51 protein-coding genes and 1 tRNA gene (1 of these 52 only partly in view) are annotated in these 56,259 nt (G+C 63.2%); 26 read left to right on the top strand and 26 right to left on the bottom strand.

The window, feature by feature from the left end; translation table 11 throughout:
- From edd to zwf, 3 genes are all read right to left on the bottom strand, one after another.
- Positions 1–918 carry the 5' portion of a phosphogluconate dehydratase gene (edd, locus tag NKJ12_RS08455; RefSeq protein ID WP_352702157.1) on the bottom strand. It extends 906 nt beyond the left edge of the window, so 918 of the gene's 1,824 nt are visible here — the first part of the coding sequence; the start codon lies at positions 916–918; its stop codon lies off the left edge, out of view.
- Positions 919–991: 73 nt separating this feature from the next.
- Positions 992–1,705, bottom strand: coding sequence for a 6-phosphogluconolactonase (pgl, locus tag NKJ12_RS08450; protein WP_352702155.1), 714 nt, complete (start codon positions 1,703–1,705; stop codon positions 992–994).
- Complete coding sequence (gene zwf, locus NKJ12_RS08445; RefSeq protein WP_352472717.1) at positions 1,687–3,156, bottom strand: glucose-6-phosphate dehydrogenase; 1,470 nt, start codon at positions 3,154–3,156, stop codon at positions 1,687–1,689. Before zwf ends, pgl begins: the two co-directional genes overlap by 19 nt.
- A gap of 272 nt (positions 3,157–3,428) precedes the next feature.
- On the opposite strand from zwf, the gene NKJ12_RS08440 reads away from it, so the two are divergent.
- A complete protein-coding gene (locus NKJ12_RS08440) occupies positions 3,429–4,175 on the top strand; it encodes an SDR family oxidoreductase (RefSeq protein WP_352508657.1) in 747 nt (248 codons plus the stop codon).
- 63 nt (positions 4,176–4,238) lie between these two features.
- On the opposite strand, the gene NKJ12_RS08435 is transcribed toward NKJ12_RS08440, so the two are convergent.
- From NKJ12_RS08435 to NKJ12_RS08425, 3 genes are all read right to left on the bottom strand, one after another.
- Positions 4,239–5,090 carry an SH3 domain-containing protein gene (locus tag NKJ12_RS08435; protein ID WP_352508658.1) on the bottom strand — a complete coding sequence of 284 codons (852 nt, stop codon included), beginning with the start codon at positions 5,088–5,090 and terminating at the stop codon, positions 4,239–4,241.
- A gap of 211 nt (positions 5,091–5,301) precedes the next feature.
- Complete coding sequence (locus tag NKJ12_RS08430; protein ID WP_352508659.1) at positions 5,302–6,588, bottom strand: NAD(P)/FAD-dependent oxidoreductase; 1,287 nt, start codon at positions 6,586–6,588, stop codon at positions 5,302–5,304.
- Positions 6,589–6,728: 140 nt separating this feature from the next.
- Positions 6,729–8,162, bottom strand: coding sequence for a glutamine synthetase family protein (locus NKJ12_RS08425; protein ID WP_352475854.1), 1,434 nt, complete (start codon positions 8,160–8,162; stop codon positions 6,729–6,731).
- A 167-nt stretch (positions 8,163–8,329) separates the two neighbouring features.
- Between NKJ12_RS08425 and NKJ12_RS08420 the strand changes: the two genes are divergently transcribed.
- On the top strand, positions 8,330–9,046 hold the full coding sequence (locus tag NKJ12_RS08420) for an HAD family hydrolase (protein WP_352702532.1): 717 nt from the start codon (positions 8,330–8,332) through the stop codon (positions 9,044–9,046).
- Positions 9,047–9,078: 32 nt separating this feature from the next.
- Here the strand turns inward: NKJ12_RS08420 and NKJ12_RS08415 are convergent, their stop codons facing one another.
- The gene (locus tag NKJ12_RS08415; protein ID WP_352702151.1) at positions 9,079–9,468 is read right to left on the bottom strand and encodes an ANTAR domain-containing protein; all 390 of its coding nucleotides are present in this window, start codon (positions 9,466–9,468) and stop codon (positions 9,079–9,081) included.
- Between the two features lie 429 nt (positions 9,469–9,897).
- On the opposite strand from NKJ12_RS08415, the gene NKJ12_RS08410 reads away from it, so the two are divergent.
- A complete protein-coding gene (locus tag NKJ12_RS08410; protein WP_254819286.1) occupies positions 9,898–10,359 on the top strand; it encodes a RidA family protein in 462 nt (153 codons plus the stop codon).
- A 65-nt stretch (positions 10,360–10,424) separates the two neighbouring features.
- On the opposite strand, the gene NKJ12_RS08405 is transcribed toward NKJ12_RS08410, so the two are convergent.
- Both NKJ12_RS08405 and aceA read right to left on the bottom strand, forming a co-directional pair.
- Positions 10,425–10,667, bottom strand: a complete 243-nt coding sequence (locus tag NKJ12_RS08405) for an SMc00767 family acetate metabolism repressor (protein ID WP_023719402.1) — start codon at positions 10,665–10,667, stop codon at positions 10,425–10,427.
- A 78-nt stretch (positions 10,668–10,745) separates the two neighbouring features.
- Entirely contained in the window at positions 10,746–12,035 is a 1,290-nt protein-coding gene (gene aceA, locus NKJ12_RS08400; protein WP_352702148.1) for an isocitrate lyase, read from the bottom strand.
- A gap of 238 nt (positions 12,036–12,273) precedes the next feature.
- Between aceA and NKJ12_RS08395 the strand changes: the two genes are divergently transcribed.
- The 7 genes from NKJ12_RS08395 (at position 12,274) to NKJ12_RS08365 (ending at position 20,413) form a co-directional block, all read left to right on the top strand.
- Positions 12,274–13,725 carry a helix-turn-helix domain-containing protein gene (locus NKJ12_RS08395; protein ID WP_352702146.1) on the top strand — a complete coding sequence of 484 codons (1,452 nt, stop codon included), beginning with the start codon at positions 12,274–12,276 and terminating at the stop codon, positions 13,723–13,725.
- Positions 13,726–13,914: 189 nt separating this feature from the next.
- Positions 13,915–14,820, top strand: coding sequence for a DUF2167 domain-containing protein (locus tag NKJ12_RS08390; protein ID WP_352702144.1), 906 nt, complete (start codon positions 13,915–13,917; stop codon positions 14,818–14,820).
- Between the two features lie 181 nt (positions 14,821–15,001).
- Positions 15,002–15,955, top strand: a complete 954-nt coding sequence (locus NKJ12_RS08385) for a DMT family transporter (protein WP_352702141.1) — start codon at positions 15,002–15,004, stop codon at positions 15,953–15,955.
- A gap of 352 nt (positions 15,956–16,307) precedes the next feature.
- Entirely contained in the window at positions 16,308–17,405 is a 1,098-nt protein-coding gene (locus tag NKJ12_RS08380) for a polyamine ABC transporter substrate-binding protein (protein ID WP_352702139.1), read from the top strand.
- 75 nt (positions 17,406–17,480) lie between these two features.
- Positions 17,481–18,620: an ABC transporter ATP-binding protein gene (locus tag NKJ12_RS08375; protein ID WP_352702136.1), complete on the top strand. Its 1,140-nt coding sequence runs from the start codon at positions 17,481–17,483 to the stop codon at positions 18,618–18,620.
- Between the two features lie 9 nt (positions 18,621–18,629).
- Positions 18,630–19,598 (top strand): ABC transporter permease subunit, encoded by a 969-nt coding sequence (locus NKJ12_RS08370; RefSeq protein WP_352688461.1) that lies wholly within the window; start codon positions 18,630–18,632, stop codon positions 19,596–19,598.
- Complete coding sequence (locus NKJ12_RS08365; RefSeq protein WP_254819294.1) at positions 19,595–20,413, top strand: ABC transporter permease; 819 nt, start codon at positions 19,595–19,597, stop codon at positions 20,411–20,413. Before NKJ12_RS08370 ends, NKJ12_RS08365 begins: the two co-directional genes overlap by 4 nt.
- Before the next feature lie 12 nt (positions 20,414–20,425).
- Here the strand turns inward: NKJ12_RS08365 and NKJ12_RS08360 are convergent, their stop codons facing one another.
- Entirely contained in the window at positions 20,426–22,276 is a 1,851-nt protein-coding gene (locus NKJ12_RS08360) for an AsmA family protein (protein WP_352702134.1), read from the bottom strand.
- A 183-nt stretch (positions 22,277–22,459) separates the two neighbouring features.
- Between NKJ12_RS08360 and NKJ12_RS08355 the strand changes: the two genes are divergently transcribed.
- Positions 22,460–24,418 (top strand): acetoacetate--CoA ligase, encoded by a 1,959-nt coding sequence (locus tag NKJ12_RS08355; RefSeq protein WP_352702132.1) that lies wholly within the window; start codon positions 22,460–22,462, stop codon positions 24,416–24,418.
- A gap of 278 nt (positions 24,419–24,696) precedes the next feature.
- On the opposite strand, the gene NKJ12_RS08350 is transcribed toward NKJ12_RS08355, so the two are convergent.
- Complete coding sequence (locus NKJ12_RS08350) at positions 24,697–28,443, bottom strand: PAS domain S-box protein (RefSeq protein WP_352702130.1); 3,747 nt, start codon at positions 28,441–28,443, stop codon at positions 24,697–24,699.
- 252 nt (positions 28,444–28,695) lie between these two features.
- Here NKJ12_RS08350 and NKJ12_RS08345 point away from each other — a divergent pair, with 252 nt between their 5' ends.
- Positions 28,696–29,154, top strand: a complete 459-nt coding sequence (locus NKJ12_RS08345; protein ID WP_254819298.1) for a phasin — start codon at positions 28,696–28,698, stop codon at positions 29,152–29,154.
- Between the two features lie 338 nt (positions 29,155–29,492).
- A tRNA-His gene (locus NKJ12_RS08340) sits at positions 29,493–29,569 on the top strand.
- 63 nt (positions 29,570–29,632) lie between these two features.
- On the opposite strand, the gene NKJ12_RS08335 is transcribed toward NKJ12_RS08340, so the two are convergent.
- Positions 29,633–30,541, bottom strand: a complete 909-nt coding sequence (locus NKJ12_RS08335; protein ID WP_352644190.1) for a LysR family transcriptional regulator — start codon at positions 30,539–30,541, stop codon at positions 29,633–29,635.
- Between the two features lie 136 nt (positions 30,542–30,677).
- On the opposite strand from NKJ12_RS08335, the gene NKJ12_RS08330 reads away from it, so the two are divergent.
- The 4 genes from NKJ12_RS08330 (at position 30,678) to NKJ12_RS08315 (ending at position 33,356) form a co-directional block, all read left to right on the top strand.
- Positions 30,678–31,430 carry an SDR family NAD(P)-dependent oxidoreductase gene (locus NKJ12_RS08330; protein ID WP_352702128.1) on the top strand — a complete coding sequence of 251 codons (753 nt, stop codon included), beginning with the start codon at positions 30,678–30,680 and terminating at the stop codon, positions 31,428–31,430.
- Positions 31,431–31,521: 91 nt separating this feature from the next.
- Entirely contained in the window at positions 31,522–32,250 is a 729-nt protein-coding gene (locus NKJ12_RS08325) for an SDR family oxidoreductase (protein WP_352702126.1), read from the top strand.
- Entirely contained in the window at positions 32,250–32,591 is a 342-nt protein-coding gene (locus tag NKJ12_RS08320; protein ID WP_352702124.1) for an Atu4866 domain-containing protein, read from the top strand. Before NKJ12_RS08325 ends, NKJ12_RS08320 begins: the two co-directional genes overlap by 1 nt.
- 510 nt (positions 32,592–33,101) lie before the next feature.
- The gene (locus tag NKJ12_RS08315; protein WP_352475839.1) at positions 33,102–33,356 is read left to right on the top strand and encodes a hypothetical protein; all 255 of its coding nucleotides are present in this window, start codon (positions 33,102–33,104) and stop codon (positions 33,354–33,356) included.
- 113 nt (positions 33,357–33,469) lie between these two features.
- On the opposite strand, the gene NKJ12_RS08310 is transcribed toward NKJ12_RS08315, so the two are convergent.
- The 4 genes from NKJ12_RS08310 to NKJ12_RS08295 form a co-directional block, all read right to left on the bottom strand.
- On the bottom strand, positions 33,470–33,952 hold the full coding sequence (locus NKJ12_RS08310; protein ID WP_352475838.1) for an ankyrin repeat domain-containing protein: 483 nt from the start codon (positions 33,950–33,952) through the stop codon (positions 33,470–33,472).
- Between the two features lie 137 nt (positions 33,953–34,089).
- Positions 34,090–35,226 carry a DmpA family aminopeptidase gene (locus NKJ12_RS08305; RefSeq protein ID WP_352702122.1) on the bottom strand — a complete coding sequence of 379 codons (1,137 nt, stop codon included), beginning with the start codon at positions 35,224–35,226 and terminating at the stop codon, positions 34,090–34,092.
- 30 nt (positions 35,227–35,256) lie between these two features.
- A complete protein-coding gene (xseA, locus tag NKJ12_RS08300) occupies positions 35,257–36,822 on the bottom strand; it encodes an exodeoxyribonuclease VII large subunit (protein WP_352702120.1) in 1,566 nt (521 codons plus the stop codon).
- A 70-nt stretch (positions 36,823–36,892) separates the two neighbouring features.
- Positions 36,893–37,849, bottom strand: a complete 957-nt coding sequence (locus NKJ12_RS08295; RefSeq protein WP_023680469.1) for a LysR substrate-binding domain-containing protein — start codon at positions 37,847–37,849, stop codon at positions 36,893–36,895.
- 179 nt (positions 37,850–38,028) lie between these two features.
- Here NKJ12_RS08295 and NKJ12_RS08290 point away from each other — a divergent pair, with 179 nt between their 5' ends.
- Positions 38,029–38,319 carry a DUF1127 domain-containing protein gene (locus NKJ12_RS08290; protein WP_352475835.1) on the top strand — a complete coding sequence of 97 codons (291 nt, stop codon included), beginning with the start codon at positions 38,029–38,031 and terminating at the stop codon, positions 38,317–38,319.
- A 175-nt stretch (positions 38,320–38,494) separates the two neighbouring features.
- Here NKJ12_RS08290 and NKJ12_RS08285 read toward each other — a convergent pair whose 3' ends face one another.
- The 4 genes from NKJ12_RS08285 to NKJ12_RS08270 form a co-directional block, all read right to left on the bottom strand.
- Complete coding sequence (locus NKJ12_RS08285) at positions 38,495–39,451, bottom strand: DUF937 domain-containing protein (RefSeq protein WP_352702117.1); 957 nt, start codon at positions 39,449–39,451, stop codon at positions 38,495–38,497.
- Between the two features lie 102 nt (positions 39,452–39,553).
- Positions 39,554–40,927: a glutamate--cysteine ligase gene (locus NKJ12_RS08280; protein ID WP_352702115.1), complete on the bottom strand. Its 1,374-nt coding sequence runs from the start codon at positions 40,925–40,927 to the stop codon at positions 39,554–39,556.
- A gap of 185 nt (positions 40,928–41,112) precedes the next feature.
- Positions 41,113–41,847, bottom strand: coding sequence for a 16S rRNA (uracil(1498)-N(3))-methyltransferase (locus NKJ12_RS08275; RefSeq protein WP_352702530.1), 735 nt, complete (start codon positions 41,845–41,847; stop codon positions 41,113–41,115).
- A gap of 31 nt (positions 41,848–41,878) precedes the next feature.
- Entirely contained in the window at positions 41,879–42,541 is a 663-nt protein-coding gene (locus tag NKJ12_RS08270) for a hypothetical protein (RefSeq protein ID WP_352702113.1), read from the bottom strand.
- A gap of 74 nt (positions 42,542–42,615) precedes the next feature.
- On the opposite strand from NKJ12_RS08270, the gene NKJ12_RS08265 reads away from it, so the two are divergent.
- Entirely contained in the window at positions 42,616–43,314 is a 699-nt protein-coding gene (locus NKJ12_RS08265; protein WP_352702110.1) for a type 1 glutamine amidotransferase, read from the top strand.
- Between the two features lie 296 nt (positions 43,315–43,610).
- Positions 43,611–43,742 carry a hypothetical protein gene (locus NKJ12_RS08260; protein WP_352702558.1) on the top strand — a complete coding sequence of 44 codons (132 nt, stop codon included), beginning with the start codon at positions 43,611–43,613 and terminating at the stop codon, positions 43,740–43,742.
- Between the two features lie 28 nt (positions 43,743–43,770).
- On the opposite strand, the gene NKJ12_RS08255 is transcribed toward NKJ12_RS08260, so the two are convergent.
- The 3 genes from NKJ12_RS08255 to NKJ12_RS08245 are packed head-to-tail and all read right to left on the bottom strand — an operon-like array spanning position 43,771 to position 46,575.
- The gene (locus NKJ12_RS08255; RefSeq protein WP_352702528.1) at positions 43,771–44,541 is read right to left on the bottom strand and encodes a metallophosphoesterase family protein; all 771 of its coding nucleotides are present in this window, start codon (positions 44,539–44,541) and stop codon (positions 43,771–43,773) included.
- A gap of 38 nt (positions 44,542–44,579) precedes the next feature.
- Positions 44,580–45,716, bottom strand: coding sequence for an alpha-hydroxy acid oxidase (locus tag NKJ12_RS08250; RefSeq protein WP_352475830.1), 1,137 nt, complete (start codon positions 45,714–45,716; stop codon positions 44,580–44,582).
- A 55-nt stretch (positions 45,717–45,771) separates the two neighbouring features.
- Entirely contained in the window at positions 45,772–46,575 is an 804-nt protein-coding gene (locus NKJ12_RS08245; protein WP_352702108.1) for a FadR/GntR family transcriptional regulator, read from the bottom strand.
- A gap of 210 nt (positions 46,576–46,785) precedes the next feature.
- On the opposite strand from NKJ12_RS08245, the gene NKJ12_RS08240 reads away from it, so the two are divergent.
- The 5 genes from NKJ12_RS08240 (at position 46,786) to glcF (ending at position 53,012) form a co-directional block, all read left to right on the top strand.
- Positions 46,786–48,120, top strand: coding sequence for a DUF3422 family protein (locus tag NKJ12_RS08240; RefSeq protein WP_352702106.1), 1,335 nt, complete (start codon positions 46,786–46,788; stop codon positions 48,118–48,120).
- A 136-nt stretch (positions 48,121–48,256) separates the two neighbouring features.
- Positions 48,257–49,753, top strand: coding sequence for an FAD-linked oxidase C-terminal domain-containing protein (locus tag NKJ12_RS08235; RefSeq protein WP_352702104.1), 1,497 nt, complete (start codon positions 48,257–48,259; stop codon positions 49,751–49,753).
- A gap of 222 nt (positions 49,754–49,975) precedes the next feature.
- Entirely contained in the window at positions 49,976–51,232 is a 1,257-nt protein-coding gene (locus tag NKJ12_RS08230) for an FAD-binding protein (protein ID WP_352506896.1), read from the top strand.
- Positions 51,229–51,612: a DUF4870 family protein gene (locus NKJ12_RS08225; protein ID WP_352506895.1), complete on the top strand. Its 384-nt coding sequence runs from the start codon at positions 51,229–51,231 to the stop codon at positions 51,610–51,612. The genes NKJ12_RS08230 and NKJ12_RS08225 overlap by 4 nt, the downstream gene beginning before the upstream one ends.
- Before the next feature lie 68 nt (positions 51,613–51,680).
- A complete protein-coding gene (gene glcF / locus NKJ12_RS08220; RefSeq protein ID WP_352702102.1) occupies positions 51,681–53,012 on the top strand; it encodes a glycolate oxidase subunit GlcF in 1,332 nt (443 codons plus the stop codon).
- 12 nt (positions 53,013–53,024) lie between these two features.
- On the opposite strand, the gene NKJ12_RS08215 is transcribed toward glcF, so the two are convergent.
- Together NKJ12_RS08215 and NKJ12_RS08210 are read right to left on the bottom strand one after the other, a co-directional pair.
- Positions 53,025–53,945, bottom strand: coding sequence for a bifunctional 5,10-methylenetetrahydrofolate dehydrogenase/5,10-methenyltetrahydrofolate cyclohydrolase (locus NKJ12_RS08215; protein WP_352506893.1), 921 nt, complete (start codon positions 53,943–53,945; stop codon positions 53,025–53,027).
- 268 nt (positions 53,946–54,213) lie between these two features.
- Entirely contained in the window at positions 54,214–54,948 is a 735-nt protein-coding gene (locus NKJ12_RS08210) for a L,D-transpeptidase (protein WP_254819319.1), read from the bottom strand.
- Positions 54,949–55,170: 222 nt separating this feature from the next.
- On the opposite strand from NKJ12_RS08210, the gene NKJ12_RS08205 reads away from it, so the two are divergent.
- Positions 55,171–55,806: a DNA-3-methyladenine glycosylase I gene (locus NKJ12_RS08205; protein ID WP_352702100.1), complete on the top strand. Its 636-nt coding sequence runs from the start codon at positions 55,171–55,173 to the stop codon at positions 55,804–55,806.
- A gap of 4 nt (positions 55,807–55,810) precedes the next feature.
- Here NKJ12_RS08205 and NKJ12_RS08200 read toward each other — a convergent pair whose 3' ends face one another.
- Positions 55,811–56,065 carry a hypothetical protein gene (locus NKJ12_RS08200; protein ID WP_352702099.1) on the bottom strand — a complete coding sequence of 85 codons (255 nt, stop codon included), beginning with the start codon at positions 56,063–56,065 and terminating at the stop codon, positions 55,811–55,813.
- Positions 56,066–56,259: the final 194 nt, after the last annotated feature.

Genomic DNA, 56,259 nt, shown 5'->3' with positions numbered 1-56,259 from the left:
GGTGTGGTTGGTCGAACCGCCGGTGGCGTGCAGGCCGACGATGCCATTGACGATCGAGCGCTCGTCGATCATCCGCCCGACTGGCGTGTAGGCGTTGCCGAGCGCGGTGATCGCCAGCGCCCGCTTGGTCGCTTCCCTGGTCAGCGCGTCGCGCAACGGCGTGCCGGGATTGACGAAGGAAGCGCCAGGCGTGTGCAGGCCCATGATCTCCATCAGCATCTGGTTGGAATTGGCGGTACCGTAGAAAGTGCAGGTTCCCGGCCCGTGATAGGATTTTGATTCCGCTTCGAGCAGTTCGGCCCGCCCCGCCTTGCCCTCGGCATAGAGCTGGCGGATCTTGGCCTTTTCGTCGTTCGGAATGCCGGTCGTCATCGGCCCGGCCGGGATGAAGACCGCCGGCAGATGACCGAAGGTCAGCGCCGCGATCACCAGCCCGGGCACGATCTTGTCGCAGACGCCGAGATAGACGGCGGCATCGAACATGTTGTGCGACAGGCCGATTGCCGCGGCCATGGCGATCACGTCGCGCGAGAACAGCGACAGCTCCATTCCGGGCTGGCCCTGGGTGACGCCGTCGCACATCGCCGGCACGCCGCCGGCCACCTGGGCGATGCCGCCGGCCTCGCGCGCCGCGTCCTTGATCAGCGCCGGAAACGTCTCGAAAGGCTGATGTGCCGACAGCATGTCGTTATAGGAGGTGATAATGCCGAGATTCGGCACCCGGTCCCCGCCAAGCGCTACCTTTTCGGAAGGGCTGCAGACGGCAAAGCCATGGGCCAGGTTGCCGCAGGACAGCACGGCCCGGTTGGCGGTGCGGTTCGAGGCTTCGGCGATGCGGCCGAGATAGGCCTCGCGACCGGGCTTGGAGCGCTCACGGATGCGCTGGGTGATGACTTCGATATCGCGTCTTGCGGTCATGGCGGTCGGTCCTTTCAGGCGAGGTCCCGCAAACACCTTCCGGCTGTTGCCGGGACCTGCAGCCAAGTTGAGATCAGGGTGCCCAGAAAACCTCTACGGGCTTTTGAGTGGCATCGAGCACGGCGCGAATGGGCTTTCGTGCTCCAGCTCCAAGCGCGGCCTCGAATGCGGTGCGTTTTTCCGCGCCCTCGATGTGCAGCGCGATGAAGGCGGCATTGATGATCCGCGCCAGTGACAGCGTCAGCCGTGGCTCGCCGGCACTTGCCGCGTGAACCGGAAGCACGATCCTTTGCGACGACGGATCGAGCAATCTTGCCAGGTTGTCGGCATCCGGAAAGAACGAGGCGGTGTGGCCATCAGTTCCCATGCCGAGCACAACGACGTCGAGTGGCCAGGGCAGCATTTGCAGCGCCTCACTGTCGGAGACCGCTGCACCCTCGATCGTTGCCGCGGCGTGGTAGAGCGGCACGAAATTCGCGGCGGCGGCCGCGTTCTGTAGCAGGTTGGCGGCAACCAGACCGGCATTAGAGCGCGGCGATGAGGGCGGCACGAAGCGCTCGTCGACCAATGTTATCGTCACCTTTTCCCAGGCGATCGGAACGGTCGAAAGCGCCGTGAAGAATTTCGCCGGCGTCGTGCCGCCCGAGACCGCAAGCAGCGCCGTGCCGCGCTCGGCGATCGCCTTTGACAGACGGCCGGCGACGTGGCCGGCAAGCGCTGTCGCCAACTCCTGGCGTCCGGCAAATTCGTGCCAGTTGTAGGCGCCGCCTAATTGCTCTCGTGCCATGTCCGCCCGTCGCGTTCGATCAGCGCAATCGAGGCCGAGGGGCCCCATGTGCCGGCGGTGTAGCCTTGCGCCTCTTGCCTGCCGCTTTCCCAGGCGTCCTGGATCGGGTCGATCCATTTCCACGCCGCCTCGACCTCGTCGCGGCGCATGAACAGCGTCTGGTTGCCACGGATGACGTCCATGATCAGCCGCTCATAGGCATCGGGGGCGCGGCCGTCGAAGGATTGCGCAAAACTCATGTCGAGCGGAATCTGGCGCAGCCGCATGCCGCCCGGCCCCGGATCCTTGATCATGATGAACTGCTTGACGCCCTCGTCGGGCTGCAGCCTGATGACCAGCTGGTTGGCGGAAATCGGCCCGGCGCTCTCGCCGAAGATCGAATGCGGGATCGGCTTGAATTCGATGACGATCTCCGAAACGCGGGTCGCCAGCCGCTTGCCGGTTCGGAGGTAGAACGGCACGCCCGCCCAGCGCCAGTTGCCGATCTCGGCCTTGAGCGCAACGAAAGTCTCGGTGTTGCTGTTCTTGCCGAGTTCCTCGACATAGCCTTTCACCGGCCCGCCGGCCGAGGCGCCGGCACGATATTGCCCGCGCACCGTGTGCTTCGGCGCTTCGTTGCCGTTGATGCGCTTCAGCGCCCGCAGCACCTTCAGCTTTTCGTCACGGACGGCATCGGCGTCCATCGACGACGGCGCCTCCATCGCGACCAGGCAGAGCAGCTGCAGCATGTGGTTCTGCACCATGTCGCGCAATGCGCCGGCCTTGTCGTAATAGGTGACGCGGTCTTCCAGGCCGACCGTCTCGGCCACGGTGATCTGCACATGATCGACATTGGCGGAATTCCAAAGCGGCTCGTAGAGCGCGTTGGCAAAGCGCAGCGCCATCAAATTCTGAACCGTCTCCTTGCCGAGATAGTGGTCGATGCGGAAAATCTGGCTTTCATGGAAGTCGTCGCCGACCAGGTCGTTGAGCGCGCGCGCCGAAGCGAGATCGCGGCCGATCGGCTTTTCCAGCACGATGCGCGAATTCGGCGTGATCAGCCCGTGCTCCTTCAGCTTGTGCGAGATGTCGCCGAACAGCGCCGGCGCCACCGCCAGATAGAAAGCGCGGATGTGTTCGCTGTCGCCGATCGCCTTCTTCAGCCTGTCGAAGCCCGCACCTGTGGTTGCATCTGCCGGGATATAGGAGAGCCGCGCGAGGAACGTCTTCAGTTCCGTGGCGTCGATATCCTCCGGCTTCACATGATCGGCAATCGCCTGCCTGGCGAACGACTGGAATTCCTCGTCGGTCATCTTCGAACGTGATGTGCCGATGATGCGCGTCGGCTCGGAAAACTGGTGGTCGCGCTGCCGGTGATACAGCGACGGCAGAAGCTTACGTTCCGACAGGTCGCCGGTGCCGCCGAAAATGATGAAGTCGAAGGGGTCGACGGGAATGATCTGGCTGGTCATGGTCTGTCCGCTGTGACGCCGGTCGCGATAACGGGGCTGATATAATCTAATCGATTTAAATTTGCCAGTGCCATTGCGTCACATCCGCGTGTGCTCTTGACACGGGCGCTAGCCGGAGGCTTGTCGGCAAGCGATGCTTCCGGAGCCTTCGCAGGTGCAGCATAGTGCCGGATGGCAGCGAAAGCCAAAGGAGAAATCGTCGATGAACGCACATCTTTCGATGGCCTGGCCAAAGGCGTCGTCGATCGCCTTCAACGATGAGTGAGAAAAGCATGCGCCTGCAAAACAAAGTCGCCATCATCACCGGCGCTGCCTCGGGCTTTGGCGAGGGCATTGCCAGGCGCTTTGCCGAGGAGGGCGCGCGGGTGGTCGTCGCCGATCTGAACGCCAAGGGCGCGGAGCGCGTTGCCGGGGAGATCGGCGAAAAGGCGATCTGGACCCAGACCGACGTCTCGCTGCGGTCCGAATTCGACGACATGGTCCATGCCGCAATGAGCGCCTTCGGCCGCATCGACATCATGGTCAACAATGCCGGTTACACGCATCGCAACGGTGACCTGCTGGAAGTCGACGAAGCGACCTTCGACCTGATCACAGCTGTCAACATGAAGGCGATCTACCACGCAGCGCTTGCCGTGGTGCCGGTCATGGAACGGCAAGGCGGTGGCGTCATCCTGACGACGGCCTCCACGGCCGGTATCAGGCCGCGGCCTGGCCTCACCTGGTACAACGCATCGAAGGGCTGGGCGATCACCGCGACCAAATCGATGGCGGTGGAACTCGCGCCGAAGAACATCCGCGTCAACTGCCTCTGCCCAGTTGCCGGCGAGACCGGCATGCTCGCGAAATTCATGGGCGCCGACACACCCGAGATCCGCGAGAAGTTCCGCGCATCGATCCCGCTCGGCCGGCTTTCGACGCCGCTCGACATTGCCAATGCCGCGCTTTGGCTTGCTTCGGACGAAGCGGCTTTCATCACTGGCGTGGCGCTGGAAGTCGACGGCGGACGTTGTATTTGAACGGCCGGGTCCTCAGGCGCAGGACTGGCTGATGGCGAGCCACCCGCGATCGCTGTGCCGGCCTTACGCCCCGGTTTTGACGTAGCTCTTGTACACCCAGCCGCGCTTGCCGTTGTAGACGATCTGGCACCATTGCTTGCAGCTCACCACCTGCACCGAGGTCTTGGCAGGCACGGTGAGAATGGCGGCAGCATTCTTCTTCGGGCCGATCCGCATGGTGACGGATCTCAGGATGCGTCCGGTACCCGCAGTATTGGTTTTTTCGGATTTTGCCTTGGTACCGTCGGCGTCCTCACTCGCGGACTGCGCCGCCGGCAGTTGCGGCTTGGGTGTGGGGATGGCGGCGGTCTGAGCACCGTCAGGCCCTGTGCTTTTCGTCGAGCTGCCGGGAGCCGCCACTTTGGCAAACAGTGCCGCAGCGTCGGGCTTCGCTGCCGGGTCAGCAAACGCCACCGCGGCGGACGATTTATCGGCCGCCTGCTCGGTCTGGCTTGCCAGTTGGTCGGATGCTGCCGTGGCGGCGGCCGATGCCGTCTTTGGCCCCGTCCAGCGCGGATCGTTGGGAGCCAGCGCCGGTATCTCGGCTTCCGCCGCGGCAACCGCCGGGGAAACCGCATCTGCCTTGCCCGTCGTCCGCGGCGCCGCAGCGACCTTGGCAGGCATGATCTTCGTCGTCTTGACCGGGATGGTCGGAACGATCTGCTCAGGGCTTGCGGCCGCTTGTCGCTCATTTGCCGGCAATGCCAGCCACAGTGCCACCGCGGCAACGCCGAGCAGTGCGGCCGTGCCAAGCGCGGCGATTACCAGATGCGCGTTCGACCGGACCCCATGCCAGAACGTCGGCCGCATATCGTAACCGAATTGCATCGCAAGGCGCCGTCGTTCCGGCGCGCCGAAACTGAAGGGCTCTTTCACTCTTGCCACCTCCATTTGCGGGCCGATGTTCTTACGACCCCTTGCCGGAGAGCCGGCATTTCGGTCGGCATCGGTCCCAAACCAAAAGCGGGCAAGCCCGCAAAATTCCCCGTTCAGCTGCCCACGAGCATCATCTTTCGCCCGCGATTGTGGCATCACTGCGCCCTTGGCGGGAATTCTGCGCCCAGGTTAAGGATTCTGCAACGTCTGGTTAAATCCTGTCCCGCAACGCGTACCAGTTGAGCGCAAGAAAGAGCAGTGGCGCGCGCAAACGCCGGCCGCCGGGGAAGGGAGGAATTTTCAGGTCCTCGATCAGCTTCAGCCGGTCGCGGTTGCCGGCGACCGTCTCGGCATAAAGCTTGCCGAAAAAGTTCGACAGCATGACGCCATGGCCGGAATAACCGCCGATCGAGATCACATTGGGCATCACTTCGCGCACGAACGGCTTTCTCGGCACGGTGATGCCGACATAGCCGCCCCAGCCATGGGTGATCTCGACGTCCTTCAATGAGGGATAGATCTCGGCGATCTGCCGGCGGATGTGGATGTGGATGTCCTTGGGATCGTTGACCGCGTAGATCTCGCGCCCCCCAAACAGCAGCCGCCCATCCTTCGATTTGCGGAAATAGCGCACGACGAAGCGCGAATCGTCGACGGCCTCGCCACCCGGCAACACTTTGGAATCGGCTCCCAGCGGCACCGTTGCACCGATGAAGGAGCCGATCGGCATGATATGCGCGGCACTCACCGGTTCGAGCGTGCCGCCATAGGCGTTGACCCCGATCAGGCATTTAGCGGCGGTGATCGTGCCCTTCGGCGTCACAACCCTGACCTTGCCGCCGCCGGAGGTGATGCCGGTCGACGGCGTCTGCTCGAAAAGCTTTGCGCCGGCCTGTGTCGCGACTTTCGCGGTGCCGATCACCAGCTTCAGCGGATGGATGTGGCCGGTGCCGGTATCGCGGGTGCCGCCGAAATAATGCGTCGAGCCGAGCCGCTCGGCAGTCTCCGCGGCATCCATGAATGAGATGTGCGGATAACCGAACCGGTTTGCCATGATCTCGGCATGAGCCTTGTAGTCGTCGACATAGCGCTTCTTGTGCGCCACCGACATTTGGCCGGGCATATAGTCGATCTCGATCTGGTTCACCGCGGCGAAGTCGAGCAGATGCGCCTTGGCCTCTTCGGCCAGGTCGAACAGCGCCTTGGCGCGGGAAAAGCCGTATTCCGCTTCCAGCTCCTCTGCCCAGGCCCGCTGTCCGGTGCCGAGCTGGCCACCATTGCGGCCGGATGCGCCATCACCGAAACGATGCGTTTCGATAAGCACGACATCTGAGCCTGTCTTGGCGAGGTGAGCCGCCGCCGACAGGCCGGTAAAGCCGCCGCCGACGATCACCACATCGCATGTCCGGTCGCCGTCGAGCGCCGGATATTCGGGCCTTGGCCCGGCGGTGTCTTCGTACCAGGAGCGGCCGGGGGAGATTGGGGATTGGTAGGGCATGATGCAGCCAAGGCTCGGAGATTTTTGCAGAGGCGGAGAGAAATAGTGAGTAGTGAGTAGTAGTTGGTGAATAGGAACGGACAGTAACGGTCTTGGTGCGATCCAGCCCCGTTCACTACTCACTAATGACTACTCACTACTCACACATTCAGCAGCAAATACTCCCTCTCCCACGGGCTGATCACTTCCATGAAGGTCTCGAATTCCGCTCGCTTGATCGCCGCATAGGTCGCTGCGAAGGATTTGCCGAGCAGTGCGCAGAGTTCCTCGTCGGCCTCGAACAGGTCGACGGCTTCGAGCAGGCTGCGCGGCAGGTCGATCTGGTCCTCGTTGGCGGTCGTCAGAACCGGCGGCTCGGCCTGGATCTTGTTGGTCATGCCGATCAGCCCGCAGGCGAGCGATGCCGCCAGCGCCAGATAGGGGTTGGCGTCAGAGGAGGGAATGCGGTTTTCGACGCGCCGCGCCGCCGGGTCGGAGCGGGGCACGCGGAAGGCCGTGGTCCGGTTATCGTAGCCCCATTTGTTGTTGACCGGCGCCGAGGCCGACTGCGTCAGCCGCCGGTAGGAATTGACGTAGGGCGCAAACATCACCAGCGCGTTCGGCACATGTTTCTGCATGCCGCCGATGAAGTGGAAGAAGGCGTCGGTCTCCGAGCCGTCCTCCGCCGAAAAGACGTTCTTGCCGGTCTTCTTGTCGATGATCGACTGATGGATATGCATGGCGGAACCGGGCTGGCCCTGGATCGGCTTGGCCATGAAGGTGGCGTAGATTTCGTGCTTCAGCGCCGCCTCGCGGATTGTGCGCTTGAACATGAACACCTGGTCGGCGAGCTCGATCGGATCGCCGTGACGCAGATTGATTTCGAGCTGGCCGGCGCCCTCCTCGTGGATCAGCGTGTCGATCTCCAGGCCCTGGCTTTCGGAGAAATGATAGATGTCGTCGATCAGTTCGTCGAATTCGTTGACCCCGGCGATCGAATAGCCGGCGCCGCCGCCGATCGGCCGCCCGGAGCGCCCGACAGGCGGGGTGAGCGGGTAGTCCGGATCGGGGTTCTTGCGCACCAGGTAGAACTCGATCTCAGGCGCCACGACCGGTCTCAGCCCGCGTCTGTCATAAGCAGCGAGCACGCGCTTCAGCACGTTGCGCGGCGTGAACTCGACCGAGCGGCCGTCCTGGTGGACGAGGTCGCAGATAACCGCCGCCGTCGGGTCCTCCTCCCACGGCACCACGGTCAGCGTCGAGAGGTCAGGCATCAGCTTGAGGTCGCCATCGTCCTCCGGATAGTGGAAGCCGTTGCCGTCCTCCGGATAGCCGCCGGAAATCGTCGTCATGAACACCGCCGAAGGCAGTGCCAGCGAGGTATTGGAGGTGAATTTCTTCGATGGCATCATCTTGCCGCGCGCAACCCCGGCCTGGTCGGGCGTGATGCATTCGATGTCTTCGATGCCGCGCCATTCCAGCCAGGCGCTGACTTCCTTCCAGTTCTTGACGCCACGTTGGTTTTTCACGAAGGCAGGCGTGCGGGCACGTCCTCCGCGGCTCGACGGACGGACTTCCTTTTTTGCAGGCGGCATCAATCACCAGATTTGTTGCAGATTGTGGAGTATAGCCGTTGCCGACGACGGAAGGGAAGGGGAGCCGGCGGGCGTGCGCCTCGATAATCGGGGAAACACAACGACTTCCGGATAAAAGCTTCCTGGTCTAGGGTCGGCCTCCCGCAACGCTGCAATTAATGGGCCGCATGCAACACAGCCGCAAACTGACGACGATCGGCTTCGACGCAGATGACACGCTGTGGCAGAATGAACAGTTCTTCCGCATCACCGAGAAGCGCTTTGCCGCACTGCTCGCCGATCACGCCGAGGAGGACCGGATTTCAGCAAGGTTGTTGGAGGCCGAGAAGCGCAACCTCGCGCTCTACGGCTTCGGCATCAAGGGATTTACGCTGTCGATGATCGAGACGGCTATCGAGGTCACTGAGGGCCAGGTGCCGGCCTCAACCATAGCCGAAATTCTCGACGCGGGCCGCGAGATGCTCAGCCATCCGATCGAGCCGCTTCCGTATGCGCGCGAGACCGTGGAAAAGCTGGCCGGCGCCTACCGCCTGGTGCTGATCACCAAGGGCGACCTGTTCGACCAGGAACGCAAGCTGGCGCAATCCGGACTGGGAGAGCTGTTCCATGCGGTCGAAATCGTCAGCGACAAGAACGCTGCCACCTATAGCCGCATCTTCAGCCGCCACGGCGATGGCCCGGAAAAGGGCATGATGGTCGGCAACTCGCTCAAATCGGACGTCGTGCCGGCCATCGAAGCCGGCAGTTGGGGCATCCACGTGCCGCATGAACTGACCTGGGTGCTGGAGCATGTCGAGCCGCCGGTCTCAGCACCGCGCTTTCGCCAGATAGCCAATCTCGGTGAACTGCCAGGCCTGATCGAGCGTATCGGCGAGATTGATTGATCAGGTCTGCGGTCGGCGCGTCGCCGTAGAGGTCAGTTGCGGCCGACCCCGACCAGCCGGTCAATCACCGGCTGCAGCCGTTCGGTGGTGATCGGCTTGACGACCACCGCATCGACGACGCTCGACAGGCCCAGGCTCTCCGGAGTGCCGGTCTTGACCGAAAGCAGGATCACCGACGGAAGCGATCTGCCTGACGCCCTTCGCAGTGCATCGATACCCGACAGCAAGGCGTCGCAGTCCCCGTTCTCCGCGCCGCCGTCGAGAACGACAGTCCCGGGTATCCGCGCGTGCAAGGCCTTTGCCGCGGTTTCGGGAGTTTCCGAGATCGGTTTGAGGCCGGACCGCTCCACGATTTTTGAAACCACGACGCGGTTGATCGGTGATTTTCCGACCACCAGCACCCGCGAGAAATCCGGCAGCATCCGCGTCTCCATGTCCCGGCTAACGAAAGGCGGCTGTTTTGCAGGCTCGATATCGCGATTCGCTGGGCACATGGCGGGGCAGGCCGTTGTTCAACATTTCAATGCAGGGTTGAAACTCGAGAGTTAATTGGCGTGAGATCACTGCTCATGTCAAGCTCAAATGGCATATCAGGAGAATATCGCAAGAAACATTAAAATTAAAATTAAGTGCTTTCTTTGTCGCCGCCCGAAGGAGAAGTTGCCACCACAACCGGGCAGGCTCCAGTTAACTTTAGCTTTGCAGCGCGAACGCACCAACTCGCAGCCGTAGCCGGGTTGACGAAAGATTGGATGAAGCGAGGCAGGTCTGTCGCGAGCTTGTCGTATCGTCTCGGCGGACTACCCTTCCTCGTTGGCTAAGCACGTCTCTTTGATCGACGGGAGATGACAATGGAACTCGTGACTCACAAGAAATTCAAAAATGGCCGGTTGATGCCGTGGGGAAAGGGTACGGTCGTTACCGGCGCAAAGGGATTTGTCTACCTTTCCGGAAACACCGCGACCGTCGAGGACTACGATCCGATCGGCAAAAGCGGCGGCGGCGCCGTCGGCGGTGCGGCCGCGCAGTGGCGCGAAATTCTCACCAACATCAAATCAGACCTGGAAGAGCTTGGCACTGCGCTCGACCATCTCATCAGACTGACCTTCTTTGTTAAGGGGCCATTTCCCGATGGCGGCGTTCTGAGCTCTCCCAATTTTCGCCTGGACGTCCTGGACGAATTCTTTGCCGAGCACTGCCCGAAGCACTGCAGCTACAACAACCCGCCGCCCTCGGAAGTTATCGGCGTTGCAGCACTTGCGCAGCCTGATCTTGTCATTGAAATCGTTGCACTAGCGGCTCTGCCGGACTAGGCAGAGCCGCGGCGTGCGGCGTCCGATAACATGCGCTCAAAAAAGGCGCGGTGCGGTAGAATTCATCAGTCGTGGCTCCGTTGCGTGACGATGACCGGGATCAGCAGGTCGCCCCAGTTGCCGTCGCCGCCATGGTGCCGTGCCGAGCGCACCAGTTCGACCGAGACGCCGGCCTCGACCGCCTTCATTACCGACTGATTGAGCCTGTGCAGATCGTTCGCCAGCATTCGGATGGTCGCCTGCTGGTCGACATTCATGCTGGTGGCCTGCTCTTCGGCCCGTTCCTTGACGCGGCTTATCGATGCCATTGGTCTTTTCCCTGTGTTGCCATGCCTGTTGTGTTGCCATGCCCGTTTGGGCGTTCCCTCTGTTTGTCTGCTATTCCGTTATTCCGCCGCCGGCCTGAATTGGGCGTGCTCGGTCGATCCATGCATGGCCGTGGTCGAAGACTGGCCACCGGTGATCGCCATCGAGACGGCGTCGAAATAGCCGGTGCCGACCTCACGCTGGTGCTTGGTGGCGGTGTAGCCATTGGCTTCCGCGGCGAATTCCGCCTCCTGCAGTTCCGAATAGGCTGCCATCTGCCGCTCCTTGTAGCCGCGGGCGAGCTCGAACATGCCGAAATTGAGCTGGTGGAAACCGGCCAGCGTAATGAACTGGAACTTGTAACCCATGGCGCCGAGTTCCTTCTGGAACTTCGCAATCGTCGCGTCATCGAGATTCTTCTTCCAGTTGAAAGACGGCGAGCAATTATAGGCAAGCAGCTTACCTGGATGATGCTTGCGCACGCCCTCGGCAAACGTCCTGGCCTGCGCCAGATCGGGCCTGGAGGTCTCGCACCAGATCAGGTCCGCATAGGGCGCATAGGCGACGGCACGGGCGATGCAGGGCTCGATGCCGTTGCTGACATGGTAGAAGCCCTCCGCCGTACGGCCGGCGCCATAATCGACGAAGGGCCGGTCGCGTTCGTCGATGTCGGAGGTAAGGAGCTTTGCCGCTTCCGCGTCGGTGCGGGCCACGACCAGTGTCGGCGTGCCCATGACGTCGGCGGCAAGGCGCGCCGCGTTGAGATTGCGGATGTGTGCGGCGGTTGGGATCAGCACCTTGCCGCCGAGATGGCCGCATTTCTTCTCCGAAGCCAGCTGGTCCTCGTAATGGACGCCGGCCGCACCCGCCTCGATGAATGCCTTCATGATCTCGAAGGCGTTGAGCGGCCCGCCGAAGCCGGCTTCCGCATCGGCGACGATCGGCGCGAACCAGGTGTCGACCGATAGCCCCTTGCCTTCGCAAGTCTCGATCTGGTCGGCGCGCTGCAGGGTGCGGTTGATGCGCTTGACCAGTTCGGGCGCCGCATTGGCGGGATAGAGCGACTGGTCCGGGTACATGGCGGAAGCGGTGTTGGCATCTGCGGCGACCTGCCATCCCGACAGATAGATCGCCTTCAGCCCGGCCCGCACCTGCTGCATCGCCTGGTTGCCCGACATGGCACCCAGCGCGTTGACGAAATCCTCTTCATGGATGAGCTGCCACAGCCGGTTTGCCCCCATTTCGGCGAGGCTCTGCCGGATCTGCACCGAGCCGCGCAGCCGCTTCACCTCCTCCGGCGAATAGGGCCGCTCGATGCCATCAAAGCGGCCTTGCGGCGCCGACGGGACAAGGTTGTAAAAGTCGGTCATTGGTCACTCCAGGCGGGTTTGATGCCGGTTTTCGGATGGCGTCGCAGAGGGAAAAATGTGTGCGCCATGTGTGACATCATTTACACGCCGGCACGACGCAAGCGAGGTAAACCTCCAGATTAGCCAGAAAATAAGGGAAAACCTGTGTTGTGTTTGACTAATGGGAGCTGTAAATCTGTCATGATTGTAAAGGCCGCCATGCCATCGGCGGATGTAAATTTCTGTCAAGGGCAGTCGATTGGCCGACCATAAAATCTTCGCCGGGCCGCGCATTCGTCGCATCCGCAACGCCAAGGGGCTAACCCAGACGGCGATGGCCGAAGGGCTTGGCATCTCGCCGTCCTATCTCAATCTCATCGAGCGCAATCAGCGGCCGCTGACGGTGCAGCTGATCCTGAGGCTGGCATCCGTCTACAAGGTCGACCCGCACGAACTGCAAGGCGAGGCGCGGGGATCCCTGGCCGATTTGAAGGAAGTGTTTTCAGATCCGTTGCTGGCCGGCGAACTGCCGGGCGACCAGGAACTCATCGAGCTTGCCGAGGCGGCGCCCAACGCTTCCGCCGCTGTGATAAAACTGTTTCGCGCCTATCGCGAGCAGGCCAAGCGATTATCGGATCTCAACGAGCTGCTCGCGCGCGAGGGCAAGGCCACCGCACTCTCCGGTGCCCGGCTGCCGATCGACGAGGTGCATGAGATTTTCGAACGCCGGCCGAATCATTTTGCCGCGCTCGAAGAGGAAGCCGAGGCATTCACGTCGGTGCTCGATCCCGGCGACGATCTGTTCAGTGCGTTGAAGGCTTGGCTGCGGCGTGAATTCGGCATCGTCGTCAAGGTACTGCCGGTCGCCACCATGCCCAACTGGCGCCGTCGCTATGACCGTCACTCGCAACGCCTGTTCCTGTCCGAGCGCCTGTCGCCATTCGATCAGCTGCGCGAGGTGGCTATGGAGGCCTGTCTGATCCGGATGAGCGTCGCTGTCGCCGCCGAGATCCAGGCGCTGAAGCTGACCACGGACGAAGCCCGCCGGCTGGCGCGTTTCGAGCTCGGCCGCTATGCCGCGCACGCGCTGATGATGCCCTATCAGCCTTTTCACGCCGCTGCGGTCCGCACCCGCTACGACATAGACATGTTGCGGTCGCGCTTCGGCGTTTCCTTCGAGCAGGCGGCGAACCGGCTGGCCACGCTGCAGCGGCCGGGTGCGTCAGGTGTGCCGTTCTTCATGCTCGAGGTCGACAGTGCCGGCAATCGCTTCCGCAAGGCGGGCAGCCACGGCTTTCCGCAAAGCCGCTTCGGCGGCGGCTGTCCGAGGCTGCCGGTCCATGCCGCCTTCGCCCAGCCCGGCCAGATCCTGGTCGAGGCGGTGGAAATGCCCGACGGCGCAGCGTTTCTCTGCATTGCCCGCACGCTCGAGGGGCCGCAGGGCTCGTTTGCCGAGCGGCCGCGCCGCACCGCGCTGCTGCTCGGCTGCGACATCGGTTTTAGCGACGAGGTCGTCTATGGAGCGGCGTTGCCGAGGCCCGCCGCCATCGGCAAGACCGGACAGAGCGCCACGGCGACGGCGACGCCGGTTGGCCCTGCCTGCCGGCTGTGCGAGCGCATCGGCTGCCTCGCCCGCGCCGAGCCACCCGTTACACGCCCGCTCGGCCTCGATGAGATGGTGACGGGGCTGTCGGCATTCGATTTTCAGTGATCCGGCTCCAGCAATATTGCGGCTGAATCTTCGACCGAAGAACCTCATCTGTTCCTGCGGCGGCAACCAGTAAGCTGGTTGTTGTCGGCCAAAATATTGGTTCAGCCAAAATATTGATTCAGCCGAATATTGATTCAACATTGACAGTACGGTATCAAAAAAAAGAACTGCGCAACGGTCGGGGGATCAATGATGGGCAGGACAGTTTTTTGGCTTGGCTTGGCGCTCGCGTTTTCGGTGGCCGATCCCGCATTGGCTGAAAAGTCCTCGGATTTCTTCAAGTCCTATCAACAGTATAGTGATGCCGGCAAGGCGTTCCTGGACAAGATCGATCCGAAGACCGGCGCGATAAATCTTGCCGAAGGCATCCATCTCGATCTCAAGGACAAGTTCTATTTTCTGGACAAGAAGGACACGCTCACCGTCCTCACCGAAGCCTGGGGTAATCCGCCCGACTCTGGTTCTGATGCCCTCGGCATGATCTTTCCAGTCTCCCATGATCCCATTGCCGATAACAATTGGGGGATAGAGCTGCGCTGGGAAAAGATTGGTTACGTCGACGACAGTGACGCCGCGTCCATCGATTACAATGAACTGCTGCGCAATATGCAGTCAGACACTCTGTCCGGCAACGATCAGAGGGTAAAGGATGGCTACGCGCCCATTACGCTGATCGGCTGGGCGTCGCCGCCGGTTTATGACGCGGCCCACAAGCGCCTGCACTGGGCCAAGGAGCTGCAATTTGGGAACGATGCCGCCCATACGCTCAACTACGACGTCCGTTTCCTTGGCAGGGAGGGCGTGTTCGTGATGAGCTATATCGCGACGGTGGAACAATTGCCGGAGATAAGGCAAAGCCTGGATGAAGTGCTTGGCCTCGCGGACTTCAATACTGGCAAGACATACGCCGATTTCGTGCCGGGCGTCGATACGGTTGCGGCGATTGGCGTCGGTGGCCTGATTGCTGGAAAGCTGGCGGCGAAAGCAGGTTTTCTGGTCGTGGCGCTGATCGCGCTGAAAAAGTTTGGCCTGCTCCTGCTGGTTCCGCTGGCCGGTCTCTGGCGCTTTATCCGCGGCAACAGGGGCACGTCCTAAAGCCATCGTCGACAGGTCGCCTCGGATCATCGCCGGGCGAGGGCGAGGGCCCTCATCAGTGCGCCAAACGGAATATTGAACTGGATCACGCCCGGCCTTCTGCTTTGCGTTACGCGAATGAGGCACGTCTCTGTCGTCCATTGCACGTCGTGCTGCTCCGAATTCGCCGACAGTCGCACCCATGATCGATACCGCATCATCTCCGGTTGCCGCCTCGCCGATCGTGTCGCCGCAAGGGGAACGCGTCGGTTTCCTGCTGGTGTTCCTGTCGGCGCTGATGTGGAGCTTTGGCGGCACAATTGCGCGCTTCATCGACAACACTGACAGCTGGACGGTGGTGTTCTGGCGCTCGGTCTGGGCCGCTGCCTTCCTGCTCTGCTTCATGGTCTGGCGCGACAGCTGGCGTGGCACGCTGAAGCTGTTTCGTGGCATGGGCCTGGCTGGCCTTGCGGTGGCGTTCTGCTTCGCCACGGCCTCGACCTCTTTCGTCGTGGCGCTTGCCTATACCACCGTCGCCAACATCCTGTTGATGCAGGCCGGCGTGCCGCTTCTGGCGGCGCTGTTTGCCTGGGCGCTGTTTCGCGAACGGGTGGCGGTGGCGACCTGGTTGGCGATTGCCGCCGTCATTGCCGGCGTCGCCATCATGGTGTCGGAATCCCTCGATGGCGCGGTATCGCCGATCGGCGACGGGCTGGCGCTGCTCATCGCCGTCATGTTCTCGGTCGCCACCGTCATCACGCGCCGCTTTGCCCATGTGCGCATGACCCCGGCGACTTGCCTCGGCACGATGCTGGCGGCCGCCTTTGCGGCATCGCAAGTGTCGGCCCTCGGCGTCTCGAGCCACGATATGGGCTTTCTCTTTGTCTTTGGCGTGATCAATCTGGGACTCGGCCTCGCCTTCTTCGCCACCGGCGCCCGGCTTGTTCCGGCCGCCGTCGCGGCGCTGCTCGGCACGTTCGAACCGATCCTTGGCCCGATCTGGGTCTGGCTCATCCATTCCGAGGTGCCGTCGGCGCGCACCATCGTCGGCGGTGGGGTCGTCGTCACCGCGCTGCTCGTCCATATCGGGCTCGAATTCAAGCGTCAGACGCGGCCCGCGCGAGCGGGCGTCACCGGTGTGCCGTCGCCTAATTGATGCAGCGCACGCGTCAAAGCGAGATGGACCATTGACAATGTCGCGGCCGCGCGGGCAGGCTGCGATCACGGCAACAACAAGACAGGCGTATCTTGCCAAGTCTCCATGCCGGCCGCATCGAGGCCGGACAACATCGTCGTCTTCCTGCCCGCGCCGTAGCGAAAGCTTCCGACGGCGCCGGAACACCAGCAACGCCACGCCAAGTCTTCGCTGTCGCCTCGTCGCCGAACCATAATGGCGCCGGCAATTCGCGCTTGTCGCCTGCCTGCAAGCCCAATACCCTGAAGCAAATGCCCAGCCGCGCGAACGCCGCGACGAGCTGGCGACGGAACACTCATCAAAGGAGAATAGCATGACCCGCAAAGCGCTCTGGCTTTCGGCGACTTCGGCGTTTCTGGCAGTTTTCACCCTAGGCGCGCATGCCGAGGATCGCGTCGTCAACGTGTTCAACTGGTCGGACTATATCGACAGTTCGATCATCGACGACTTCACCAAGGAAACCGGCATCAAGGTCGTCTACGACACTTTCGATTCCAACGAGATCCTGGAAACGAAGCTGCTCGCCGGCGGCAGCGGCTACGATGTCGTCGTGCCGAGCGGCAATTTCCTTGCACGCCAGATCCAGGCGGGTGTGTTCCAGAAGCTCGACAAGTCGAAACTGCCGAACATTTCCAATATGTGGGACACGGTCATGGAACGGACCGCCAAATATGATCCCGGCAACGAATATTCGATCAACTACATGTGGGGTACTGTCGGCATCGGCTACAACATCAAGAAGGTGCAGGCAGCGCTCGGCACCGATAAGATCGACAGCTGGGACGTGTTCTTCAATCCCGAAAGCCTGGCCAAATTGAAGGACTGCGGCGTCTATGTGCTGGATTCGCCGGCCGACATCATACCGGCGGCATTGAAATATCTGGGCCTCGACCCGAACAGCACATCGCCCGATGACATCGCCAAGGCCGAAGAAACATTGCTGAAGGTCCGGCCCTATATCCGCAAGTTCCACTCGTCCGAATACATCAACGCTCTTGCCAATGGCGACATCTGCCTGGCGGTTGGCTGGTCGGGGGACGTCTTCCAGGCCCGCAACCGCGCCGACGAAGCCAAGCAGGGCGTCGAGATCGGCTACTCCGTGCCGAAGGAAGGTGCGCAGATGTGGTTCGACCAGATGGCGATCCCGGCCGACGCGCAGCATGTCGCCGAAGCGCATGAGTTCCTGAACTACATGATGAAGCCCGAAGTGATCGCCAAATCGTCGAACTATGTGCTCTACGCCAACGGCAACAAGGCTTCGCAGCAGTTCATCGACAAGGCGATCCTGGAAGATCCGGCGATCTATCCAGACGCCGCCACCTTGCAGAAGCTCTACACCGTCTCGCCTTACGATCCCAAGACCCAGCGCATCATCACCCGCACCTGGACCAAGATCGTCACTGGCCAATAACAATCTGAGCCAGGCCCCGGCAGCCGGCTGCCGGGGCCGCTTTCTCATGGGGCAAGCAGCAGGACGGAGTGGGACATGAAATCGCTTGGCAGTATCCGCAGGGATTTCGCGCCATGGAACGATCCGAACGCCAAGCCATACATCCAGTTCGACAACGTCACCAAGAAATTCGGTGAGTTCACGGCGGTCAACAACCTGTCGCTGACCATCTTCGAACGCGAATTCTTTGCCTTGCTCGGCGCCTCAGGCTGCGGGAAATCGACGCTGCTCAGGATGCTTGCCGGCTTCGAGGAGCCGACCGCCGGCCGCATCCTGCTCGATGGCCAGGATCTGCGCGGCATTCCGCCCTACCGGCGGCCGGTCAACATGATGTTCCAGTCCTACGCCTTGTTTCCGCATATGACGGTCGAGAACAACATCGCGTTCGGCCTCAAGCAGGAAGGTATGGTCAAGGCCGATATCGAAAAGCGCGTCGCCGAGATGCTGAAGCTGGTCAAGCTCGAGCAGTTCGCCAAGCGCAAACCGCACCAATTGTCGGGCGGCCAGCGCCAGCGCGTCGCGCTCGCGCGCTCGGTGGCAAAGCGCCCGAAAGTCTTGCTGCTCGACGAGCCGCTTGGCGCGCTGGACAAGAAGCTGCGCGAGGAAACCCAGTTTGAGCTGATGGACCTGCAGCAGAATCTCGGCCTCACCTTCGTCGTCGTCACCCATGACCAGGAAGAGGCGATGACGATGGCCGACCGCATCGCCATCATCGACAAGGGCGAAGTGATGCAGGTGGCGACACCGGCCGAGGTCTACGAAGCGCCGGGCTCGCGCTTCGTCGCCGGCTTCGTCGGCAACGTGAATATGTTCGACGGGAGGATCGCGGCTGGCGAGGCCGGCAGCGCAAGCATCGATGCCGGCAACGGCATCACCATCCGAACCGAAAACGCCGGCAGTGCCGCCGCCGGGACATCCGTCACCTTCGCCATCAGGCCGGAGAAGATCAAGGTGTCCTCGACGAAACCCGCCGGTGCCGTCAATGCCATCCAGGGCGAGGTCTACGATATCGGCTATCTCGGTGACATGACCGTCTATCACGTCAGGCTGGATGATGGTCAGGTGGTGCGGGCAAGCACCATGAACGCGGCACGCCTCACCGAGGATCCGCTGAGCTGGAACGACCGCGCCTGGATTTCCTTCCGCCCTGACGCCGGCGTCGTGCTGACACGGTAGGGATTGATCATGTCCGCTGTCACCGCCGCAACAAGCTCTCCGGCAAATGCTGCCGGCAAATCCGCCTCGGCCAGGCTGAGCGCGGCTTTCGTTAGCCGTCTCGTCATTATCGTCCCCTATCTCTGGCTGCTGTTCTTCTTTCTTGTCCCCTTCATCATCGTCTTCAAGATTTCGCTGTCGCAGACGGCGATCGCCATGCCGCCCTATACTCCGGTGCTCGATTTCCGCGGCGGCATTTCCGGGTTCATCTCGGGGGTTGGCGCGCTCAATTTCGACAACTACACGTGGCTGACGAAGGATGCGCTCTACTTCAACGCCTATGTGACGAGCGTCGTCGTCGCCGCCATCTCGACGGTCCTGACATTGCTTGTCGGCTATCCCATTGCCTATGGCATGGCGCGCGCTCCGGCGACGATCCGCCCGACCTTGCTGATGCTGGTGATCCTGCCGTTCTGGACCTCGTTCCTGATCCGTGTCTATGCCTGGATCGGCATCCTCAAGCCCGAGGGCCTGCTCAACCAGCTGCTGCTCGCCAGCGGCATCATCAGCCAGCCGCTGATCATCCTCAACACCTATACGGCTATCTTCATCGGTATCGTCTACTCCTATCTGCCGTTCATGGTGCTGCCGCTCTATTCGTCGTTGGAGAAGATGGACCATACGCTGATCGAGGCGGCGAAGGATCTCGGGTGCCCGCCGACCAGCGCCTTCTGGAAGATCACCTTTCCGCTGTCGCTGCCCGGCGTCATCGCCGGCTGCCTCCTGGTGTTCATTCCCGCCGTCGGTGAGTTCGTCATTCCCGACCTGCTCGGCGGCTCGCAGACGCTGATGATCGGCAGGACGCTGTGGAACGAGTTCTTCGCCAACCGTGACTGGCCCGTGTCGTCCGCCGTTGCCGTCATCCTGCTGCTGCTGCTGATCGTGCCGATCATGATTTTCCAGCGGGCCCAGGCGCGTGCTCAGGAGCAGGACCAATGAACGCCACCTGGAGCCGCTTCAACGTCATTTCGATCGTGCTCGGCTTTGCCTTTCTTTACCTGCCGATCGTCTTGCTCGTCGTGTTCTCTTTCAACGAGTCGAAGCTGGTCACCGTCTGGGGCGGCTTCTCGACGAAATGGTACGTCTCGCTGTTCCACAACCGGGGCCTGATGGACGCCACCTGGGTGACGGCCCGGGTCGGCGTCATCTCGGCAACCGTGGCGACCGTGCTCGGCACGCTGGCGGCGCTCACCTTGACACGCTACACGCGCTTTCGCGGCCGGCTTCTGTTTTCGGGCATGGTGTTTGCGCCGCTGGTCATGCCCGAAGTCATCACCGGCCTGTCGCTGCTGCTGCTCTTCGTCGCCGTCGGCCTCGACCGCGGCTTTCTGACGGTGACGCTTGCCCACACCACGCTGACCATGTGCTTCGTCGCGGTGGTGGTGCAGTCGCGCCTGATCACCTTCGATCGTTCACTGGAAGAAGCCGCGATGGACCTCGGTGCACCGCCGGTAAGGACCTTCTTCCAGATCACGCTGCCGGTCATCATGCCGGCGATCGTCTCCGGCTGGATGCTGGCCTTCACGCTCTCGCTCGACGACCTGGTTATTGCCAGCTTCACCTCGGGTCCCGGCGCCACGACACTGCCGATGAAGATCTACAGCCAAGTTCGCCTCGGCGTCACGCCGGAAATCAACGCCGCCTGCACCATCCTGATCGCCGTTGTCGCCGTCGGTGTGATCATCGCTTCGCTTGTCAACAAGAGCCGCGAAGTGCAGCGCCAGCGCGACGAGCAGGCCGCGCAGCGCGGTTGAAGCTGCTGCTGCTTACTCTCCCGAAACGCCGCGGCTTATCGGCGAGATGAACGGCGTGCTCCACGTGCCGCCGACGAAGAACGACGACTGATTGGGTCCCTGGCCGTTCGTCTGCGTGGCAGCCTGGCTCGGCCGGACGATGCCGCCGGACAGTGCCAGCCCGCGTCCGGCATAGGATGCAATGCCGGAAAGCCAGATCTTGTATTGCGCGGAATTCACCTCGGCCTTGTCGATGCGCGCGACGCCGTTCGAAATGCTCGCCTTGAGCTCGGCCCCGTCAATCGGCAGCGTTCCGTCCGAGACGTCGTCCAGCGCGAAGAATCCGCCCTGTTCGGTGTGCTTGAGGAACGCCGGCAGGTTAAGCCGGCTCAGCGCACCCGCGCCGAACGTCGCGGACAGCGAGCCATTGGCGTTTTCGAAAATCGAGTCCCAGGTTCTGCCAGGCCCCTTGAGGATGACCGAAACGGTTCCAGTGCCGATCGGCACCAGCCGCTTCATCCCGGCCGCGGTGCCGAAAGCGCCGCCGTCGATATCGGAAGCAAGCAGCCGGATCTCGACTTCCGTGCCTGCGGGCTTGCGGTCGAAACGGACGCTGCTCTGGACGTTGCCGCCGAAGGCGGATGCATCCGATATGTCGAAGACGGCAAGGCCGTTCTTGACCTGGGCGGTGGCGGCGACGTCGGCAAGCTGGATGGCGCCGGCCGTGGCATGCGCCGCCGACAGCCTGAGATCGAGATTGATCCGGTCGGCGAAGCTCGTATCGATTTCGCCCGGATCGGTGCCGCCGGCGGATGGCACCGGGGCAAAGGCGGAGAGAAATGATCTGAGGTCGAGCGTATCGAAGGCAAGTGTGCCGGAGATCACCGGCAATGCCTCGCCGTAGGTGAAGTCCAGCGCGCCCATTCCGGGGTTGTTGTCGAGGGTCAGGGCGGTGTTTTCGAATTTGACGCGCCCGGCCGTCGCCGTGATCTTGCTTGAAACCGAGATCGAGCCGATTGCCGCACCGGGCGCGATGCCGGCCTGCGACCATTCGAGCACGCGTCGGAGCGAAGGTGCGGCGAATTTTGCCTGGCCGTCGAAATAGCCGTTTTCCGACATGCTGGCGCGGCCGTCGAACGAAAAACTGGCCGGCGCCGCCTTGAAGGAAAACGTGGCCGGTGCTGTGCCGCCACCAAACAACACAAGCGGGTTCGGCGATGCGGCGTCGATGGCAACACTTTCGCCGCGCCATATCCCGGTCGCCGACAGCGTCGCATTGCTGTTCATCGCGGCCCAGTTCGCCTGGCCGCTCAGGCTGCTCAATATCTCCTGGTCCTTGCCGCCAATGGCAGCCACCACGCGGCCGTCCCTGAACTCGACTGTGCCGAACGGATCTGTCGGCAGCTTGCCGAGATCCGGCTTGGCGGGATTTGTGTTGATCACCGCGCGGGCAGCATCGATCGAACGCGTAATGCGCCCGCCGCTGGGAATCGCAGGCAGGAAAAACCCGCTCGCGGTACGCTGAACCCGGATCGTCGGTCGTACCATCCGCGCCGTCGAAAACACCACGTCGCCACGCAGCGCCGCCATCGCCGAGAGGTCGACCTCGACCCGTTCGGCTTCGACCACGGGCGGCGCATCCGTCTCTGTCCATTGCGACAGCGTCACGTCGCTCAGGATCGCCCGGAAATTCGGCCAGACTTCGATGCGCGGCGCGCCGTCGATGGTGACCCGGAAACCGCTCCAGGCGCTCATTTCCCATGCGATGCGGTCGCGCACGATGCGGGTCGAGGCGATCAGCGGCAAGGCTGCGACGACCAGCGCGATGACGATGACGGCTGCGCCGATCGCCCATATTCCGCGTCGGATCAAAGGTGATGGCATATCGCCCTGTATGCTTCCATTCCGACAAAATCGCCCGACGGGTGTAACCGACGGCTGACGCATTTCAAGTCTTTATGGCCCGGCGATGGCATTTGCGCACACCCTGACCGGCGCGGTCCAACAAAATCTTGCTCTGCTGCATCGCGATATTGCATAAGCGATGCAGCCTGCGGAGGAACAATGATGGCTGACGACGCACCGCTCTGGATCCCGACGCAAGAGCAGATCGACGCGGCGCCGATGACCGCCTTCATGAACGCCGCGGCGAGCATGGCCGGCGAGGCTTTCTCCTCCTATGCCGACCTGCATCGCTGGTCGATCGATGACCGTGAGACCTTCTGGAGCCTGGTCTGGGACTTTTGTGGCATCGTCGGCGACAAGGGCGAACGCGTGCTGATCGATGGCGACAAGATGCCCGGCGCGACCTTCTTCCCTGATGCGAAGCTGAACTTCGCCGAGAATCTCCTCAAGAAAACCGGGCTTGGCGACGCAATCGTTTTTCGCGGCGAGGACAAGGTCGAGCGGCGGCTGTCCTGGAACGAGCTGCATGCGCTGACCTCGCGCCTGCAGCAGCTTTTCCTGTCGCTCAAGGTGAAGAAGGGCGACCGCATCGCCGCGATGATGCCCAACATGCCGGAGACCGTTGCTGCGATGCTGGCGGCCGCCTCGATCGGCGCCGTCTGGTCGTCCTGCTCCCCAGATTTTGGTGAGCAGGGCGTTCTCGACCGGTTCGGCCAGATCGAGCCGGTCATATTCATCGCGCCGGACGGCTACTGGTACAATGGCAAGGCGATCGAAGTCGCCGACAAGGTCGCGGCCGTGGCGGGCAAGCTCGCCACCGTCCGCAAGGTCCTCATTGTCGACTATCTCGGCACCTCGCTCGACGTCGCCGCGACCATCGGCAAGGCGGCCGCGCTGGAAGAGGCGCTGTCACCCTTTGCCGCCAGGTCTGTCAGCTGCGAGGGGTTGCCGTTTTCGCATCCGCTGTACATCCTGTTTTCGTCGGGCACGACCGGCATCCCCAAATGCATTGTCCATTCGGCCGGCGGAACGCTGATCCAGCACGTCAAGGAAGAACGGCTGCATGCCGGCCTGCTCGACGGCGACCGCTTCTTCTATTTCACCACCTGCGGCTGGATGATGTGGAACTGGCTGGTGTCGGGCCTGGCGTCGGGTGCCACCTTGCTGCTCTACGACGGCTCGCCCTTTTACCGGGACGGCAATGCACTGTTCGACTTCGCCGATGCCGAGAAGATGACGTATTTCGGCACCTCGGCCAAATTCATAGATTCCGTGCGCAAGGCCGGCCTCAAGCCGATCCGCACGCATGATCTTTCCAGCGTGCGCACCATCTCCTCGACCGGCTCGCCGCTATCGCCGGAAGATTTCCGCTTCGTCTACGAAGGCATCAAGAAGGACGTGCATCTGGCTTCGATTTCCGGCGGCACCGATATCGTCTCCTGCTTCGTGCTCGGCGTGCCGATCGAACCGGTATGGACCGGCGAGATCCAGGGGCCCGGGCTCGGTCTTGCCGTCGATGTCTGGGACGATGACGGCCGGCCGCTCCGCCAGGAGAAGGGCGAGCTCGTCTGCACCAAGGCGTTTCCCGCGATGCCGCTCGGCTTCTGGAACGACCCTGACGGCAGGAAATACCGAGCCGCCTATTTCGAACGTTTCGACAATGTCTGGTGCCACGGCGATTTCGCCGAATGGACCGCCCATGGCGGCCTGATCATCCATGGCCGTTCCGACGCCACGCTCAATCCGGGCGGTGTCAGGATCGGCACGGCGGAGATCTACAATCAGGTCGAGCAAATGCCGGAAATTCTCGAAGCACTATGCATCGGCCAGGATTTCGACAATGACGTTCGCGTCGTACTGTTCGTGCGGCTGGCGGCAGGCGTCGAGCTCGATGCCGAGCTGGAAAAACGCATCCGCGCGAAAATCCGCATCGGGGCGAGCCCGCGCCACGTGCCGGCCAAGATCGTCGCCGTCAGCGATATTCCGCGCACCAAATCGGGCAAGATCACCGAGCTCGCGGTACGCGACATGGTGCATGGCCGCGCCATCAAGAACAAGGAAGCGCTCGCCAATCCCGAAGCGCTCGAGCTGTTCCGCAACCTGCCGCAGCTTGCCGACTGACCCGGGCCCAAGGGAGCTGTTTTGAGGTCTCCGGTATCGTTAACGAATTATCTCTTCGGAATTTACCTAGATTTCATGAGTGGTACACATTGGTAAATTTTCCGGCGTGCCGGTAAGGATTTGTTAAGGCCCCGCATCGATAGTCGTGCGTAACTTGAGGGAGAAATCCCGTTCCTCTTAGCCCCGAGAGGATCTGATTCGCTCAAGCCCCGTTGTGACAGCAATTCCAATTTCTCAAGGCGTCCTGTTGGACGCCTTTTTTCTTTGTGCAACCATAGCTAACCGGCCAGCACACGGGTCGAGGGAAAGGCGACTTCGACCAGGGTTCCCTCGCCGGGCGTCGAGTTGATGGTGAACCGGGCCCGGTTCGCTTCGACCATCGCCTTGGTCAGCGGCAGCCCGAGACCGGTGCCGTCGCCGCGGCCGCGCTTCAGCGCATTGATCTGCTTGAACGGCTTCAGCGCCTGCTCGATCTCGGACGGACTCATGCCGATGCCGGTATCGCGCACGCGCATGACGACATCGCCGGAGAGCTCGTAGGCCGTCGACACGATCACCTGGCCGCCGGCCTGCGTGTAGCGGACGGCGTTCGACAGGATGTTGAGCGCGATCTGCCGAACGCTGCGCAGATCGGCCACCACTTCCGGCAGCCGTGAGGCGAAGCTGGAGCGGATGATGACGCGTTCCCGGTTGGCTTGCGGCTGCATCATCGCCACGGTTTCGGCCAGCGTGTCGTTAAGCGACACCGCCTCATAGGCCATCTCCTGCTGGCCGGCCTCGATTTTCGAAATGTCGAGCAGGTCGTTGACCAGATCGAGCACGTGGTTGCCCGAACGGTTGATGTCGCGCAGATAGTCACGATAGCGGTCATTGGCCACCGGCCCGAATTTCTCGTCGACCATCAGCTCGGAAAAGCCGATGATGGCGTTGAGCGGCGTGCGGATCTCGTGGCTGATGCGGGCCAGAAAATCGGTCTTCTGCGACGAGGCGCGTTCGGCGACCGCGCGCGCCTGGGTCAAGTCCTCTTCGGCCCGCTTCCACTGGGTGATATCGCGCACCACCGCACAGAAGCCGCTGTCGTTGGGCAGCCTGCCGATGGTCATGAATAGCGGAATGAAACGCCCCTGCGCCTCGCGCCCGATCACCTCGCGGCCATCGTTCATCACGCTTGCAACGCCGGGCTCCGACAACCCATCGAGATAGTCACGCGCCGCGCGCTGGCTTTCGATCGCAAACAGCGAGACGAACGGCTTGCCGGTCACCTCGTCGCTATCGAAGCCGAACAGCGCTTCCGCCGGACGGCTAATTGAACGGATCGTTCCGTTACGGCCGATCAGCACGACGCCGTCGGTGGCGGTGTCGATGATGGTGCGCATTTCGGCAATGCGCGCCTTGAGCTCGGAAACATCCGGCTGCGTTTGGTCGTCGGCAGCGCCATGCGGAATCGCTGCTGCTTCGTCGTCGCCGGAACGGCGTACGACCAGCATCAGCGCCTTGCCGTTTGCCCAGGGGACGGAACGCAAAATTGCGTCGATCGGAAACTCCTGACCGTCGCGCGTCTTCAGCCGCAATGCGCGGTCGCCGCCCTCCGAACTGCCGTCGTCGGCATAAGGGTCGGCAAACAGCGCGCCGAGCCCGCCGGCCTCGTCCAGGGCGTTGAGCGTCGCATAGCCTGTCAAGCCGAGGAATTCGTCGTTCGCGTAGTGCAGTTGATCGCCGGAATGGATAAGCACCGGCACCGGCAGCTTGCCGAGGATCGAGGTATCCGGCCCCTTGTTGTCCGCTCCGGCAAACGCCGACGGCACGAAGCCGCCGAGTTTGAGCGGTGGTGCCTGCGGCCGCTCGACGGGCGGCACCTGGCCGGCAGCGTCGGCTGCGCTGTCCTCGGACCAATCCTCGCTGTCCTCGGCGTCACGGAAATCTTCGGCCGTCATGCTATCGTCGTCGCCATCCCGCGGCGCTTCGGCGACGATCGTTCGACCGTCCGTGCTGGGCTCGTCGCCTTCCTGCGCTTCATCGCTGGGTTCGCGGTTGGCATAGTCGAGCAGCGATCCGGAAACAGGGCGAGTGACGGGTTCGCCGGCTTGCGCCTCTGCTACAGCCTCATATGGCTGCTCGCCGTCGAGCCGGGCGAGGTCCTTCTGGTCCTCGGCATCGGCCTCGGGCGGTTCGGCGGCAGCCGCCCCGCTTTCCGGACCTGGTTCCGGCATCTCACCCTTGTCCGTCGGGCCGGCTTCTTTCAGCTTTGGCTCGTCGGCATTGCCGGCAGCCTCGACTTTCTCAGCCGGCTTCTGCTTTCCGGCGCTGGGCTGTTCTTCGGCCGGGGTGCTGTCCTTCTTGAGACGCTCGCCAATCTCGCGAAACGCGCTGCGTTCCAGCGTCGACAGGCCCTTGTCGTTGGCCGGCTGCCGGTGCTCGGCCAGCCGGATCACCTTGTCGGCAAAGCGCCGCTCGGGCTTTGGCACGATGGTCAACGCCGGCACTTCGCCCCTGAACGGATCGGCGGGTTTCGGTGTCGCCGGGGCAGGTTCGACGGCTTCCGGCCCGACGCTCGCGGCGGGCTTTTCCTCGGCGACAAGGGCCATGCCGACGGCATCCGGATCGACCACCGCATCGCCGCTCCTGGCGACACCGAAACCGCGAAAACCTTCGAAAACCCGGCTGCGGCTGTAAACCGGGAGCGCCGCCAGATCGACGGGTATCTTCAGATCGGTGCCGGCGACCGGCCACAGCACGGAGCGCCCGGACCAGGTGTCGCGCCGTTCGAGCAGGCCGGCAATCTCGCCAGAAGCATCAAGGCCATAGGCGGCCGAAACATCCTCGAAGCGGCGGCCGATCACGTCGGCGGCAGGCCTGCCGACAAGCTCGGCAAATTCCGGCGACAGGGCGCTGAACCGGCCCTCCGCGTCGGTACGCCAGACGAAACGCATGGGCGCGGCGGTGCGATCGATCGCCGAAGCGCGGCGTTCGGCCGGGGAGGCGGCTTTGGTGGCTTTTGCGGCGCTTTCCGGCGAAGTATCCGCGCCGGCCTGCGAAGCGTCCGGGCTGTTCTCGGCTTTGCCGGACGCAGCTGCCCCGGGCGGGACCTGCGCGTCGTCGCCGGCATTGAAGTACCAATGATCATGCTGCGTCGGCGTTTCGCCAACCGTGTGTTGATTGTCAGCCGCGTCGACAGCTTCGTGCTCCGCCGATGCTGAGGTGCCTTCCATCGCTGCAAGGTTGATCTCCGCCGCGCCCATCCTGGCGATTGGCGGCTCGTTGTCTTGGCCCGTCGGCTGGGGAAGATCGCCACCGCTCGGTGCCGCTGCTGCTTCGCTGCCGGTTTCCCCCCCGGCGCGCTCGCCATCAGGGGCCCCGCCGTCGAGCCGGTCCTCGTCGATCACCACCAGCAGATGCCGCTCGTCCGTCAGCCGGGCAAGGCCCGCCGGATAGGAGCTGGATCCACCCGGGACCAGGCGCTTGACGATGCGGTCGCTCTCGTTCGCCACGTCGGCGACAAGCGCGGCCAGCGTCTCAGGCCGGATGCCGAGTGCCGAAAAGCCGTCCGATGCGGCGTCGATATTGCCCTTGGCGTCGACAAAGGCGATGTAGTGGCCGTCTTCCGTAAAACCACCGATGGCGCGATCGGCGATCTCGGCCGCACTGCGCGAGCCGGTCTGCGCCGCCGGCAGCGCCAGCATGATTGCTTCCTCTCCATCGGGCATGGTCACTGCGCTGGCCAGGAAGCCGACCGCGCGGCTGGTCAGGCCGGTCGCCAGCCGAACCGTGATGGCACGGTCGCGGCCGATCTGCGGAAAACCGCTGGTTGCCATGATCTGGCGCCTGGCGATCAGCGGCAAACCTGCCGAGGCGCCGATGATCGCGCCGATGTCGGGATAGCCGAATACCGCTGCGCCGGGGCCGTTGGCCCAGATCACCTGCTCGAGATCTGCCGACAGAATAGCGATCGCGTCGCCTGCGGCGAAGCGCAGGCGGACCGCGTCGAGCACGGCGACATCGAGGAAGGAGTAGTTTTCAGCCGGCATGCGTTTGGCGACCCTCACAGAGCGGGCAATTTGCGGTTAACGCTTTGTTAATAAAAGCCGACGGCGCGAAGGTCCACAAGTCATAGCGTGCAACCAATGGAATCTCTAGGCGCGTGGTTAACGCCACGAACAAATAATATATGGTGCGATGCAACAAACATGTTGCAATGCACAAAAATTGCCTTTATATTGCCATGATACATGAACGAGACGGCTTTTCGTCAAAGCCGCTGCCGCTGAAAAGGATGGAAAATGTCCAGGACCAAGACCGCTGAAACGATCGAAAACGTTGAATTCCCGAGCTTCGACGCTTCCAAGGCCACTGACCAGATCCGCGCTTTCGCCGAAAAGGGCGTCGAGCAGTCGAAAGAGGCCTATGCCAAGCTGAAGACCGGGGCCGAGGAGACCCAGAAGGCTCTGGAGTCGACCTACGAGACCGCAAAGTCCGTTTCCAGCGACCTGTCGCTCAAGACCATCGCCGCCCTGCGCGCCAATGCCGAAGCCGGCTTCTCGCATTTCGAAGCGCTGATCGGCGCCAAGTCGCTGTCGGAAGTCGTCGAGTTGCAGACCGCTTTCCTGCGCAAGCGCGTCGAAATGACCGTCGAGCAGGCCAAGGACTTCCAGGCGGTTGCTGCCAAGGCGGCCGAGGACGTATCCAAGCCGATCAAGACCGCCTTCGAGAAGGCCGTGAAAGAAATCAAGATCGCCTAATATTTGCACATAGTCTAACGATGCATCAAAAGGTCGCATTTCGTCAGACAAATAGATGTGCGATATAGTGGTTTAAGTGAATACCCGGCGAGTGGAACCTCCTCCCTCTGCTCACCGGGGTAACCAGCCAGCACCTCCTCCCGCTGGCTCGTAACAGGAAAAGGCCGGCACCTCCTCCCGCCGGCCTTTTCTTTGTCCGGCGGAAAATGACGCGATGCCGGAGCGAGCTTTTGCCTTGCCAAAAGCCTTGAATTAAACTCCGATAGCCCGTATGGACGCATCGCCGAACGACAGAGCGGGTCCCGAACGTTTCATCTCGATCCCGCTCTGGCAAACGTGCCGTTGTAGCTCAGATGGTTAGAGCGCCGGATTGTGGATCCGGAGGTCGCTGGTTCGATCCCAGCCAACGGTACCATCACCTTTCAGCTACACTTCTGACCGGCAAAATACTGCCAAAGCGGTCTTATGACCGGTCGCCTCACCGACGGGCCCGCGCCTGACGCGCGCCGCGCAGGTGGTCCACGAGGGCTCTCAGCTTCGGCGCGACATTCCGTCGGCTGGGGAAATAGAGATAGAAACCAGCAAACGGCGGGAAATAGCCGTCGAGGATTGGTACAAGCTCGCCGCGGTCGATCCAGGGGCGGAATGTATCCGCCATGCCGAACGTGATCCCGGCGCCTGCAACGGCCAGCCGGATCATCAGCCACATGTCGTTGGTCGTGATCTCGGGCGCAACCGCCACGTCGAATTCGCGCCCGTCCTCGCCAAACTCCCACCGATAGGGCGAAACTCCCGGCGCCGGCCGCCAGCCGATACAGCGATGAGCCACAAGCTCGCGCGGATGGGCGGGTGCTCCGAACTTTTCGAGATAGCGCGGGGCGCAGACGGCCATCTGCCGCTGATCGCCCGATACCGGCACGGCGATCATGTCCTGCTCAATCACTTCGCCGAGCCTGACTCCGGCATCATAGCCTTCGGCAACGATGTCGAATTCCTCGTCTGTCACCACGATGTCCAGATGCACCTCGGGAAACGTTTCTGCAAAGGACGCCAGCAACGGTCCTGACAGAAAGGTCTCTGCGATAGACGAAACCGCGATCCGCAGGCGGCCGCGCGGGCGGTCCAGAAACTCCGTGGTGGCTTCGACTGCCGCGTTCACGTCGGCGATCGCCGGTGCGACGCTCGCCAACAGGCGCTCGCCCGCTTCGGTCAGGTTGACGCTGCGTGTCGTGCGCTGCAGCAATGCGATGCCCAGACGCTGTTCAAGCCTGAGGATGCTCTGGCTGACCGCTGAGCGCGTCACGCCCAACCGGTCCGCCGCAGCGCGAAAATTGCGTTCCTCGGCCACCGTGACGAAGACGGCAATTGCATTGAGATCGATGTCCATTGGTTAGCAAGACTTATCTTAGAGGTTAACAATGGGCGGCTTATCGCGACAATGCCCTGGCTCTATCTCTGTCGCAACGGCAAGAAGGCTTGATCCTCCCGATCCAAGCCGAAGCCGACCGATAAGGAGATATCCGATGACATCACTCCCTTCCTCCTGGGACCTGGATGGAAAAGTCGCCCTCGTGACCGGCGCGGCACGCGGCATCGGTCGCTGCACGGCGGAGCTGCTGCGTGCGCGCGGTGCCCGGATCGTGGCAAGCGATCTCAGCGACACCGTACGCGAATTGGAAGCCGAGGACGTGGCAACCCTGGTCGGCGACGTCGCCGCCGAGGATCTGGCCCGACGCTCGGTCGAGCTCGCGGCGAAGCGCTTCGGACGCCTTGACATCGTCGTGAACAATGCCGGTCGCACGCTCAACAAACGTCTGACGGAGACCTCGGTCGACGACTACGACCGCATTCTGCAGATCAACGCGCGCGGCAGCTTCGTCACCGCCCGTGCCGCTGTGGAACTGATGGCCGCCGGTGGTGGCGGCGCGATCGTCAATGTCTCATCGATCTCGGCCGTCGCGGCCTTCGAGACGCAGGCGGCCTATGCCTCCTCCAAGGCGGCTGTCGCACAGCTGACCAAGGTAATCGCGATCGAATATGGGCGAATGGGCATTCGCTGCAACGCCGTTGCCCCTGGCGTGATCGAAACCGACATCATGGAAGGTGTGGTGGACAATGGCCGGGAGATGCTGCGCAGCTTCGGCAACGCGCATCCAATCGGCCGGATCGGCCAGCCGCAAGAAGTTGCCGAGGCCATCGCCTTTCTTGCCTCGCCGGCATCCAGCTTCATCACCGGGGCGTTGCTTCTGGTCGATGGCGGCTACACCGCCCAGTGATCCCCTATAAAGCCGGCGCGCCGCGGGAGCTCATCCGCACGCCATCCCTTCACATCGTGAAATAATCACAAAACCAAAAGGATCGTCTACGATGACCATGAACAAAGTTGTTCTGATCACCGGTGCCTCCAGCGGCATCGGTGCTGGCATCGCCCGCGAACTTGGCGCGGCAGGTGCAAAGCTGATGCTCGGCGCGCGGCGCACCGACCGCCTTGAAGCGCTTGCGGCAGAAATCGAGGCGGCTGGTGGGACGGTTCGCGTGCGAGCGCTCGACGTCACCAAGAGGGCGGACGTCGCGGCATTCGCCGATGCCGCGCGGGCCGAATGGGGCCAGGTCGATGTCATCGTCAACAATGCCGGCGTCATGCCGCTGTCGGCCATGGCAGCCATGAAGGTCGACGAGTGGGAGCTGATGGTGGACGTCAACGTCAAGGGTGTTCTGTACGGCATCGCGGCGGTGCTCCCTGAGATGACGGCACGTGGCTCCGGGCATATCATCAATATCGGTTCCATTGGCGCACTGGCCGTCTCGCCGATGGCTGCCGTCTATTGCGCAACGAAATACGCTGTCCGCGCGATTTCCGATGGGCTCCGCCAGGAGAGTGACGATATCCGGGTAACCTGCATTCATCCCGGCGTGGTGGAAAGCGAGCTGGCGAACACGATCTCCGACGAAGCCGCTGCCGCCGCCATGAAAACCTGGCGTGCTATTGCCCTGCAACCCGATGCCATCGCCAGGGCAGTGCGCTACGCAATCGAACAGCCCGACGATGTCGACGTCAACGAGATCGTCGTTCGTCCGGCGAAGGCGGCGCATTGATGCCATCCACTTTGACCGCGGTGCTTACGGGTATTGCCCTTGCTGTAGCTCCAACCGGCCTGACCCTTCCTTCAACTCCAATTGCAGAGGAACCAATGACGCACCACAATCATCCTTACGTCGGACTTTGGGTCACCGAGGATCGCCATATCAGGCACGAACTCCTGCCGAACGGCCGTTATGACGAAGCGCGCGGTGACCGCGAGAGCGCCTATCAGGGACGCTACGAAGTGCAGGGCAACCACATAGAATACTGGGACGATACGGGCTTCACCGCGGATGGTGAGTTCGTCGAAGGCGTCCTCAATCATGCCGGCATGATCCTTTACCGCCAGCGATAGAGAGCCACCCTGAGACAAGCACTTCAGGGTTCCACAAGACGCTATTGCATGCCTTGCATGAGGCGCTCGGCAGCTTGCACTGCAAGGCCGGTCACACCACATCTCTCCCAGCAAGCGCGGCGGAAAGAAGCAGGACCGCGAGCGGAGTCGACATTGCAAATGGTTGTCACTATATAGCGGCGGCTTTGACGGCTCGCCTTTTACGTCGTGCCAGCGAGAGCGCGGTAAATGTGCTAGCTATTGTGACATCTATTGTGATCTAAAACGGCTTGAAAACCGAAAAAAAGCAAATAGAATCAATAGCGCGGGTCGAACGAGTTTCCTCGAGAGAATCAGTCCTCAAAAACCAGAACGTGCTCCTTGAACCCTCCATTCCCTTCGGCTCTGTGGACCTCGGACAAGTTCGGCTTGCCGTGCGAAGCAGACTCGGCTCGAATGGCAGCACGCATCTTTTCGAAGATACCGACGTTTATGATTACCAATCGGCATAGCCGCTAGGGAAACAGCAGTATGAGTGAACACGCGATCGAGTTCTTGCGCGGGTGGATTGGCGAAAAAGTCCACTGCCAGCCCTCGCCAGCCAGAATCGAGAAGCAGGCCGAGACCCTCGCCAGGGAATGCGCGGCCAAGGCTGCCGAAGCCGGCATACCCCTGGAGGATATTCAGGAAGAGGTCGGCGACATTCAGGAGCTCATTGCTTCGAGGCTCGAAGAGGCGGCCGAGGCCGAGCAGGACGAAAAGAATTCGAACAAGCCCGCCGAGTAATATGCTTAGGAACAGGATGCGACAGTGGCTTGTCGAGATCGAAGTTCCTGGCGCCAGCTATTTGAAGCACAGCATACACCATTAATTGCTTGCTGGGTGAAGCTAGCGGGTTTTCAGCCCAGGAACGCGTTAATGTCGTAATTTCCAATGGTCTTTGCGAGGTCTTGCGGCGAACAGCCAAGCTTGTTTTTCAGTGTCTTATCTGAGCCAGCTGAGAGAAGGAGCTTGATCAACTCGCCACGGCCCCGTGATTCAAACACGGCACGCCACAGGGGCGTGTTTCCATGAATGTCTTGGGAAGAAACATCTGCGCCGCCCTTGACTAGAAGTTCCGCCACCTCGAGCCGATATTCGCGAGCAGCAAAGTGCAGCGGTGTTTCCAGATTCTTGTCCTGCACATTCACCTTCGCTCCACGCTCGATCAGTGCAGCGACGATTGCGGTCTCGCCATCTTTTGACGCATAAAACAACGGCGTCCGGCCTTCGCGATCTAACGCATCGACATCTTTCCCCTCTGAGATGGCCTGGATGACTTCAGCCGAGCTATGTCTCATCACCGCCTTGTGCACGGGTGCGGGACCATCTGGGTTGCTCATACTATGGCTCCGATTGGGCGATGAGTCTTCCAATTGATATTTTTTGGGGTCGTTTATTCGTCGTTGAGCTGCTTTGGGTTAATTCTTCGCGGCTTCCAGGGCCATTCCGTGCCGAAGACGGCGAAGACCGCGAAAGCTTAACCAAGATCTGCAGTGTGATGCGCCCCGAATCTACCTTCGAGCCACCCTTTCGGCAATGCCGGCACGAAATTGCCGTCGCGCCCGATCATGTCTTCATTGGCGACCAAAGCATTGAGGATTGCTTCCTCCACGCTCTGGATGACGGCGTCGAAGAACGGGTTGATGTCGGCATCCGGTATGTAACCGGCGCTGGCCAATTTGCCGGCCGCGCCGCGCGCCGCGTCGGCATTGGCCGTGCTGAACGCCAGAAAAATATCGCCGGACGAATTGTATCCATAGCCGCCGGTCAGCGCGACGCCGAGGGGCACGCGTTTCGCCAGCCGTTTCAACTGGTGCGGCATGAATGGCGCATCGGTGGCGACGATCGCGATGATCGAGCTCTTTTCGGCTCGCGGCGTGTTGTCCCGGATCGCCGGTTCGGCGAGTTCCGCTCCGGCCCTGATGCCACCGATGACGAGGTTTCGCCTTGCACCGAAATTCGACTGGACGAAGCAGCCGATCGTGAAACGCTCTCCGTTCCAGTCGACGCTGCGCGACGATGTGCCGGACCCTGCCTTGAAGCCGAAGGTGATCATGCCTGTGCCGCCGCCGACGCTGCCCTCTTCGATCGGCCCGCTTTCAGCCGTATCGAGCGCGGAAAACACGTGCTCGAAGCTCAGATGATGGCCGTTGATGTCGTTGAGAAAGCCGTCATAAGTCTCGCCCGCCACCGGCAGCGCCCAGGCGCTGTCGAGCGCGTGCGGCAGCACCGTCTGCATCCAGCGCAACGTTGCGTCGCGGCTGACGCCGCAGGAATGCGTGTTGGTGATGGTGATGGGAAGATTGAACGCTCCGAGTTCCTCTATCAGATGCGAACCGGTCAGCTCGCCATTGCCATTGGCGCTGAACACGCCGGCGAACACCGGGACGGCCAACTCGTCTCTGGGCCTTGGCAGGATCGCGGTCACGCCGGTGCGTACCGGACCCTTGCCGACAACGAGCGGCCCGTCCCCTGAGATCAGCGTCGTATAGCCGACCGTCACGCCGGGCACATCGGTGATCGCATTGAAGCGGCCTGGGGTGCCTTCGAATGGGATATCGAGGGCGCGTGCACGCAGTTTGCCCGAGGGCGTCGTAAGATGCGGATCGGTCATTTCTTCCTCAGAAAAGCGCCTTGGTCTTCCTCAGAAAAGCGAGCCTTGGCTGCCCGGCGCCTTGAGCTTGGCTGCCGACTTGGCAATCGCCTTCGGCCGCGCCGTGCCACTGATGGCGACTGCATCGGCGGTGCCGTCGGCGAACTCCAGCGAAAGCGCCATTCCCGACACGACCTCCGCCGAACGCTTGACCACCGCGCCGTCCGCATCCTTGACCAGTGCGAAGCCTCGCGCCAGCACGGCCTTGTGCGACAGCGTCGCCAGCAATCGATCGGCCTGCGTCAGTTTTCCACGCAGACGGTCCAGCCGCCGCGAAATCGCCTGGTCCTGCCGCCGTGTCAGTGCCAGCAGGGCATCGCCTTGCAGTTTCTGCCGTCTGGCGATCGGCGCCGGTGACAGTCTGGCGGCCGTGCGCGAAAACCGTGCCCGACGCTCGCGCACGATGGCGAAGAACGCCGCTTGCGCTCGGGCGAGGTCGCGGCGGGTCAGTGTGCGGGCTTCGTTCATGCGCCGCGACAAGGTCGCCGGTGTCAGACGCTGGCCCAGAAGCCTGGCCCGCTTGCGCTCGACGCTGACCGACAGCGCCCGGCCGAGCCGGCTCGTCGCCTCGTCGAAGCGCCGCCGCGGCAGCGCCAGCAATTGGTCGGGCGAGGGCAGCGCCCGGGCGGCTGCGCGCGCCGCCTGCCGCTTGCGTTCGAAATTGCGCGACAGTGCGGTCTCCAACCGCGCGCCAAGGCCGGCAAGCGTCGCTTCGAGGTCGACTTTGACCGGCACGGCGATCTCGGCGGCGCCTGTCGGCGTCGGCGCCCGCACATCCGCAGCCAGATCGATCAGCGTCCAGTCGGTCTCGTGGCCGACTGCCGAAATCACGGGAATGCTCGAAGCGGCGACGGCCCGGGCGAGCGCTTCGTCGTTGAAGCCCCACAGATCCTCCAGGCTGCCGCCGCCGCGCGCCACGATCAACAGATCGGGCCGCGCGATGGCGCCGTCCCAAGGCAGTGCATTGAAGCCGTTGACGGCAGCGGTCACTTCCGCGCCCGCCGTCTCGCCCTGCACCCGCACCGGCCAGACGAGCACGTGCAGCGGGAACCGGTCCTTGATGCGGTGGATAATATCGCGGATCACCGAACCTGTTGGCGAGGTGACCACGCCGATGACGCGCGGCATGAACGGCAGACGCCGCTTGCGGGCCGCGTCGAACAGCCCTTCGGCCTGCAGCCGGCGCTTGCGCTCGTCCAGCAGCGCCATCAGCGCACCGGCACCGGCCGGCTCGAGATTGTCGATGACGATCTGGTAGTTGGATTTTCCGGGATAGGTGGTGAGCCTGCCGGTGGCGATCACCTCCATGCCTTCCTCGGGACGGAATTTCAGCCGGCTCATCGTGGTCTTCCACACCACGGCATCGAGCCGCGCGCGATCGTCTTTCAGGCAGAAATAGGCATGGCCGGAGGAATGCGGTCCGCGATAGCCGGAAATCTCGCCGCGCACCCGTACATTGCCGAAGACGTCCTCGACCGTGCGCTTCAGCGCGCCGGAAATCTCGCTCACCGTATACTCGGTGGCGTTGGTGCGTGATTCGGGTGCTGCGTCGCTCATCGGCCGATTGGGGAACGGTTGTTGGCCGCCGTCAAGGCGGCCGTGTTCGATGTCGGCCCCAATCGCGCGATCACCAGCCCGGCAGGATCTGGTTCGGCTTCGTCCGTTTCATCTTGGCGAAGGCGAGGGCGGCGAAATCGAACGTGCCGGTCTCCTCGCCGAGCGGCACGGAAATATTGTCGAGGCTTTCCGAAATGTGGCGCGCAAGCGCGTCGACGATCTCCGGCCGCGAGGTCTGGCCGCGCATGATGCCGATGCGGCAATCGGGCAGGGCGCCGAAACCGTCGGCCTCGCCCAGCACCCGCATGCCGGGCCGCAGCGCGCATTCTGGCAGCACCGAGATCGCCAGGCCGGAAAGCACCGCGGCGGCGATGACGGTGGCAGAGAAGCTGGTGAACAGGATGCGATAGTCGCGGCTCTGCTGGTCGAGCACGTCGGCGGCGGCTCGCCGCCAGATGCAGTTCGGCCGGCCGAAGGCCATCGGCAGGATCGGCTGCTCATGCGTCGCGTGGTTGGCCGAGGTAACCCACAGCAGCGGTTCGCGCCGCACCACTTCCGACTGGCCGCGCGCGTCATTGTGCGTCACCAGCGCCAGGTCGAGATTGCCGCGCTTGATGTGTTCGACCAGTCCCGGCGTCGGTTCGCAGATAACGGTCAGTTCGACATGCGGGTTGGAGCGGGCAAACCGCGCCATGATCTCTGGCAGGAAGCGATCGGCATAGTCATCCGGCGTGCCGATGCGGATGGTGCCTTCGAGCCGGCGGTCGTCGAAGGCGGCCAGTGTTTCCTTGTTGAGATAGAGCAGCCGCCTTGCGTAGGAGAGCAGTCTATCGCCTTCCTCGGTCAGCCTGTTGGTGCGGCCGTCTTTTTCGAACAGCGGCTTGCCGATCCGTTCCTCCAGCCGCCGCATCTGCATCGACACCGCCGACTGGGTGCGATGCACCGCTTCCGCCGCGCGGGTAAAGCTGCCGGTGTCGACAATCGAGATGAAGGTCTGCAACTGATCGAGATCGAGCGGCGCTTTCATTGGCCTAATCCATCATTGATGCTGATGCTAAAGATTAGAAACATTCGTTGGATTAATCAATCGGGCCATGGCAAATTCCGATTTGTCCACATGAACGCATGTGAATCGAAGCCGGAACGGCCGCTGTTGCCAGCGCCCGATCGACCGGTTTCGCCCGTTCGAATGTGAAGGAGACCGACATGGCTACGTTTGATTTCGCTACCGAGACCTCGCGCATCACCTCGCGTCCGGCCGTTGCGACGCGCGTGGCCAATGCCGCTGCCAATGTTTACCGCGCCTGGAAAAACCGCCGCGCCTTTTATCGCCTCGGCGAGATGTCGGATGCCGAGCTCGCCGACATCGGCCTGACCCGCGCCGACCTGCACGTCGCTGTCGGTGTACCCTTTGGCCGAGATCCGACAGAAAGGCTTCGCGTCATCGCCATCGAGCGCGCCGAAACGATCGAGGATCTTGCCCGCAAGGTGGTGTGATCGCACAAATTCGCGATTTTGGTCGCATTGAACCTCTTGAGGCACGACGCCACCAAGTTACGCAGGCTCCCCACTCCCTGCCGGATCCCCCCGGCCAGCCTGCGCGCTGCCCGGTCCTCCCAGGACCGGGCTTTCTTTTTTGGGCGGCACTGATGATTGCTTGCCGGTGTCTGGTCTAGCGCCGGCCCATGCCTTGCTTGAACTGGTCGAAGATCGACTCCATGCCTTTCTGGTAGTCGTCGCGCTGCTGGGCGCCAGTCTCGAACATTTTGCCGAACAGGTCGTCGAACGGATTTCTCGGCCTGCCGCTCGGATTGGCCTGCGGCTGCGGCGCCTGGGGTTGCTGCGGCGCCTGACGCGGCTGAGACTGTTGTGCGCCACCGCCGAACATGTCCTGCAGTACTTTGCCGAGCGGATTGTCACCATAAGGGTTCTGTGTCTGCTGCGGCTGGCTTTGGGGCTGCTGCCCGCCGCCGAACATGTCCTGCAACACCTTGCCCAGCGGGTTGTCGCCGTAAGGGCTCTGCGTCTGTTGCGGCTGCTGCCCGCCGAACATATCCTGCAGCACCTTGCCGAGCGGGTTATCCGTGGGGGCCGCAGGCTGAGGGGCCGGTGCCTGGCTGCCGCCGCCCGCCTGCCGCATCATCTGCTCGATGAGTTCGCCGAGCGGATTGCCGCCACTGCCTGCCGCATGCATCTGTCCGCCTAGCTGGTTGGTGGTCTGCTTGAACAGCCCGCCCATCATCATCGAGGCGATTGCCGGCAGCATCTGCTGCAGCACCTGCTGGCTGACGCCACTCGCCTGCGCGGCCTGGTTGGCAACGGCCCGCGACAGGTCCTTCGAGCCGAACAGATGGCCGAGAATGCCGTTGCCCTCATCGAGGCCCTGCGGCGAGAAAGCCCGGCTTGCATCCTCGAAATATTTGGCGTGCTGGCCGCTGGCCATCGCCGTCATGAAGGAGCCGAGCCCGTAAGGGTCCGCCGTGTTGCGCTTGAGCCCCTGCGAAAAGGCCGGCAGCAGCGCCGCGACCGCCGCCTGCGTCTGCTGCTGCGACAGCCCGAACTGCTGGGCCAGCGCCTGCATGCCGTTGCCGTTCTGGGCCTGTGCCAGAATATCGAACAAGGAAGGCATTGTTTTCTCCTCCGGGAAAATCCTCGTTGGAAAAGCCTAGTTCGTTTCCATCACTGATTGAAGCGAATTTGCCGGACCGTGGCTCATGCGGACAGGGAAGCGTTAATACGCGTATTCCATGAATACCGGCTCGATCGAGCCGCCCCAGCGTGTGTGGTAGGCGGAGAGCATCTCCTCGGCGCTGGTCGTGCCGCGCGCGACGACCTCGTCCAGCGTGTTGAGGAACGAGGTCTCGTCGTAGCCGTCGCGGTTCTTGCGGCCACGGTTCTTCAGTCCCATGCGCGAGATGACGAGCACGTCGCGGGCGATCTCGCGCAACGTCGTGTTGCGGAAGGGCGCCGAAATGCCCTGTTGCGGCACCGCGTTGCGCATCGCCAGCACTTCTTCATAGCTCCAGCTCGAGGTCAGCGCCTCGGCCGCGTCGAGCGCTGCCGCGTCGTAGAGCAGCCCGACCCAGAAGGCCGGCAGCGCGCAGATGCGCCGCCACGGCCCGCCATCGGCGCCGCGCATTTCGAGAAAGCGCTTCAGCCGCACGTCCGGGAACAGGGTCGACAGATGGTTCGCCCAGTCGCCCATCGTCGGCAGCCCGTCCGGCAGTTCGTTACGGGCAGCGCCCGCCATGAACTGGCGGAAGGTGATGTGAGTCATGTCATGGTACTGGCCGTCGCGGATGACGAAATACATCGGCACGTCGAGCGCCCATTCGACATAATCGGCAAAGCCGAAATCGGGCGAGAAGCAGAATTCGAGGAGGCCGGAGCGCTGATTGTCGGTGTCGCGCCAGATCTCGCCGCGCCAGCTCTGCAAGCCGTTCGGCCGGCTTTCGGTGAAGGGCGAGTTGGCAAACAGCGCCGTCGACAGTGGCTGCAATTTCAGCGACACCTGCATCTTGCGGCGCATGTCGGCTTCGCTCTCGAAGTCGAGGTTCACCTGGATCGTGCAGGTCCGGTACATCATGTCGAGGCCCTTGGTGCCGACCTTGGGCATGTAGCGCGTCATGATCTCGTAGCGCGATTTCGGCATTTTCGGCGTCTCGGCCAGCGACCATTTCGGGCTGCCGCCAAGGCCGAGAAAACGAATGCCCATCGGTTCAGCGATCTCGCGCACCTGCGCCAGATGCGCATTGCCTTCGCGGCAGGTCTGGTGGATCGTCTCCAGCGGCGCGCCGGACAGCTCGAACTGGCCGCCTGGCTCCAGCGAGATCGCGCCCTGACCGGTCGGCTCGACCAGTCCGATGAGGCGGCCGGCATCCATGATCGGGTCCCAGCCGAGTTTGTCCTGCATGCCTTCGAGGATGGCGCGGATGCCGCGCTCGCCGCCATAGGGCACCGGGGCATTGCCGTCGACATAGAACGGGAATTTCTCGTGCTCGGTGCCGATGCGCCATTTGTCGCGCGGCTTGTTGCCTTCGGCCAGGTGCTCGACGAGTTCGTCGACGCCTTCGATCGGCCGGAAATCGGTGGTATCGCGCGCCATAATAGCCCTCCGCACATGACCCCGAAAACCGGCTTCGATTTTCTGAAGGGATCAGGTGCCCAATCAAATGCTACAGCGTCCTTTGCGCGTCCGAAAGGACACGCGGCCACTGCCGGCGCTAGATGGACGAAATGTCAGTAGCCGATCAAGCGAAAAATCCTGAGCCAGAGGGTAACGGGAATTGATCACCAATCGCCGATTGTCGCCTGGATCAGCGCCAGTGCCGCCACCGCCGCCGTATCCGCTCGCAGGATGCGCGGCCCGAGCGGAATGGCGGTAACGAAGGGCAGCGCTCTCAGCATCCTGCGTTCCTCGTCGGAAAAGCCGCCCTCAGGCCCGACCAGCAGACCGAGCTTTCTCTCCCGCACCGCCTGCAATGCCGGCAGGGGATTGTTGGTCGATGCATCCTCGTCGCAGAAGATCAGCCGCCGCTTGCGGTCCCAACCCGCCAGCAGGCGCTCGAATTTTTCCGCTTCGCGCAGCTCCGGCACCGCCAATATGCCGCATTGCTCGGCCGCCTCGACGACATTGGCGCGCAGGCGCTCGATACCGGGTTTTGCCACTTGCGTGTGCTGGGTGATGACCGGCTGCAGGATGCCGGCGCCCATCTCCACCGCCTTTTGCACGAGGTAGTCGAGCCGCCCTTGCTTCAGCGGCGCGAAGCAATAGACGAGATCGGGCAGCGGCGGCTGCGGCCGCTGCAGCTTCATCACCTTCAGGCGCAACGCCTTCTTCGACTTCGCGGCGATCGCCGCCGACCATTCGCCGTCGCGCCCGTTGAAGACCAGAATTTCGGCGCCTTCGCCGAGCCGCAGCACATGCGAGAGATAATGGCTCTGCTGCTGGCCGACGTCGAACTCGATATCCGCTCCAAGTTCGTCCGGCACGAACAGCCGCTGCATCTTGTAATTGGCGCGCATCGCCGAGGAATGGGCGAGGCCGTCGCCGGCGTCAAGGCTCCGCGCTGGCGTGCCAGACAGGTCTGTAGCCACGCTTCAGCACGGAAACAGTTGTCGCCGGCGTGAGCATGCCGATTGGACCGTCGGCAAAATCGCCGAATCCCACCGGATCGCCATAGCCGCCGAAACTCCAGGGCAGCGCGGCGCCGTCAAACAGGGCGTACGCCCTGTTTCCTGACGAGATCATCGTGCCGTCCGGCAGGTCCGCAAGCGCCTCCGGTTTCAGTCGCGGCGCCCGCCCGCCCGATGCCAGGCGCTCCTTGTGCAGGCGCTTGTCGAGCTGCGGCGCGCGTGGCTCGGCAAGGCCGAAGGCGTCGCCGAAGCGCTGGACAAAATCCCTGGCCCGCTCGCGCCGGCAGAAGAAGCAGGGCCGGTGCCCGGCGGCAAGTGCCGTCACCTCGTCGAGGAAAAACAGCTCGGTCCAGCCGGCCTTGCCGCCCAATTGGTCGTCGCTTTGCCGGTTGCGCCCCATCGGCTGGCGCCGCACGTCGCCGTATTCGCAGACACAGATGATCCAGGCTTGCAGCGCCCAGCGCTTCTTCAACAGCGTTCTCGTCTCGGGGTCGTGAATGATGCCGCGATTGCCCATGAACAGGCCGCGCTCCGGCACGGCATGGATGGCGCCGAACGGGTCGACCCGGTTTTGCAGTGGCATAGGCGTTCCCTGTTGGCTGCAATGCTGAGGCCATGATATCGCTCGCTGCATCAATTTCATGTCAGCAGGTTTCGATGCGGGTCTTGGTCGTCCAGAACATCGACAATGAGGGCCTTGGCCAGATCGGCGCGGCGCTTGTCGAGGCGGGCGCCGATATCGACCTGCGCCGGCCGTATCGCGGCGACGCGCTGCCGCAAGATAGCGGCTGGCATGACGCCATGGTGGTGCTCGGCGGCGCCCAGAATGCGCTGGACGACGAGCTCTGCCCGTATTTCCCGGGCCTGCTCGATCTGACGCGCAACTTTGCCGACAGGGATCGCGCGGTGCTCGGCATCTGCCTTGGCAGCCAGTTGGTCGCGCGCGCCTTTGGCGGCGAGAACCAGATAGGCGGTGCCTCGGAGTTCGGCTGGCACGAGGTCGCGCTCACTGCGGCGGCGCAGGCCGATCCGGTGCTCGCCGCCTTGCCTGAAAAATTCCCGATCTTCCAATGGCACGACGACACCTTTGTCTTGCCCGAGACTGCCGTGCGGCTGGCCCGCAATGCCGTCGCCGAGAACCAGGCGTTCCGCATCGGCCGCGCCATCTACGGCTTCCAGTTCCATTTCGAGGCCGACAGTCCGATGGTGCGCGACTGGAGCACCTCCTTCGCACCGCTGATCGCCGAGCGGCATCCCGATTGGGCCGTCCGGCTCGACGATGAAATGGCCCGCAACGGACCGCAAGCCGATGCCGCCGGCCTGGCCATCGCCCGCGCCTGGGTGGCGACCATCTGACGGCTCATACAGCCAACGTATTTGGCGACGTTGCATATTTGGCACGCGGCGGCAAATCCGCCGGGGATAACGCGTTTCATCCTTGGCCTGTGTCAGTCCGCCAGCCTACAAGGCGCCCGCTCTGCATCTTGCGTGCAACCGCGATGAACCTTTCCTGTGACCCGCGCGACACACCGCCGATACAGAACATGCCTAGAAGCGCGAAACCGTCAGACATTTGCGACGTATTTCGCGTTTCAACGCATTGGTAACCCGCTCGTGCATAGATGCAGAAAGCTCAACAAGAGATGACGTCCGTGAAAGCAGTCTTTTTGTCCTTTGCCATGTTGTCGGCCATCGTCTTGTGCGGCCTCGGCATTTATTCCGCCGACGCGGCCAACAACCACAATGCCGTCGACGGCTACGGCGTCACCGCCGCGCTTCGCTAGACCCTCTGCACATAACCTCACGCCTTACCTACGCCCGCTCACCCGTCACCGTCAGGATCCGTTTCTCCGCGCCGTCCACGACGAGCGCGGTGAGGTTTCCCGAGTGCCAGGCGAGGGTGTCGACATTGACGCGGTTGCCGGCGATCTCGGGCTTGGCCACCGGCGTATGGCCGTGCACCACGATCTTGGGATGAAGGCCGGTATGGTCGTGGAAGACCTCGCGGATCCAGATCAGGTCCTGCGGGCTCTGGCTTTCCAGCGCAATGCCGGGCCGGATGCCGGCATGACAGAAGAAGAAGTCGCCGAATGTCACTGAAAAGGCCAGCGAGCGCAGGAACTCGACATGGTTCTGCGGCACCGCCTCGACCAGCGCGGCGTGCCCTTGCCGCAAGGCCGCATCGGCGCGGCCAAACCAGGTGCTGCTGCCACCGAGCGACACGCCATAGGATAGCGCCGTCTGGATGCCGCCATAGCGCATGAACAGGCCGTCCGGATCGGGGACATCGAGAAAATCGAGGAAGCCGAGATCATGATTTCCGGCCAGCATCAGGTGACGCGGATCGCGTTTTTGCGCGTCGATCAGGAAATCGATGACGCCTTTGGAGTCCGGACCCCGGTCGACATAGTCGCCGAGATGGATCACGCGCCAATCGGCAGTGGGCTTCCTCTCCAGCTCGCCCTCGATCCGGCGGTGCATGGCGGTCAGCAGGTCAAGCCGACCGTGCACATCGCCGATCGCATAGAGGCGCATGCCTTCCGGTCCGCGCGCTTCGAAAAAATTGATGCCGGGCTCCGTCAATGCCTGCGTCGCCTCCGTGGTCATGCCGTCACGGGACTTTAGCGCCGGAGCTGATCCTTGCCCATGTCGGTGACCAGACGCTTTCCGCACAGTGCCAGCGTTATGTCCATCTCCTTGCGGATGATTTCCAGCGCCTTGGTAACCCCTTCCTTGCCGAGTGCGCCAAGGCCGTACAGGAAAGGCCGTCCGATATAGGTGCCCTTGGCGCCGAGGCACAGTGCTTTGAGCACGTCCTGGCCGGAACGGATGCCGCCGTCCATATGCACCTCGATCGTGTCGCCGACGGCGTCGGCGATCTCTTCCAGCGCCATGATCGACGACGAGGCGCCGTCGAGCTGGCGGCCGCCATGGTTGGAAACGATGATCGCGTCGGCGCCCGTCCTGGCCGCCATCAGCGCATCTTCCTTGTCGAGTATGCCTTTCAGGATCAGCTTGCCGCCCCAGCGCTCCTTGATCCAGGCGACGTCCTTCCACGACAGATGCGGATCGAACTGCTCCTTCGTCCACGACGACAGCGAGGCGAGGTCGCCGACGCCCTTGGCATGGCCGACGATGTTGCGGAAGCTCCGGCGCTTGGTGCCGGCCATGCCGACGCACCAGCGCGGCCTGGTCGCCATCTGCCAGAGGTGCTTCGGCGTCATCCGCGGCGGCGCCGAAAGCCCGTTGCGGATATCCTTGTGGCGCTGACCAAGGATCTGCAGGTCGAGCGTCAGCACCAGTGCCGAACATTTCGCCGCTTTTGCGCGGTCGATCAAATCGAAGACGAAGTCCTTGTCGCGCAGCACATAGAGCTGGAACCAGAACGGCTTCCTGGTCACCGACGCGACATCCTCGATCGAGCAGATGCTCATTGTCGACAGCGTGAACGGCACACCGAATTCTTCCGCAGCCTGCGCCGCCAGCATCTCGCCGTCCGGATGCTGCATGCCGGTCATGCCGGTCGGCGCCAGCGCCACCGGCATCGTCACCTTCTCGCCGATCATGGTCGATTCCAGCGAGCGGTTGTCCATGTCGACAAGCACGCGCTGGCGGAACTTGATCTTCTGGAAATCCTCTTCGTTGGCGCGGTAGGTGCTTTCGGTCCAGGCGCCGGAATCGGCGTAGTCGAAGAACATCTTCGGCACGCGGCGGCGCGCCAGGTCCTTGAGGTCGGCGATGGTGAGAATGCTGCTCATGGATCTTTTTCCGCTGGTTCTTCGCTGGTTCGTCGTTGAATTTTCTGGGCAGGGTCTACGGCTGTTTTCTTGCCGCCTCACCGTCACCGGGCTCGGAGCGTTGCCTGAGCCTCAGCCGCGACACGCGCTGCCAGTCGCCGCTGCGCTCGGCCTCGGCCATCGATCGTTCGACGTAGGAGATGTGGTCCATCGCCGCCTGCCGCGCCGCAGCCGGATCGCCGGCCTTGACCGCCGCATAGATTGCCCGGTGCTGCGAAAGCAGCGCCTCGCGCGCGCCCGGCACGTTGAACACCAGCCGCCGGTTCTGGAACACGCCTTCCGACAGCAGCCGATAACAGGAGCGCAGCGTGTGCAGCAGGATGATGTTGTGCGCGCATTCGCAGATCGCGTGATGGAACTCGATGTCGATTTCCGCCTCGTCGTCGAAATTGGCGGTCCGGTGCGCCTCGTCCATGCGCGCCATGATGCGGTCGAGCAGCGCCAGATCGTCCGGTGTGGCACGCCGCGCCGCATATTCGGCAGCCACCGCCTCGATCTCGCGGCGGTACTCCAGATAGTCGGTCACCGCCTTGCGATGCATCGAGATCAGGTCGGTCACCGGCTTGGTGAAAAGCTGGCCGATGACATCGGCGACATAGGTGCCGCCGCCTGGCCGTGTCGTCAACAGCCCGCGCCCTTCCAACGCTTTCAAGGCATCGCGCAGGATCGGCCGCGACACCTCGAACTGGCGCGCCAGCTCGCGCTCGCCCGGCAGCCGGTCGCCGGTGCGCAGCACGCCTTCGAGGATCAGGCTCTCGATCTGCTGCACCACCTCGTCGGCGGTGCGCGAATGCTCGATCCGGGAGAAAATGTCGCTCAAACGGGGTCCTGGGGGTTGAACCGAAGTCGCGCAAGATAAAGCCAGCGTCGCCAACTGGTCAAATTATTTATCCAATTCGCCGGGGCCGGGTCGATTTCGAAGCCGCGGCGCCATATCATCTTCAGCTAAATTGGGCGTTTGCGTCCTCGGGCGATTGCCTCTAGAGGGACCTCATTGCCAAAGAGCTCAGGGAAGCCCGGGGGACCAGCCGTGCCAGACGCCGACCCGTCCAACCTCGAATTCCAGCTGCGCGCCAAACCCGTGGGCGGCAGCGTCATGGGCTTTCCGGCGCATGAAGGTCGGCCGGGCGCGCTCGGCGAGGTCCACGCCCGGCCGCATCCGCTGGTCGAAAAGCCGCGCGTGCTGGTGCAGCTTTCCTTCATGACCGAAGCTGGATCCGGCGTCGATCAGGCCGTGCTTTCCGAATTGTCGCGACGCCTCGGCATCGCCGCGCCCGACCCCCACGCCCGCCACCACGCGATGAAATGGGGCAAGGGCTCGCTGCGCTGGGAACGGCACACGGAGTTCTCGACCTACCTCTGGGAAGGACCGCTCGCCGAAAACGGCAGAGGGCAAGAGGACACACCCTTCGGCAACGGGTTTTCGCCGCCGGGCACGGTGATTTCCGGCATTAGGCTCGAAATCCGCAAATGGACGCCGGCGAACGAGAGGCTGATCGCCGGCTTCGACCCGACCAGCCTGTGCTACTCGCTGGTCGAGCGCGGCAACGCCGCCATCGTCACCGATTTCCGCCAGGACGGCGACGGCTTGACCCGCATGCTGGTGCTCGACCGCGGCCTGACCCCGGCGCGCACCGGGGCACTGTCACAGCGGCTGATCGACATCGAGACCTACCGCACGCTGGCCATGCTTGGGCTGCCGCTGGCGCTGACGCTGTCCGGTCGCGCCCGCCGCATCGAAGACAGGCTGGCTCAGACCACCTTGGAAATGAAGGTCGCCGAGACCCGCGACAGCCAGACGCTACTTGCCGACTTGACCGAACTGGCCGCCGAGCTGGAGGCCGATGCCGCTTCCAGCCTCTACCGCTTCGGCGCCAGCCGCGCCTATGACGGCATCGTTCGCGAACGGCTGGAAGCGCTCGATGAAGAGGCGGTGCCCGGCTACGACACCTGGGGCGGTTTTCTGCAGCGCCGCGTGGCGCCGGCGATGCGTACCTGCCGTTCGGTCGAGGAGCGCCAGGCCAACCTGTCGACGAAGCTCACCCGTGCCACCACACTGCTGCGCACCTGGGTCGACGTCGAGGTCGAGAAGCAGAACCGCGATCTTTTGGCATCGATGAACAATCGCGCCCGCCTGCAATTGCGGCTGCAGCAGACGGTGGAGGGGCTCTCGGTCGCCGCGGTTTCCTACTATGTCGTCGGCCTCATCGGCTACGTCGCCAAGGGCGCCTCGATCTTCGGCCATGCCTTCGCGCCGGAAATGGTCACCGCCGCCTCGGTGCCGCTCGCCGTCGTGCTCGTCTGGTGGGGCGTGCGCCGCGTCCGCCGCATGCACTCCGAACCAGGCAAGCAGCCGGGCGAGTAATGTGGGGCGCAGCGGCAGATTGCCGCTGCGGAAGGCGGTCTCGGCCATAGGCCTCTGATCCCGTCCAACGCGGCATTTGCAAGCGACCACTGTCGCTGGTAAAAGATTTTTACCAGTCGATCGAAGGAGGCTGTCGATGTCCGGCCTTGCCATGCCGAAACCAGACGACGCCACGATGCGCCGGCGCGACGAGATCGTCGCCGATGTGCGCATCATGGTGCCGGGCGAGGGCGTCGTCGACGCCGCCAATGCCATGCGCGCCTTCGAGAGCGACGGGCTCACCGCCTACCGGCAATTGCCGCTCGTCGTTGTACTGCCGCAAACCGTGGCCCAGGTCTCGCGCGTGCTGAAATATTGCAGCGAACGCAACATCCGCGTCGTGCCGCGCGGCTCCGGCACCTCGCTCTCCGGCGGTGCGCTGCCGCTCGAAGACGCGGTGCTGCTGGTGATGAGCCGCTTCAACCGCATCCTCGAGATCGATTTTCAGAACCGCGTCGTCGTCGCCCAGCCCGGCGTCACCAATCTCGGCATCACCACCGCCGTCGAGCAGGAGGGCTTCTACTACGCCCCCGATCCATCCTCCCAGATCGCCTGCTCGATCGGCGGCAATGTCGCGGAAAATTCCGGCGGTGTGCACTGCCTGAAATACGGTCTCACCGCCAACAATGTGCTCGGCATCGAGATGGTGCTGATGAATGGCGAGGTGGTGCGCCTCGGCGGCAGCCATCTCGACGCGCAAGGCTACGACCTGCTCGGCGTCATGACCGGCTCCGAAGGACTGCTCGGCGTCGTAACCGAGGTCACCGTACGCATCCTGAAGAAGCCGGAGACGGCGCGTGCCCTGCTGATCGGTTTCCCGACCAGCGAGCAGGCCGGCCAATGCGTTGCCGACATCATCGGCGCCGGCATCATTCCGGGCGGCATGGAGATGATGGACCGTCCGGCCATCCACGCCGCCGAGGATTTCGTCCAGGCCGGCTATCCGCTCGATGTCGAGGCGCTGCTGATCGTCGAGCTGGACGGGCCGGGTGTCGAGGTCGATCACCTGATCGGCCTGGTCGAAGCCATCGCCTATAGGAACGGCTCGACCACATGCCGCATTTCGCAGTCGGAACAGCAGCGGCTGAGCTTCTGGGCCGGCCGCAAGGCGGCGTTCCCGGCGGTCGGCCGCATCTTGCCCGACTATTATTGCATGGACGGCACCATCCCGCGCAAGGAACTGCCGCGCGTGCTCGCCGGCATGCGCGAGCTGTCGCAGAAATACGGGCTCGGCGTCGCCAATGTCTTCCACGCCGGCGACGGCAATCTGCACCCGCTCATCCTCTATGACGCCAACGTGCCGGGCGAACTCGACAAGGCGGAGAGTTTCGGCGCCGACATATTGCGGCTCTGCGTCAAGGTCGGTGGCGTGCTGACCGGAGAGCACGGGGTCGGCATCGAGAAGCGCGACCTGATGCCGGAAATGTTCAACCAGATCGACCTCGACCAGCAGATGCGCGTCAAATGCGCCTTCGACCCCAACCATCTTTTGAATCCCGGCAAGGTCTTCCCGCAATTGAGGCGATGCGCCGAGCTCGGGCGGATGCACGTGCATCGCGGCCAAGTGGCGTTTCCGGACATTCCGAGGTTTTGAGGGTATGTTGGCGCTTGGACACCCCCCTCTGTCCTGCCGGACATCTCCCCCGCAAGGGGGGAGATTGGCTGCTTCAACGTCCTGCTCGCCTTCAAGCGTTGATGGTTGGCGAAAGCCTAAGCGACATCCGATCTCCCCCCTTGCGGGGGAGATGTCCGGCAGGACAGAGGGGGGTGGGAAGGATCGCGGCCTCTCGTCATTTACGACTGGTGGTTCTGCCGCATGACCACCTTCACCCCGACCACATCAGCGGAAACCGTCTCCACCGTCGCTTGGGCAGCGGCGGAAGACTCGCCGCTCGAAATCCTCGGCCACGGCTCCAAGCGCGGCATCGGCCGGCCGCAGCAGAGCGAGCATACGCTCGATCTTTCCAAACTCTCCGGCGTCATGCTTTACGAGCCGGCCGAACTGGTGCTGTCGGGAAAAGCCGGCACGCCGTTGGCCGAAATCGAAAGCCTGCTTGCCGAAAACGGCCAGCAACTTGCCTTCGAACCGATGGATTACGGCCCGCTGCTCGGCGGTGAGCCAGCGCGAGGCACGATCGGCGGCGCACTCGCCGCGAACCTTTCCGGCCCGCGCCGGCTGAAGGCCGGTGCTGCGCGCGACCACATTCTCGGCATATCTGCCGTTTCCGGGCGCGGCGAGGCCTTCAAGTCGGGCGGCCGCGTCGTCAAGAACGTCACCGGCTACGATCTGTCCAAGCTGATGGCCAACAGCTGGGGCACGCTGGCGGTGCTCACGGACGTCACCTTCAAGGTGCTGCCTGCTGCCGAGACCGAAGTCACGCTTGCCATCCGCGGCCTGCTCGACGATCACGCCGCCGCCGCCATGGCGCTGGCGCTGGGTTCCAGCGCCGAAGTGTCGAGTGCTGCCCATCTTCCCGAACGGGTCGCAGCCAGGGTCGCCGGCGGCAGTCTCGGCAGCGATGCCGCGACGCTGCTGCGCATCGAGGGCTTCGGCCCGTCGGTCGCTTACCGCATTGCCGCGCTGAAAGACCTGCTGAAAAACGCTGGGCCGCTGCAGGAGATTTCCGGTTCGGTCTCGTACTCGGTCTGGCGCGGTGTCCGCGACTGCGCGCCGTTCGCCGATGGCAGCGAAAGGCCGGTGTGGCGCGTCTCGATGGCGCCGTCGCGGGGCCACCAGATGGTGCTGGCGCTGCGCATGCAGGCCCCGGTCGATGCCTTCTATGATTGGCAGGGCGGGCTCATCTGGCTCCGCATGCAGCAGGACGATCCCGAGGCTGGCCTGTTGCGCGGCCTGATCAGAAGACATGGCGGCGGCCATGCGACGCTGGTGCGCGCAACCCCTTCGCACCGCGCCGCCGTACCGGTGTTCGAACCGCAAGCGCCGCAACTGGCAGCACTGTCGGCGCGGCTGAAGGCCGGATTCGACCCGAAGAATATCCTCAATCCCGGCCGTATGGCGCCGGGCGCAAGCTCTGCTACTCTCGCGCCGGCAACCGAGGGAGGAGCACAATGAGCGATCCAGGCCAAAACGGTACGTCACGCCAGACCGACCGCTGGCTGGAGCCCGGCCCGACCAACGCGCTGGTCATCTACATCCTCTATCTCGCCGGCCTGGCCATCGGCGTCAGCGGCATTGTCGGCATCGTCCTGGCCTATATCAATCGCGGCAAGGCCGGCGGCTTCGTCGAAGGCCACTACACATTCCTGATCCGCACCTTCTGGATCGGCCTGCTCTATGCACTGATCTCGGCGCTGCTGATGATCGTGGTCATCGGTGTCGTGCTGATTTTCGCCGTCGCCGTCTGGTTCATCGCCCGCTGCATTCTCGGCCTGCAGGCGCTGCAGCGCGGCGAAGCGGTCAAGAACCCCGAAAGCTGGTTTCTAGGATTATGAGCGTGATCCCCAAAAGTGGGTACCGGTTTTGGGAAAAGATCATGCTCAAACGGTAAGGATTTGTTTACGTGCAGACCAATTTCTCAGCTGCCCAGCTCGCCGATCCGCATGTCGCGGAATCGGAGAAGATCCTGCGCAAATGCGTACATTGCGGCTTCTGCACCGCCACCTGCCCGACCTATGTGACGCTCGGCAACGAGCTGGATTCGCCGCGCGGCCGGATTTACCTGATCAAGGACATGCTGGAAAATGGCCGGCCGGCCGACAAGGAGATCGTCACCCATATCGACCGCTGCCTGTCCTGCCTCGCCTGCATGACCACCTGTCCGTCGGGCGTCAACTACATGCATCTGGTCGACCACGCCCGCGCCCACATCGAGGAGACCTACAAGCGTCCCCTGGCCGATCGTCTGACCCGCGCCATGCTGGCCTTCGTGCTGCCCTATCCCTCGCGTTTCCGCGCGGCGCTCAAGCTGGCGAAGCTCGGCCAGCCATTCGCCGGCCTGTTTGAGAAAATCCAGGCCTTGAGGCCTCTGGGCGCTATGCTCAAGCTCGCACCCGCGTCGGTCCCGGCAGTCTCGCCGATGGCCTCGCCGGGCGTCCATGCGGGGCAGGGCCCGAAGAAAAATGGCCGCGTCGCCATCCTCACCGGCTGCGCGCAATCCGTGCTCGATCCCGGCATCAACGACACGACGATCTCGCTGCTGACCAGGCTTGGTGTCGAGGTCGTCGTACCCGAAGGCGAAGGCTGCTGCGGCGCGCTGGTGCATCACATGGGCCGCGAGGCGGCTGCCCTGGCGTCGGCCAGGCAGAATGTCGACGCCTGGACGCGCGCCATCGAGCAAGGCGGGCTCGATGCCATCGTCATCACCGCGTCAGGCTGTGGCACCACGATCAAGGATTATGGCTTCATGATGCGCCTCGATCCGGCCTATGCCGGCAAGGCGGCGCGCGTCTCGGCGCTGGCCAAGGACATCACCGAATACCTCGTGAGCCTCGACCTGCCCGAGCCGGTGCGCAAGCCGGGCACCGTCGTCGCCTATCACTCCGCCTGCTCGATGCAGCACGGCCAGAAGATCACCCGCCAGCCGAAGGAGCTTCTGGCCAAAGCCGGGTTCGTCGTGCGCGAGCCGCGCGAAGGGCATCTCTGCTGCGGTTCGGCCGGCACCTACAACATCCTGCAGCCCGGGATTTCGGCGACGCTGCGCGACCGCAAGGTCAGGAATATCGAGGCGACCGGCGCTGAAATCGTCGCCACCGGCAATATCGGCTGCATCACCCAGATCGCCTCTGCCGCGAAGCTGCCGGTGGTCCATACGATAAAGCTGCTCGACTGGGCCTATGGCGGGCCGAAGCCCGAAGGCGTTCGCGAAGAGAGGGCGGCTATCGCGGCCCAGTGATCCGCCAGTCGCCTACTCGGCCGCCAGTCTGTCCGCCGTGCCGTAGGTTGCCTGGTAGCGCGCGCGCTGGCGGCTGAGCGCCACCATGGTGTTGCGCAGCAGGATCGCCACGGTGATCGGGCCGACGCCGCCAGGCACCGGCGTGATCCACGACGCGACATGCCTAACGCTCTCGGCATCGACGTCGCCGACGATGCGGCTCTCGCCGTCTGGCCCGATCTCCGAATTGATGCCGATATCGATGACGGCCGCACCCGGCTTGACCATATCGGCCTTGATCAGCCGCGGCTTGCCCACGGCGACGAACAGCGCGTCGGCGCGGCGTGCGTGTGCCGCCACCGAGCGCGTCATGTGATGGCAGACCGTCACCGTCGCGCCTTCGCTCATCAAAAGGAAAGCGATCGGCTTGCCGACGATCTCGGAATGGCCGACGACCACCACTTCGAGCCCCTTCAGGTCGAGGCCGGTTTCCTTGAGCAGTTCGACCGAGGCAGCCGCCGTGCAGGGCGCCAGATCGAGCTGGTTGTAGACGATGTTGCCGATCGAGGCCGGATGCATGCCTTCGACGTCCTTGAGCGGATGCACCGCCGCCTGCAGCGTCTTGATCGGGATGTGCACCGGCACCGGTCGCTGGATGATGATGCCGGTGACGCGCGGGTCGGCGTTGAGGCCGTGGATCGCCGCTTCGAGTTCGCCGGCAGTGATGTCGGCGCGAAAGCGCCTTTCCTCGAAGCCGATGCCGGCAAGCCCCGCCTTGGCGCGCTGGTTGCGGACATAGACGTCGACCGCCGCCGTGTCGCCGACGGTGATCGACACCAGCTTGGGCGGAAAGCCTTCGGCGGTGGCGATCGCCGCGTCCTCGCGCACGCCGGCGATGATGCGTTGGGCCACCGGGCCGCCTCGGAGATAGCGGCTGTCGTCGGAGAGGGTCATCGAGATAGGGCCTTTGTCTGGAACTTTAGCCGCCACATAGCAAAGCAACCGCGAAAAGGCAGTGCGAAAAACGAACCGCCATGCCGGTCGCGCGACGTGCCGGCGAAATCTTCCCGTCAATTCTTGCTGGCGTTGGCGGAAACAAAAAGGGCAGCACGGCTTGCCGCGCTGCCCTTTCGTGACTGGCCGCATCCCCACACGGCCCGTCCCCCGTTATTCAATACTCCCGAGGCTTCTGAGCAGAATCATCGGTGAGGTCAACCGCAGATTACATCACTACAACCGTCGTGCCAACATTGACCCGCTCGTAAAGGTCGACCACGTCCTCGTTGCGCATGCGGATGCAGCCCGACGACACCGCGCCGCCGATCGTCCAGGGCTGATTGGTGCCGTGGATACGGTACTCGGTCGAGCCGAGATAGAGCGCGCGTGCGCCGAGCGGGTTTTCCATGCCGCCGGCGAGATAGGTCGGCAGATAACGGCCCTTGGCGGCCTCGCGGGCGATCATCACCGCCGGCGGCCGCCAGTCCGGCCAGACGCGCTTGTTGGTGATCTTGTGGGTGCCGGACCATTCGAAGCCCGGCTTGCCGGTGCCGACGCCATAACGCCGCGCCTTGCCGTTCTTCTCGACCAGATAGAGGAAATTCTCTCGCGTATCGATGACGATCGTGCCCGGCTTCTGCGGGCCGTCATAGGCGACTTCCTGCGGCAGATAGATCGGGTCGATCTGCGGCCGCATGATCATGCGCTTGGCCGGTGCCTGCACCGCTGCGGTGCGCAGCTGATCGGGTTCGGCCTGGCGCCGATAGCGCCGTTGCGGCTGCGCCTCTTGCCGGCTCTGCCGCACGATGCCCGGCGCATGGCCGAGCTGCAGCACCCAGGGCGCCGAAAGGTCGGGACTGACCACCACCGGCGGCCTCTCGGCATAGCGGTCGTTGGCATTGGCGGCACCGGCGGCAAGCACGGCGGCGGCGCCGAACAGTGGGAACAAGAATGTCTTCATCGCAACGCACCTTGATCGTCGAACATGCCGGGGTGCAAAGCCTCCCCGATTTCGCCGACATTGAGCGCGAAGCGGCCACCGAAACATGAATCGGAATGCGTAAAATGCCGATCTGTCAGTAAAGCTTTTGGTGTGGTTACCGCCCGGTTCAGGAATCTGGTAAAGCCACGGTAAAGGCCGCGTCAAAACGCGTTAACGCCAAGACACGAACGGAATTCCGCCATGGACGAAAAGACAGGGCTGCTTGCCGGTCCCGACGGCGTCGCCCGCTGCTTCTGGCACGGCAACCTGCCGGATTATCTGCACTACCACGACCACGAATGGGGCCGGCCGGTCGCCGACGATCGCCGCCTGTTCGAGAAGATCTGCCTCGAGGGTTTCCAGTCGGGCCTGTCCTGGCTGACCATATTGCGCAAGCGCGACAATTTCCGCGAGGCCTTCGCCAGCTTCGATGTCGACAAGATCGCCGCCTTCACCGACGCCGATGTCGAGCGCCTGCTCGGCAATGCCGGCATCATCCGCCACCGCGGCAAGATCGTCTCGACCATCAACAACGCCAGACGCGCCCGCGAGCTCATCGACGAGGCCGGCTCGCTGGCCGCCTGGTTCTGGAAGTTCGAGCCCGGCCCCGACGAGCGGCCCGAGATCGTCGATCTCGCGCATCTGCGCGCCAATCCGACGACGGCCGTCTCGGTCCGCATTTCGAAAGAACTGAAGAAGCGCGGCTGGAGCTTTGTCGGTCCGACCACCGTCTACGCCTTCATGCAGGCGATGGGGCTGGTCAATGACCATCTCGAGGGCTGCGTCTGCCGCGAGCCGGTCGAGGCGGAGCGGAAAGCCTTCAAGCGGCCGAAATAGCGGCTCAGGCGCCGCCGGCGCCGGCGAGGAAAAACCCGGCGAGGATGGCCGCCAGCGCGGCGAACACCGGATAGATCACCAGCAGGCCGGTTATCAGCACGTCGCGCATGGTCGGCCCGTTGCGCTGTTGCGCCGCGATCTCGAACGGTCCTGCGATTTGCTTCGTCGCCTTCGGCGCATGATTGTCGGCCGGCCGCAGCCGGACCGAGGCGTCGCGTGCGCCGCTATCGATGATGTCGAACTTTTGTAGCGTGGCCATGGCCCCGAACCCGTTGTTTCGGCGCGCTTATCGGCCCGGATTGTGTCGGCACGATGCCGCGCGCGTGGCGCAATTGTTTCAGCTTCTTTTTCTTGCCTTCTCCCACGATGGGCCTGTTGCGCAGTAACCGGGGATGTTTGGATGGGGCGGGATCGCAGGGATTTCGCTCGTCTTTGTGAGCTCCGCCCCCTTGT

It is taken from the genome of Mesorhizobium sp. M0195 (genome assembly GCF_040322115.1).
In the GTDB taxonomy this organism is placed as follows: Bacteria; Pseudomonadota; Alphaproteobacteria; order Rhizobiales; family Rhizobiaceae; genus Mesorhizobium.
This window is presented reverse-complemented; position numbering and strand designations above follow the sequence as displayed.

Coding starts and splice junctions, on each gene's coding strand:
- pgl (WP_352702155.1), bottom strand. CDS start 1,705: ATGGCACGAGAGCAATTAGGCGGCGCCTACAACTGGCACGAATTTGCC.
- zwf (WP_352472717.1), bottom strand. CDS start 3,156: ATGACCAGCCAGATCATTCCCGTCGACCCCTTCGACTTCATCATTTTC.
- NKJ12_RS08440 (WP_352508657.1), top strand. CDS start 3,429: ATGCGCCTGCAAAACAAAGTCGCCATCATCACCGGCGCTGCCTCGGGC.
- NKJ12_RS08430 (WP_352508659.1), bottom strand. CDS start 6,588: ATGCCCTACCAATCCCCAATCTCCCCCGGCCGCTCCTGGTACGAAGAC.
- NKJ12_RS08425 (WP_352475854.1), bottom strand. CDS start 8,162: ATGCCGCCTGCAAAAAAGGAAGTCCGTCCGTCGAGCCGCGGAGGACGT.
- NKJ12_RS08420 (WP_352702532.1), top strand. CDS start 8,330: ATGCAACACAGCCGCAAACTGACGACGATCGGCTTCGACGCAGATGAC.
- NKJ12_RS08415 (WP_352702151.1), bottom strand. CDS start 9,468: ATGCTGCCGGATTTCTCGCGGGTGCTGGTGGTCGGAAAATCACCGATC.
- NKJ12_RS08410 (WP_254819286.1), top strand. CDS start 9,898: ATGGAACTCGTGACTCACAAGAAATTCAAAAATGGCCGGTTGATGCCG.
- NKJ12_RS08405 (WP_023719402.1), bottom strand. CDS start 10,667: ATGGCATCGATAAGCCGCGTCAAGGAACGGGCCGAAGAGCAGGCCACC.
- aceA (WP_352702148.1), bottom strand. CDS start 12,035: ATGACCGACTTTTACAACCTTGTCCCGTCGGCGCCGCAAGGCCGCTTT.
- NKJ12_RS08390 (WP_352702144.1), top strand. CDS start 13,915: ATGATGGGCAGGACAGTTTTTTGGCTTGGCTTGGCGCTCGCGTTTTCG.
- NKJ12_RS08385 (WP_352702141.1), top strand. CDS start 15,002: ATGATCGATACCGCATCATCTCCGGTTGCCGCCTCGCCGATCGTGTCG.
- NKJ12_RS08380 (WP_352702139.1), top strand. CDS start 16,308: ATGACCCGCAAAGCGCTCTGGCTTTCGGCGACTTCGGCGTTTCTGGCA.
- NKJ12_RS08375 (WP_352702136.1), top strand. CDS start 17,481: ATGAAATCGCTTGGCAGTATCCGCAGGGATTTCGCGCCATGGAACGAT.
- NKJ12_RS08370 (WP_352688461.1), top strand. CDS start 18,630: ATGTCCGCTGTCACCGCCGCAACAAGCTCTCCGGCAAATGCTGCCGGC.
- NKJ12_RS08365 (WP_254819294.1), top strand. CDS start 19,595: ATGAACGCCACCTGGAGCCGCTTCAACGTCATTTCGATCGTGCTCGGC.
- NKJ12_RS08360 (WP_352702134.1), bottom strand. CDS start 22,276: ATGCCATCACCTTTGATCCGACGCGGAATATGGGCGATCGGCGCAGCC.
- NKJ12_RS08355 (WP_352702132.1), top strand. CDS start 22,460: ATGGCTGACGACGCACCGCTCTGGATCCCGACGCAAGAGCAGATCGAC.
- NKJ12_RS08350 (WP_352702130.1), bottom strand. CDS start 28,443: ATGCCGGCTGAAAACTACTCCTTCCTCGATGTCGCCGTGCTCGACGCG.
- NKJ12_RS08345 (WP_254819298.1), top strand. CDS start 28,696: ATGTCCAGGACCAAGACCGCTGAAACGATCGAAAACGTTGAATTCCCG.
- NKJ12_RS08335 (WP_352644190.1), bottom strand. CDS start 30,541: ATGGACATCGATCTCAATGCAATTGCCGTCTTCGTCACGGTGGCCGAG.
- NKJ12_RS08330 (WP_352702128.1), top strand. CDS start 30,678: ATGACATCACTCCCTTCCTCCTGGGACCTGGATGGAAAAGTCGCCCTC.
- NKJ12_RS08325 (WP_352702126.1), top strand. CDS start 31,522: ATGACCATGAACAAAGTTGTTCTGATCACCGGTGCCTCCAGCGGCATC.
- NKJ12_RS08320 (WP_352702124.1), top strand. CDS start 32,250: ATGCCATCCACTTTGACCGCGGTGCTTACGGGTATTGCCCTTGCTGTA.
- NKJ12_RS08315 (WP_352475839.1), top strand. CDS start 33,102: ATGAGTGAACACGCGATCGAGTTCTTGCGCGGGTGGATTGGCGAAAAA.
- NKJ12_RS08310 (WP_352475838.1), bottom strand. CDS start 33,952: ATGAGCAACCCAGATGGTCCCGCACCCGTGCACAAGGCGGTGATGAGA.
- NKJ12_RS08305 (WP_352702122.1), bottom strand. CDS start 35,226: ATGACCGATCCGCATCTTACGACGCCCTCGGGCAAACTGCGTGCACGC.
- xseA (WP_352702120.1), bottom strand. CDS start 36,822: ATGAGCGACGCAGCACCCGAATCACGCACCAACGCCACCGAGTATACG.
- NKJ12_RS08295 (WP_023680469.1), bottom strand. CDS start 37,849: ATGAAAGCGCCGCTCGATCTCGATCAGTTGCAGACCTTCATCTCGATT.
- NKJ12_RS08290 (WP_352475835.1), top strand. CDS start 38,029: ATGGCTACGTTTGATTTCGCTACCGAGACCTCGCGCATCACCTCGCGT.
- NKJ12_RS08285 (WP_352702117.1), bottom strand. CDS start 39,451: ATGCCTTCCTTGTTCGATATTCTGGCACAGGCCCAGAACGGCAACGGC.
- NKJ12_RS08280 (WP_352702115.1), bottom strand. CDS start 40,927: ATGGCGCGCGATACCACCGATTTCCGGCCGATCGAAGGCGTCGACGAA.
- NKJ12_RS08275 (WP_352702530.1), bottom strand. CDS start 41,847: ATGCGCGCCAATTACAAGATGCAGCGGCTGTTCGTGCCGGACGAACTT.
- NKJ12_RS08270 (WP_352702113.1), bottom strand. CDS start 42,541: ATGCCACTGCAAAACCGGGTCGACCCGTTCGGCGCCATCCATGCCGTG.
- NKJ12_RS08265 (WP_352702110.1), top strand. CDS start 42,616: ATGCGGGTCTTGGTCGTCCAGAACATCGACAATGAGGGCCTTGGCCAG.
- NKJ12_RS08250 (WP_352475830.1), bottom strand. CDS start 45,716: ATGAGCAGCATTCTCACCATCGCCGACCTCAAGGACCTGGCGCGCCGC.
- NKJ12_RS08235 (WP_352702104.1), top strand. CDS start 48,257: ATGTCCGGCCTTGCCATGCCGAAACCAGACGACGCCACGATGCGCCGG.
- NKJ12_RS08230 (WP_352506896.1), top strand. CDS start 49,976: ATGACCACCTTCACCCCGACCACATCAGCGGAAACCGTCTCCACCGTC.
- NKJ12_RS08225 (WP_352506895.1), top strand. CDS start 51,229: ATGAGCGATCCAGGCCAAAACGGTACGTCACGCCAGACCGACCGCTGG.
- NKJ12_RS08215 (WP_352506893.1), bottom strand. CDS start 53,945: ATGACCCTCTCCGACGACAGCCGCTATCTCCGAGGCGGCCCGGTGGCC.
- NKJ12_RS08210 (WP_254819319.1), bottom strand. CDS start 54,948: ATGAAGACATTCTTGTTCCCACTGTTCGGCGCCGCCGCCGTGCTTGCC.
- NKJ12_RS08205 (WP_352702100.1), top strand. CDS start 55,171: ATGGACGAAAAGACAGGGCTGCTTGCCGGTCCCGACGGCGTCGCCCGC.
- NKJ12_RS08200 (WP_352702099.1), bottom strand. CDS start 56,065: ATGGCCACGCTACAAAAGTTCGACATCATCGATAGCGGCGCACGCGAC.